This is a genomic window from Azospirillum sp. A23, from assembly GCF_042938965.1.
Lineage (GTDB): Bacteria > Pseudomonadota > Alphaproteobacteria > Azospirillales > Azospirillaceae > Azospirillum > Azospirillum melinis.
The window spans coordinates 2,504,663-2,561,921 of record NZ_CP170667.1 but is presented as its reverse complement, the minus strand read 5'-3'; the positions used below and the strand labels follow the sequence as shown (position 1 = coordinate 2,561,921).

Here is a 57,259-nt window from a genome sequence, read left to right as displayed (position 1 = left end):
CGATCCAGCTGCGCGAGAAGAACCGGCTCGATCCGGCGATGGCGGCGCTGCTCGACAATCTGGAGCTTCTGGCCGCGCGCAACCTGCCGGCCATCATGAAGGTCTGCGGCGTCGATGCCGAGGACGTCGCCGACATGGTCGTCGACATCCGCAAGCTGAACCCGAAGCCGGCGCTGGCCTTCGACCACACCCCGGCCCAGCTGGTCACCCCCGACATCCTGATGCGCGCCAATCCCGGCGGCGGCTGGCTGATCGACCTGAACCCGGACACGCTGCCGCGGGTGCTGGTCAACCACCGCTATTTCGCCCGCATCTCCGACGGTGCCCGCAACAAGGCCGACAAGGAATACATCTCCGAGCGGTTCCAGTCGGCCAACTGGCTGGTCAAGTCGCTGCACCAGCGCGCCACCACTATTTTGAAGGTGGCGAGCGAGATCATCCGCCAGCAGGATGCGTTCTTCATCCATGGCGTCTCGCACCTGCGACCGCTGATCCTGCGTGACATCGCGGAGGCCATCGGCATGCATGAAAGCACAGTCAGCCGCGTCACCACCAACAAGTTCATGGCAACCCCACGCGGCGTCTTCGAGCTGAAATACTTCTTCACATCCGCAATCCAGGGTGCGGATGGGCAGGCATCCCATTCCGCAGAAGCGGTTCGGCACCGCATCAAAACCATGATCGATGCGGAGAAGCCGGACGATGTGCTGTCCGACGACAAACTGGTGGAGATTCTCCGTGCGGAAGGGATCGACATTGCGCGAAGGACGGTCGCGAAGTATCGTGAAGCGATGAAAATACCGTCATCGGTGCAGCGACGCCGTGCCAAGATGTCACGCATGTAAGCGGTTCGGGCGGGGGAGGGCTCGATTGACAGTCCGGTGACCCTTGCCTATCGTCCCGGCCCGCAAGCGGCGGATCAGCATCTTCGAACCCGGCATCTTAGAACGTCGTGTCTACACCGTCCCCAGCGGACCAATATTGGAAACGTTCCACCATGCAACTCTCCGTCAAAGGCAAGCAGCTCGATGTGGGTGACGCTCTGCGCACCCATGTGGCCGATAGCCTGAACGCCGTGGTCGGCAAGTACTTCGACAAGCCGATCGAGGCGAACGTGATCCTGACCAAGGACGCGCACCTCTACAAGGCCGACATCCAGGCCCATGTGGGCCGCGGGATCGTCCTGCAGAGCGCCGGCGACGCCACCGAACCCTATCCGGCCTTCGACATCGCCTGCGAGAAGCTGGCCAAGCGCCTGCGCCGCTACAAGCGCCGCCTGCGCGACCACCACGCCGCCGAGAACGGCGCCGCCGTTCCGGCGAGCTACCGGGTGCTGGAAGCCGAGGCCGAGGAGCATCACGACGAGGTCGAGGCTGCCGCCGACGGCGCCGCCAACCCGATGGTCGTCGCCGAGATGGAGACGAGCATCGCCACCCTGTCGGTCAGCGAGGCGGTGATGCGCCTGGAGCTGGCGCAGGCTCCTGCCCTGATGTTCCACAACGGTGCGCATGGCCGCCTGAACATGGTCTATCGCCGTGCCGACGGGAACATCGGCTGGGTCGACCCGGCGGAGAAGGCCGGCGCCTGACGGCGCCGACCCGTCTCGCTGGTCAAGAAGCGTCATGCTCGACCTCATTTCTCCGCACGCCATCCTCCCGAACCTGAAGGCCGGCAACAAGAAGCAGGCCCTGCAGGAGATGGCGCGCAAAGCGTCCGAGCTGACCGGTCAGCACGAGCGGGCGATCTTCGACGTGCTTCTGGAGCGCGAAAGGCTGGGCACGACCGGCGTGGGCCATGGCATCGCCATCCCGCACGGCAAGCTGTCCAGCCTGGACCGCGTCCATGGCGTCTTCGCCCGTGTGGAGCGGCCCATCGATTTCGATGCGATCGATGAGCAGCCGGTCGACCTGATCTTCCTCCTTCTCGCCCCGGAACAGGCGGGAGCCGATCATCTGAAGGCCCTTGCCCGCGTCTCGCGTCTTCTGCGGGACCAGTCCATGTGCGAGAAGCTGCGCGGAGCCCAGTCGGGCGACGCGATGTACGCGCTCCTGACCCAGCACGAGCCGAGCCCGTCCAACTGACGGGCCGCCAGTGAGGGGAATGGTATGCCGAAAGGGCCGCTGCACGTTCGTGCGCGGCCCTTTTTCTTTGGCGGCGGATGCACCAAATGGTGTAGGGGCCGGCGGGCTGCTACACTGAACGGAGCCGACTTGTTTATGGGGGCCAAGGCCATGGGAAACGCACAGCGCAAGCCCTGGATTTCGCCGCAGGATTACCTCGCCGCCGAACGCAGCGCCGAGGTCCGCCACGAATATGTTGATGGCGAGATCTTCGCCATGGTCGGGGCGAGCCGCCGTCACGCCACCATCGTCGGCAACCTGTTTGTCGCCCTGCGGCAGGCTGCCCGCGCCCGTGGATGCCAGGCTTACGCCAACGACGTGAAGGTTCGCGTCGAGGCGGCGAACGCTTTCTACTACCCTGACCTCGTGGCGACCTGCGCCGATGGCGACGACGACCCGTATGTCGTCAAGGACCCGGTGCTGGTCGTTGAGGTGCTGTCCGACAGCACCGAGGCTATCGACCGCCGCGAGAAGCGGACCAATTACCAGAAAATCCCGTCCCTGCGAGAGATCGTGCTGGTGTCCCAGAGCGAGCGTCTGGTGGAGGTGTACCGTCGCGACGGCGCCGGCTGGACCGTCGATGTCCTGCGTGACGGCCCGGTCATGCTGGCCGCGTTGGACCTCTGTCTGCCGTTGGACGCGGTGTACGAGGACTGAGGGCAACCTGCGCTTTCCAACACCGGCCCTCCGTCGGCCGTCATCCCCGCGCAGGCGGGGATCCAGGAAACTCCGCAATGAAGCGGCTGAAACGGCTGGATTCCCGCCTTCGCGGGAATGACGGTTCAGTTGAAAGGGCGTCGGCTTCGGGCGGACAGTCCCCTCACCCCCGCTCCGCCCAGCCCATGTAGTTCACGTCCAGGTCCCGCGCGTTCAGGCGGAACTCGTCGTTCAGCGGGTTGTACGTGATGCCGGTCAGGTCGCGTACGCTCAGGCCGTACGGGCGTACGATGGCGTTCAGTTCGGACGGGCGCAGGAACTGGCGCCAGTTGTGGGTGCCGCGCGGCAGCCAGCGCAGGATGTACTCCGCCCCGACGATGGCGAGCGCGAAGGACTTCGGCGTGCGGTTCAGCGTCGCCAGGAACAGCGCGCCGCCCGGCGCCAGCAGGTCGGACAGCGACTTCACGAACAGGGGTACGTCGGCGACATGCTCGATCACCTCCATCGCCAGCACCACGTCGAACGTCTCGCCGCTGGCGGCGAGCGCCTCGGCGGTGGTGGCGCGGTAGTCCACCGTCGTGCCGGTCTCGGCGGCGTGGGTGGCGGCGGTCTTGATGTTCTTCTCCGACGCATCCACCCCGACCACCGTGGCGCCCATCCGCGCCAGCGGTTCGGCCAGCAGGCCGCCGCCGCAGCCGATGTCGACGATGCGCAGGCCGGCGAGCGGGTTTGGTGCCAGCGGGTCGCGGCCCAGCCGCCTGCACACCGCATCGCGGATGTAGGTCAGGCGCAGCGGGTTCAGCCGGTGCAGCGGCTTGAACTTGCCGGCCGGATCCCACCACTCGGCGGCGATGGCGGAGAAGCGGGCGACATCCTCCGGATCCACGGTTCCGCCTGCCGAGGCGGTTGCGGACGCGTGCGGGAAGGCGGAGGATGAGGCGGTCATGGTGAAAATCCGTAAACTGTGAGGCGGGACGGGCGCGGGCAACTTGCCTCGCTTCCAGCGACGGAGTATGGATACGCCGCCCCGCGCCGGCAACGGTGGAGCGGGGGTGCGCACAGCCGACCCGCATGACCCAGATGGCGAGATCCAGACGGCATGACCGGGCGGCCAGACATGGTGTGAGGTATGGCGCGGATCGTCCTGAAGTTCGGAGGCACGTCGGTCGGCGACATCGACCGCATCAAGAACGTGGCCCGGAAGGTCGAGCAAGAGGTGAAGGCGGGGCATCAGGTCGCCGTCGTCGTGTCGGCGATGTCCGGCGTGACCAACCAGCTCGTCAAATACTGCAACGAAATCGACAAGCTGCACGACGCCCGCGAATATGACGCGGTCGTGGCATCGGGCGAGCAGGTGACCTCCGGTCTCCTGGCCGTCGCCCTGCAGTCGCTCGGCATTCCCGCCCGCTCCTGGGCCGGCTGGCAGATTCCCATCCGCACCGACGATACGCACGGCAAGGCGCGCATCGTCTCCATCGACACCACCGAGATGGAAAAGTCCCTGCAGACCGGCGAAGTCGCCGTGGTCGCGGGCTTCCAGGGCGTGTCGGAGCATGGCCGCATCACCACGCTGGGCCGCGGCGGCTCGGACACCTCGGCAGTGGCGCTGGCGGCGGCGGTGAAGGCCGACCGTTGCGACATCTACACCGACGTGGACGGCGTCTACACCACCGACCCGCGCATCGTCACCAAGGCGCGCAAGCTCGACAAGATCACCTACGAGGAAATGCTGGAGATGGCCTCGCAGGGGGCCAAGGTGCTTCAGACCCGCTCGGTCGAGATGGCGATGAACCACCGCGTGCGCGTGCAGGTGCTGTCGAGCTTCGAAGCCGCTGCGGGCAGTTCGCTTCCCGGAACCCTGGTTGTTGACGAGGACGAGATCGTGGAAAAGGAAGTTGTTAGCGGCATCGCCTATAGCCGCGACGAGGCGAAGATCACCCTGGTGGGCGTCGCCGACCAGCCGGGCGTCGCCGCCGCCATCTTCGGTCCGCTGACCGACAACGCCGTCAACGTCGACATGATCGTCCAGAACGTGTCGGAAGACGGCAAGTCGACCGACATGACCTTCACCGTCGGCAAGGCGGACATCGCCCGCGCCGTGAAGGTGCTGGAGGATGCGCAGTCCACCCTGAACTACAAGCGCATCATTTCCGATGCCAACGTGGTCAAGGTGTCGGTCATCGGCGTCGGCATGCGCAGCCATGCCGGCGTCGCCCAACGCATGTTCAAGGCGCTCGCCGACAAGGGCATCAACATCCAGGTCATCTCGACCTCGGAGATCAAGATCTCGGTCCTGATCGCCGAAGAGTATGCGGAACTGGCGCTGCGTGCCCTGCACACCGCCTACGGCCTGGACGCCGCCTGATCGCAGGCGGGACCCGGGTGCCGGGGACGGGAACATCAGGAGAGGGCCGGCCATGACCGACGCCACATCATACGCGGCGGCAGCATCGGCCCGGCTCGACCGGCTCTGGCAGCGGGGCCGGGACTTCCTCGGCACCCGCACCGCCGTGATGGGCGGTGCGATGAGCTGGGTATCGGAACGGCATCTGGTCTCCGCCATCTCCAATGCCGGCGGCTTCGGCGTGCTGGCCTGCGGCTCGATGGCGCCGGACCAGCTGGCGGTGGAGATCGCCGGCACCCGCGCGCTGACCGACAGGCCGTTCGGCGTCAACCTGATCAACATGCACCCGGCGCTGGACCGGCTGATCGACGTCTGCCGCGAGCAGGCGGTCGGCCATGTGGTCGTCGCCGGCGGCCTGCCGACCGGCGCCACCCTGCGCCGCATCAAGGACGGCGGCGCCAGGGCGATGGCCTTCGCCCCCACGCTGGGGGCCGGGCGGCGGCTGGTGAAGCAGGGCGCCGACGCGCTGGTGATCGAGGGAACCGAGGCCGGCGGCCACATCGGCCCGGTCTCCACCACCGTTCTCGCCCAGGAAATCCTGCCCGACCTGCGCGACGTGCCGGTGTTCGTCGCCGGCGGCATCGGCCGGGGCGAGACGATCCTCTCCTATCTGGAGCTGGGGGCGGCCGGAGTGCAGGTCGGCACCCGCTTCGTCTGCGCCACCGAATGCGTGGCCCATGCCAATTTCAAGCAGGCCTTCATCCGGGCGTCGGCCCGCGACGCCCAGCCGTCGGTGCAGATCGACCCGCGTTTCCCGGTGATCCCGGTGCGCGCGCTGGCGAACGAGGCGTCAAAGCGTTTCATGGAATTCCAGCGCGATGTCATCGCCAGGGTCGATTCCGGCGCGATGAGCCGCGACGAGGGCATGCTGGAGATCGAGCATTTCTGGGCCGGGGCGCTGCGCCGCGCGGTGATCGAGGGCGATGTGGAAAGCGGCTCCCTGATGGCCGGGCAGAGCGTCGGGCTGGTCACCCGCGAACAGCCGGTGGCCGAAATCCTGGCGGAATTGATCGCCCAGGCCGAAACGGCGCTGGCACGGCGGGCGATGGATGAGGCATCGTTAAGCCTGATGACGGAGCCGACGGTGGGAGCGCTGTAGCGATGACCGACACCCTCGACACGGCAGCCGGTGACGGCGGTATGGGCGGGGGTGTGCATCCCCGCTTCGACGGCACCTCGTCGCGCCGGCTGCTCGCCCGGCTGCGCGACATCATGGCCGGCTCGGGATCGGGGCAGGACCGGCTGGACAAGATCGTCACGCTGATCGCGGCGGAGATGAAGGCGGACGTCTGTTCCTGCTACGTCATGCGCGCCGGCGAGGTGCTGGAGCTGTTCTCCACCGAGGGCCTCAACAAGACCGCCGTCCACAACACCCGCCTGCGCGTCGGCGAGGGCATCGTCGGCTACATCGCCGGCCACGCCCGCCCGGTGGCGCTCGACAACGCGCCGTCCCATCCCAGCTTCGCCTACCGTCCGGAAACCGGCGAGGATCCCTTCCAGTCGCTGGCCGGCGTGCCGATCCTGCGCGGCAGCAAGGTGCGCGGCGTGCTGGTGATCCAGCACAAGGACCGCCGCCGCTATGTCGAGGAGGAGGTCGAGACCCTCCAGACCATCGCCATGGTCGTCGCCGAGCTGGTGGCGCAGAGCGAGCTGGTCAACCCGGTGGAGGTCACCACCACCGGCGATCCCGTGCTGGCGCCGGCCCGCCTGTCGGGAACGGCGATGAGCGCCGGGCTGGCCATGGGCCTCGCCGTCATCCACCGGCCGCAGCTGACCGTCCGCCAGATGGTGGCGGAGGATGCCGATGCCGAGCTGGAGCGCTTCAACACCGCGCTCCAGACCATGCACAGCGCCATCGACGATCTGCTGGAGGCGGCGTCGCTGGCGGGGCTCAGCGAACCGCGCGACATCCTGGAGACCTACCGGATGTTCGCCGAGGACCGCGGCTGGCTGTCGCGCATCCGCGAGGCCATCCGCGTCGGCCTGACGGCGGAAGCGGCGGTGCAGCAGGTCCAGAACGACACCCGCGCCCGCATGAGCCATCTGACCGATCCCTACATCCGGGAACGGTTGATGGATTTCGAGGATCTGACCAACAGGTTGCTGCAACATCTGGCCGGCAAGACCGGCACCACCGACGGTGCCACCCTGCCGGACGACATGATCCTGGTCGCCCGCTCGATGGGGCCGGCGGAACTGCTGGATTACGACCGCACCCGCCTGCGCGGTTTGCTGCTGGAGGAGGGGTCGCCTGCCAGCCATGTCTGCATCGTCGCCCGCGCGCTCAACATCCCGGTGGTTCAGGCGGCCGACGCGCTGAACCGGATCGAGCCGCTCGACCAACTGATCGTCGATGGCGACCATGGCTCGGTCTTCATCCGCCCGGCCGAAGACATCCAGATGGCCTTCGGCGAGGCGGTGGCGTTGCAGCACCGCAAGGAGCAGATGTATGCGGAGATCCGCAACCTGCCCTCGGTGACGCGCGACGGCGTGCCGATCTCCATCCAGCTGAACTGCGGCCTGCTGATCGACCTGCCGCACCTGACCGCCAGCGGGGCGGAGGGCGTCGGGCTCTACCGCACCGAAATCCCCTTCATGGTCCGCGCCTCATATCCCGACGTGACGGCGCAGACGACCCTCTATTCCCGCATCATGGACGAGGTCGGCCACAAGCCGATCGTCTTCCGCACGCTGGATGTCGGCGGCGACAAGATGCTGCCCTACATGACCGGCGGCGAGGAGGAGAACCCGGCGCTGGGCTGGCGTGCCGTTCGCATCGGGCTGGACCACCCGTCGCTGCTGCGCCAGCAGCTGCGGGCCCTGCTGCTGGCCGCCGCCGGCCGGCCGCTGTCGGTGATGTTCCCGATGATCGCCGAGGTCGCCGAGTTCGACGGCGCCCGCCGCCTGCTGGAACTGGAGCTGAAGCGCCTTGCCGCCCAGGGGATCGAGGCGCCCAGCAGCCTGCGCGTCGGCACGATGCTGGAGGTGCCGTCGCTGTTGTGGCAACTCCCGGCCCTGCTGCCGAAGCTGGACTTCCTGTCGGTCGGCTCCAACGACCTGACCCAGTATCTGTTCGCCGCCGACCGCGGCAACCCGCGCACCTCGACCCGCTACGACCCGCTGTCGCCGTCGATGCTGTGCGTGCTGCGCCGTCTGGTCGACGAATGCACCCGGCACAAGGTGTCGCTCAGCATCTGCGGCGAGATGGCGGGGCGGCCTCTGGATGCCATGGCGCTGATCGGCGTCGGCTTCCGCACCCTGTCGATGTCGCCGCCGTCCGTCGGCCCGGTGAAGACCATGCTGCGCTCGCTCGACGTCGCCGCCCTGCGGCAATATATGAGCGGGCTCTACACCGGTGCCGACCACAGCCTGCGCGACAAGCTGAAGACCTTCGGCAAGGATCACGGCGTGATCTTCTGATTCCGGCTGGTGGACCGAAGGGCCGCCGGTGCGGGGAGTTTGCTCTTTTTTCAGGCAATTCGCGAAAAGAACGGGCGGAGCCGGTTTGGCCCGCCCTTTTTTTATTTGCCATTCCTGCCGGGTTGGCCGGCCGATACCATAAAATATGTATCCTTTTCCCTCGATCTTCTTCAGCCTCGGGGGCGATACCTGTATCCGCCGGCACCAGCACGCTTTTTCATCGGAGGGCATTCATGCGCATACGCCTGGGCTATCAGCTGAATTTCAGCTTTCCCGCCCCCACCCCCATGATCGTGATGCTGAACGTGCATTACTCCCGCGTCGGCGATCTGGAGCGGCCAGACCATATCGTCACCAGCGTTCCGGCGCCGATCCAGGGCTATCGCGACAGCTTCGGCAACTGGTGCAGCCGGCTGGTCGCGCCCGCCGGTGCCGTGACCATCAGCGCCGACAGCGTCATCCGGGACAGCGGGGCGTTCGACCCGGTCGATCCCGGCGCCGTCCAGCACCGCGTCGACGAATTGCCGGCCGACACGCTGCTGTTCCTGCTGGGAAGCCGCTATTGCGAGACCGACGTCCTGTCCGACGAGGCATGGCGGCTGTTCTCCGGCACGGCGCCGGGCTGGGCGCGGGTACAGGCGATCTGCGACTTCGTCCACAACCACGTCACATTCGGCTACGAGCATTCGCGCCCGACGCGGACCGCCGCCCAGACCTATGCCGAGAAGCGCGGGGTCTGCCGCGACTTCGCCCATCTCGCCATCACCTTCTGCCGCGCGATGAACATTCCGGCGCGCTACTGCACCGGATACATCAGCGACATCGGGCTGCCGCCCCCCTATGGGCCGATGGATTTCGCGGCGTGGATGGAGGTCTATCTGGGCGGCCGCTGGCATGTCTTCGATCCGCGCAACAATGCGCCCCGGATCGGACGCATCCTGATCGCGCAGGGGCGCGATGCGGCCGATGTGCCGCTCACCCACACCTTCGGCCCCAACACGCTGACGGAATTCCGGGTCTGGACGGACGAGGTCGGCGCGTAAACGACGCCTGTCCCTTCGGTCAAGCCGGGCCGGGGTGAGGACCCCACCCGGTGTTGTCCGGCGCCGGGGTCTTCACAGCGCCAGGGAAGGCTGCGCGACAGGGGCAGCGGCAAGGTCGGGAACGGCGGAGGTGCGGGCGCGCTGGCGGCGGGGTTGCTGCGCGATCCGGTGCAAATCCTCCACCCAGGGCGACGGATAGCTGTCGGTGCCGAAGACCCAGACGGTGCTGACGCCGCCGTCCGGCGCGCGGAGCAGCACGCGGGCGTCATGACCGTCCTTTCCGGCATGGTTGGCGTTCTGCACCGCGGCGATCAGCGCCCCGGTCTTGCCGTTGGGAAAGGGGCCGTAGAGTTCCCCTTCCAGTCCGACGAACCAGCCGTCCGTTCGGCACGACACGACGTAATGGGCTGCAAGGCTCATGATGCCACTCCTCTTCGACATCCATCGGACGCCTGCTGAAGCGTCCAAGGGAGTCCGGTCTCTGGATTCTTCACGCGATTCCCGGCTCGGACGGATGCGTCCGAACCGATCACGCTCTGACGGCGGCTGCGCCGGCCATGGTGAGGCGGGTCAACAGGGCGCCCTGCGGCAGGCTGGCGTTGCCCGGCGGGGGAAAGTCGTGGGGAGGCCGATCGGCCGGCGCGGCGTGCGGGGCCGGATGCCAGCGGCGCTCGGCATCCGTCCAGCGCAGCTGTTCGCGCAACACGTCAGCGCCAAGGGGGCGTTGCCCCGTGATGGGCTGGAACAGGTATGTCATGGCGGGCCCCTCCGATCAGGAAATCGAGGGCAGGATGCCCGTCTGTGCCGGAACCGTACCGGTTCGACCGGAGCAGGGACCGGAGCAGGGCGGAGAGGCGCCCCCGTTCGTCCGGACGATCCAATCGTCTTGGCGGCTTGGGTGGCGGTTGGGAATGAGGGAGGCAGTGCTTGTCCCGGCATTCATGGCTGTTCTCCGTGGCAGTTCTTCGGCGCTGACCGGTATCGCCGCAGGCGATGGCGACACCGTCCGGATCGAGTCACGCCAGGAAGAGCCTCGGATGAGAGAGCCTTGTCAGAACACAAGCGAGGTCAGAACACAAGCGAGCCTGGGTGGCCTTCGGTATAGTATAGATGGAGATTTGATCGAAGATTTGCAATGTGTATTGCGAAGAATTTATCTTTGGAAAATTTATGAAGCCGGTATTTTCGAGATTTCAGTCCGGACTTTTCCGTGAATTCAGCATCTTATTTGTCATGGAAAACGCCAAGGGTTCGAAAATCGCTGCGCTGCCCGACAATTTTCCAAAAATTCCGAACTTGGAATTCAGCCTCTCATCTTTTGTTTAACTGATCAGAACGTCGGAAAATCTATCGCCCGCCGTGGTGCTGGATGTCGCCGCCTCGCGCTCGGCGAAGGAGGCCCGCGCCCGCTCGATTTCGGCATGGTGCGTCTCGGCCCAGATCCACACGCCGCAGAACGCCGCTCCCAGACTCTCGCCGAGCGGTGTGAGCGTGTAATCCACATGCGGCGGGATGACCGGGTGCACCGTCCGCCGCACGAGTCCATCCCTCTCCATCTGGCGCACGGTCTGGGTCAGCATCTTCTGGCTGATCCGACCGACGACCTTGCCGAGCTGCGTAAAGCGCAAGGTGCCATGCTCATGCAGCGCTTCGAGGATCAGCATGGTCCATTTGTCTGCCACCTTGCCGATGATGTCGTGAACCAGCGCCTCGATGGCCGGATCGACCGTCTCGGGAGGCGGCTGCCTGCGCCGTACCTCGATCTGCGGGTCGGGCAAAGCCTTGCGCATCCTACGCTCTCCTTTTGGTGCGTATAAATCTTTCCGGTGCCTACTTCTGTCTGGAGAGTGTGGGCGATAGCTTTCAGGCGGACAACAGCGAAAGTCACGCTCATGAAGACCGAAGGAAACACCATCCTGATCACGGGCGGCGGCTCAGGGATCGGCAAGGCTCTGGCCCACCGTTTTCATGATCTCGGCAACACGGTGATCGTCGCCGGCCGCCGGGACGATGTGCTGCAACAGGCGATCTCCGGTCGTCCGAACATGCATGCCATGACCTTCGATGCCGACAGCGCCGCGGGCATTGCCGACTTCGCACGACGGGTGACGGCCGAGCATCCCGCTCTCAACGTGCTGATCAACAATGCCGGGATCATGCGGTTCGAGGCGCTGGACCGGCAGCGCGACCTTGGCGATGCGGAGGCGACCGTCGCCACCAACCTGCTCGGCCCCATCCGGCTGACCGACGCCCTGGTCGAGCATCTTGGCCGCCAGCCCGATGCGGCCCTGGTCAACGTCACCTCCGGCCTGGCCTTCGTGCCGCTCGTTTCCGCCCCGACCTACTCGGCGACCAAGGCGGCCATGCACCTCTACACGGTCGCCCTGCGCGAGGCGCTGAAGGGCAGGATCGAGGTCATCGAGCTTGTGCCGCCGGCGGTCCAGACCGACCTCACCCCCGGGCAGGCCACCCGCCCGGGCTATCTACCGCTGGCCGACTTCATCGACGAGGTTATGGCGCTGTTCCAGCAGCAGCCGACTCCGCGCGAGATCCTGGTGCAGCGCGTCGCCTTCCAGCGCCAGGCCGAGGCGGAGCACCGGTTCGACGAAGCGGTGACGACGCTCAACGAAATGGCCCGGAAGGCGCGCGAGGCGCAGCAGTAAGGACGCGGAACGGGCGGCTGCGTCAGGGCGTAAAAAAAGCGGAGCCGCTGAGGCTCCGCTTTTTACTGTCTGCTTAACCGACCACCGCGATCACACGTCCAGGTTCGACACCTTCAGGGCGTTGTCCTGGATGAACTCGCGGCGCGGCTCGACGACGTCGCCCATCAGGGTGGAGAAGACCTCCTCCGCCTGATCGACGTGGCTGACGCGGACCTGCAGCAGCGAGCGCTTGGTTGGGTCCAGCGTGGTCTCCCACAGCTGGTCCGGGTTCATCTCGCCCAGGCCCTTGTAGCGCTGGATGGTGACGCCGCGGCGGCCAAGCTCCATCACCGTGTCGAACAGGGCGACGGGACCGGTCAGGGCGCGGCTTTCCTTCTGCTTCTCGAAGGCCCGGCCGGCGGTGCCGAACACCCGCTTCAGGTCGGCGGCCAGCGCGTCCAGGCGACGGGCCTCGCCGCTCTTCAGCAGGTCGGTGTCGAACAGGTGGCGGTGGGTGACGCCGCGCCGGGCGCGGATCACGGCATAACCGCCCTGGGGCAGGGCCTCGCCGCGCCAGCCGCCGTCGGCGTCCAGCCCGTTCATCCGCTCCGCCACCGCCTTGGCCGCGGCCTCGGCCGCCGCCTTGTCGTCGGCCAGGACGGCGGACAGGGTGCCGGCGACCGCCGCCTGCTCCACCACCATGGCGTTGCCGACCTTGCGCGACAGCGTGTCGATCGCCGGACGCGCGGTGCGGGCCTGCTCGACCAGGCCGGCCAACTGCTCGCCGATCAGCAGGGAGCCGTCCGCCAGACGGACCGACAGGTCGCCCAGCGCCGCCTCGACCAGATACTCTTCGAGCGCCCGGTCGTCCTTCAGGTAGCGCTCCTTGGCGTTGCCGCGCTTGATGCGGTAGAGCGGCGGCTGGGCGATGTAGAGATAGCCGCGCTCGATCAGGTCGGGCATCTGCCGGAAGAAGAAGGTCAGCAGCAGGGTGCGGATGTGGCTGCCGTCCACGTCCGCGTCGGTCATGATGATGATCTTGTGGTAGCGCGCCTTGTCGGCGTTGAATTCGTCGCTGATGCCGGTGCCCAGCGCTGCGATCAGCGTGCCGATCTCCGCCGAACCCAGCATCTTGTCCAGCCGCGCCCGCTCCACGTTCAGGATCTTGCCGCGCAGCGGCAGGATGGCCTGGGACTGGCGCGAACGGCCCTGCTTGGCGGAACCGCCGGCCGAATCGCCCTCGACGATGAAGAGTTCCGACAGCGCCGGGTCGCGCTCCTGACAGTCGGCCAGCTTGCCCGGCAGCGACGACATGCTGAGCGAGCTCTTGCGCGTCATCTCGCGCGCCTTGCGGGCGGCCTCGCGGGCGGCGGCGGCTTCCACCACCTTCTGGACGACGCGGCGTGCGTCGGCCGGATGCTCCTCGAAATACTGGGCCAGCGCCTCGCCGACCACCGCCTCGACGACGGGGCGGACTTCCGACGAGACCAGCTTGTCCTTGGTCTGGCTGGAGAATTTCGGATCCGGCACCTTCACCGACAGGACGCAGGTCAGGCCTTCACGGGCATCGTCGCCCGACAGGCTGACCTTCTCCTTCTTGGCGATGCCGGATTCGGTCGCGTAGTTGTTGATGGCGCGGGTCAGCGCCGCGCGGAAGCCGGCGAGGTGGGTGCCGCCGTCCTTCTGCGGGATGTTGTTGGTGAAGCAGAGCGTCGTCTCGTGGTAGCTGTCGTTCCACTGAAGCGCGCATTCGACCGTCACCACGCCGCCATGCTCGGTCGGGCGCTCGTTCTTCAGCGTGATCGCCGGCTTGTGCAGCGCCGTCTTGGAACGGTCGAGCCAGCTGACGAAGGCTTCCAGGCCGCCTTCGTAATGCAGGTCCTGCACCTTCGGTTCCACCCCGCGCGCGTCGGTCAGCAGCAGGCGGACGCCGGAGTTGAGGAAGGCCAGCTCGCGCAGCCGGTGTTCCAGCGTGGCGAAATCGAACTCGATGTTGGTGAAGGTCTCGGCCGAGGGCATGAAGGTGACTTCGGTGCCCGACAGCGGCTTGCCCTTCTCCGGCACCATCGGCGCCTCGCCGACGTCGGCCAGCGGCGCCTCGGCGTTGCCGTGGCGGAAGCGCATGGTCCAGGTCCGGCCGCCGCGCCAGATGCGCAGATCCAGCGTTTCCGACAGCGCGTTCACCACCGAGACGCCGACGCCGTGCAGGCCGCCGGAGACCTTGTAGCTGTTCTGGTTGAACTTGCCGCCGGCATGGAGCTGGGTCATCACGACCTCGGCCGCCGAGACGCCTTCCTCCGAATGGATGTCGGTCGGGATGCCGCGGCCGTTGTCGCGCACCGTGACCGATCCGTCGGCGTTGAGCACGACCTCGACCTTGTCGCAATAGCCGGCCAACGCCTCGTCGATGGCGTTGTCGACCACCTCGTACACCATGTGGTGCAGGCCGGAGCCGTCATCGGTGTCGCCGATGTACATGCCGGGGCGTTTGCGCACGGCATCGAGCCCGCGCAGAACGGTGATCGATTCCGCCCCGTAGTCCGCCTGCTGGGGCTCCGACTGCGGGAGGTCGTTCTTCAGTGCTTCCTGTGCCATGCGTCGACTATAACAGATTCGGTTGCGGATACGGCGGTTTAGCGTGCGTCGGCATGCTTTTTTTCCGGGATTTTTCCCCGATTTCCGCCCCTATCCGGGGCGGATGTGCGCGTCTTCGATGTGGAAGCGGCGGGCATCCTGCCCAAGCGGGTCGAAAACCCCCTCGTCGGTGCCCGTCATCCAGGCCTGGGCCCCCAATGCCAGGATTTCTCCGAACAGCGCGGCGCGCCGCTCGGGGTCGAGATGGGCGGCCACCTCGTCCAGCAGGAGGATCGGCGCCGCGCCGCGTTCGGCCGCCAGCAGCCTGGCATTGGCCAGAACGATGGCGATCAGCAACGCCTTCTGCTCGCCGGTGGAGCACAGCGCCGCCGGCATGTCCTTGGGCGCATGGCGGACGGCGAGGTCGCTCTTGTGCGGTCCCACTGTGGCACCGCCGCCGTCCGAATCGGCGCGGCGTCCGGCGCGCAAGGACAGGCGCAGCGTATCCTCCGCCGCCAGCGCCGGACCGTCGTCCAGCCAGCGTTCCACCGTGCCGGCGACGGCGAGGTCGGCGCCGGGGAAGGGACCGACCGAGCGGGCGCAGGCGGCGCGCAGCCGCTGCACCACCTCGCGCCTTGCCGCGGCGACGGCGATGCCGGTGGTCGCCATCTGGTCTTCCAGCGCGCCGAGCCAGCCCTCGTCGAAGCGGCCGTCGCGCAGCAGCCGGGCGCGTTCGCGCAAGGCATGCTCGTAGCGCGACAGCCGCCCGGCATGGGCGGGGTCGAAGCCGAAGACCAGCCGGTCGAGAAAACGCCGCCGTCCGCTCGACCCTTCGAGGAAAAGGCGGTCCATCTGCGGGGTCAGCCAGACCATGGCGACATGGTCGGCGAGTGCGGTCTGGCCCTTGGCCGGGTGGCCGTCGATGCGGACCAGCCGGCGGTCGCGCTCGGAGCTGCGGCTTCCGTCATGCGGTTCGCGGCCGGTGCCGATCTCCACCGGTCCCATCGGGGTGTCGAGCATCGCCGCCACCGCCCAGCCGGCGCCGGGGGGCGAGCCTAGCCGTTCCACCTCCGCCAGCCGGGCGCCGCGGATGCCGCGGCCGGGGGCGAGGAAGCTGACGGCCTCCAGCAGGTTGGTCTTGCCGGCGCCGTTCGGGCCGATCAGGGCGACGGGCCGGCGGTCGGGCTCCAGCCGCGCGGAGTCGTAGCCGCGGAAGCGCGTCAGCGTCATCCGCCTGACCGCAAGGGCCGGAGCGAAAGCCGGAGTTGCGGCGGACACCGGGGTGCCGCCGCTCATCGAAACTGCCGTGTGGTGCAACTGGTCCGTTCCGCCTGGGGCGGGGAGGATCCCCGCAGCCCCATCACACACGCATCGGCATCAGGACGTAGAGCGCGGTGCTGTCGGCGACGTCGCGGATGATGGTCGGCGACGCGGCGTCGGCCAGCGTGAACTGGGCGCCCTCGCCCTCGATCTGCTGCGTGATGTCCAGCAGATAGCGAGAGTTGAAGCCGATTTCCAGGGGGGACTCCTGGTAACTGACCTCCAGCTCCTCGGTCGCGCTGCCCGATTCCGGGCTGGTGGCGGACAGGGTGAGCGCGCCGCGGACCAGCGACAGCTTCACCGCCCGGCTCTTCTCGGTGGAGATGGTGGCGACGCGGTCGACGGCGGCGGCGAACAGCTTGGCGTCCACCTCCATCACCTTGTCGTTGCCGACCGGGATCACCCGCTCATAGTCGGGGAATGTGCCGTCGATCAGCTTGGAGGTGACGACGACGCTGTCGAAGCCGAAGCGGATCTTGTTGTCCGACATCGACAGCTCGATGCGGTCGGCGGCCTCGTCGACCAGCTTGCGGATCTCGGTGACGGTCTTGCGCGGGATGATGACGCCGGGGATGGCCTCGGCCCCGTCCGGCAGCGGCATCTCGACCCGCGCCAGACGGTGGCCGTCGGTGGCGACGGCGCGCAGCACCGGCGTCTCCAGGCTGCCCATCTTGCTCCTGGCGGCGTGCAGGTAGATGCCGTTCAGGTAATAGCGCGTCTCCTCGGTGGAGATGGCGAAGCGGGTGCGGTCGATCAGCCCGCGCAGGTCGGCGGCGGCGACCGAGAAATTGTGCTTCAGCTCGCCGCTGGACAGCTGCGGGAAATCCTCCACCGGCAGGCAGGACAGCTTGAACTGCGACCGGCCGGCGCGCAGCGTCAGGATGGTGCCGTCGCCGCCGATGTCCAGCTCGACCTGGCTGCCGTCGGGCAGCTTGCGGACGATGTCGAACAGGGTGTGGGCGGGGGCGGTGGTGCCGCCGGGACGCCCGACCGTCGCCGGGACCGTCTCGACGATCTCCAGATCCATGTCGGTGGCGGCCAGCGACAGTTCGCCGTCGCCCGCGCGCAGCAGGACGTTGGACAGGATCGGAATGGTGTTCCGCCGCTCGACCACACTCTGCACGTGACCCAGGGAACGGAGAAGGGCGGCGCGTTCGATGGTGATGTTCATGCTGGCGTCGTCTCGGCCGGAGGGGAACTGTTCTTGCGGACCCACCGGGGTTGCGGGCCGTTGTCCGGCCGTCCCGCCCCGAGCGGGCGCGCATCATACCACATCGGCGGGTGCGTCGAACCAAATTGTTGCGTCTAAGGCCTTCGGCATCGTTGTGGCTAAGGCCTTCGGCCAAGGGCGGATCATGCCTCGGCGCGCCGCCTTGCCTCGTGCAGGCGCAGGATATCGACGAAATCGGCGCTCTGCCAGTTGCGGGACCGGCTCAGCTCGCTGCGCACGCTGGCGACGAAGGCATCGATCACCGCCCATTCGTCCCCGGCGATCTCCCCGTCCGCCTCCAGATAGCTGTAAACCACCCGGTGCAGGCCCTGGCTGACCGGGCTGATCCAGCCATCCACCGTCTCGCCCATCGCCGCCATCAGCCGGCGGATGCGCAGCATGTGGGCCATGCGGTGGGCCGGCCTCTCCTGCGGCTCGGCCTTCATCGCCTGGAGGAAGGCGAGGCGGCCGGTCTCCACCGCATAGAGGCGCAGCGACTTCAGCTCCGGGTTGGCGTAGCCGGCGTTGCCGAGCGTGCGGCCCCAGCGCCACACCAGCTCCAGCAGCCAGACGATGTCCTCATGGTCGGGCACCGGGGCGTGGCGGGCGTTCATTGCCGCCTGCATCCGGGCGGCCAGCGCCGGCATCACCGTGCCGGTCAGCTCGCGGCTGACCGCCGCCAGCTCCGCCCGCAGGGCCGGGCCGGTCGAACGGCTGGCGAGGAAGCCGGTGCCGGACAGCGCGGTCAGCGCCCGGTCGAAGCGCTCCACCGCCTCGTGCAGCAGGGCGCGGGTCGGGGTGGGGGCGGAGAGGACTCCGCCATCCTGGATGTCCATGTCGCCGAACATGCCGTCCACCACCTCGCGGATGGTGGTGCAGGCGGCGGTGAAATGGCAGAGCAGGGCGCGCAGCAGCGGGTGGGACTCGCGCACCGCCGGACCGCCCGAACCGACATGCTCGCGCACATGGCGCAGGAACACGTCGTAGCGCCGCTTGACGTTCAGCCCGTAGAGCGGGGCGAACCAAGCCAGCAGCTGCGACTGGTCGCGGAAGGGCAGGCCGAGGTCGCGCACCCGGCGGACGAAGCCGACCATCAGCGCCGACTGGCAGTCCACCTCTGCGGACGATGGGGCGGCCGACGATGGGGTAGCCGGCCGCGGGTCGCCGGCACCCTGCCTGTCCCCCATCCGCATCTCGTCGATGTCGCGACGCATGCGCTCGGTCAGCGGCACCAGCACCGCGTTGTGCTCCAGCAGGGCGCGGACGAAACCCAGCAGGTCGCTGTCGATCGGCGCCTTGCGGCCGAGATACTGGGTGCGCAGACGGGCGTCGTGCAGCGCCTCGTCATTGGCAAGCGCCAGGAAACGGTCGGTCAGCTTGCGGTCGCCGGCCATGGCATAGAGGAAGTCGAGCGCTTCCCGACGCATCAGCTCGCGCATCGCCATCGCGTCGGGGCTGGCCAGCACGGCATCCAGCATCGCCTCGCGCGCCATGCCGTCCAGCCGGCTCTGCACCTCCGCCGCCAGCCCCGGAAAGCCATAACGGGTCAGCGCCGACCAGATGCCGCCCATGTCCACCCGCTGGACCAGCGCCGGCACCGACTCGGCCGAGCGGTAGAGCACGGGGTCGTCGACCAGGAAGGGTTCGAACAGGCTGGTGAACAGGCGGCGCGCCTTCATCGGCCGCAGGCGGTTGAAATGGTCGACCAGCGCATCGCGCAGGTGCCGCGCCCGCTCGCCATTCGGGCTGGGCGTCCCTTCGACCGCGTCCAGCACGGACCGGATGGCGTGCATCGGGATGCGGGCGACGACCTCGTCCATCTGGCGGCGGAAGGCCGCGACATCGGTGCAGCTCCCTCCCGGCGAGGGCCCACCCGGCGAAGAGGCCGGGGATGCGGCAGGGAGTGGGATGGAAAGGGTGGCCGTCGGCGTGCTGTTCATGCGCACAACACCTCGCGGGATGGTCGTCGCCTGGACGCTTATGATCCCGCGAGATTATTAAATATCTTTTGCTAATTCCACGCGTGTCTTCGGAAAAGTCTTATGATTACCGGTATATGTCAGGGAATTGCTTTGTAACCTTAGCTTTACGTTTTGCCCCTTTTCCTGGCTACAGCCCCGCCGCCAGTTGGGCGTCCAGCCCGGCGCGATAGTCGGGATAGGTCAGGGCGACGCCGAGCTGGCGCTTGATGCGGTCGTTCTTCACCCGGCGGCAATCGGCGTAGAAGCTGGCGGCCATCGGCGACATCTCCGCCCGGTCGAACGGCACCAGCGGCGGCGGCTCCACCCCCAGCAGGCGGCAGGCATACTCCACCACCTCGTGCGACGGGCTGGGCAGATCGTCGGCGACATTGTAGATGGCGCCCAGCGTCGGCCGCGCCATCGACGCCCGCAGCGTGCCGGCGATGTCGTCGACATGGATGCGGCAGAAGACCTGACCCGGCTTGTCGACCCGCTTGGCGATGCCGTCGCGCACGGAATCGATGGCGCTGCGGCCGGGGCCGTAGATTCCGGCCAGCCGGAACAGATGCATCGGCACGCCATACTGCCTGTAGAGGTTCAGCCAGCCGCGCTCCGCCTCCACCCGCCGCTTCTGGCGTTCGCCGGTCGGCTTCAGCCAGGAGGCCTCGCTCACCCACTCGCCGCCGGTGTCGCCATAGACGCCGGTGGTGGACAAATAGCCGGCCCAGTCCAGCGTGCGCAGGTCGGCCAGATCGCGGGCATGCTGGTCGAGCACCGGGTCGCCCTTGCCGTCCGGCGGGATGCTGACCAGCAGATGGGTGGTGCCGGCCAGCGCCGCGTGCGCATCGGCCAGCGGCCGGCCGCGCTCGAACAGGAAGGCCTCGATGCCCTGGGCTTCCAGCTCCGCCTTCTTCTCCTCGCTGCGGCAGGTGGCGGCGATGCGCCAGCCCTCGGCGCGCAGCCGGTCGGCGAAGACGCGGGCGCTGTAGCCGAGGCCGAAGACGAACAGGCGGGGATCGGTCATCGCGGACGGTTCCGGTTGGAGCGGCGGAAGGGCGGCAAACTGTGTAACACCGAACTGTGTAACACCGGGACCGGGCCTGCGGACTTGCGCCCCGCCCGGCGATGGCGGAGTGTAAAGGCACCATGACCCGACGCAATCTTTACCTTTCCGGCGCTCTCGCGCTTGGGCTTCTCGCAGCCGTGCCGGCCCCGTTGCCGGCCGCGCAGGCCGGGCCCTCATCCTCCGGACAGCCCTCCGCTCTCGACCGCAACCGCGAACTACAGGCCTGCGCCGCCAAGGCGGAGGCCAACCCCGACGGTGCCCTGGCCGACGCCAAGCGCTGGCAGCAGCAGGGCGGCGGCGACTCCGCGAAGCTCTGCGAGGCGCTGGCGCTGTTCCATGCCGGCGACTTCAAGACGGCCGGCGCCCAGATGGAGGCGCTGGTGCCGACGCTGGGCAAGGACGACCCCAGGGCCGCCGCCTCGCTGCTCGGCCGTGCCGGCTGGGCATGGCTGCGGGCCGGCGACCAGGGGCGGGCGGAGCGGCTTTACAGCGCCGCGCTCGACAAGACGCCGGGCGACGTCGATCTGCTGATCGACCGCGCCTTCGCCCGTGCGGAGGGGGAGCGCTTCTGGGATGCCGTCGCCGATCTGGACGCGGCGCTGACGCGCGACCCGAAGCGGGCCGACGCCTATCTCTACCGGGCGAGCGCGCAGAAGGCGCTGTCCAACTACCGGCAGGCGCTGGCCGACATCGACCAGGCGCTGGAACTGAAGCCCGGCGACCCGGAGGCGATCCTGCTGCGCGGCAACGTCAAGGCGCTGGGCGGCAATCTGGGGGCTGCGCGCGACGACTGGTCGCTGGCCCGCCGCGTCGCCCCCGACAGCGAATGGGGCCGCGCCGCCGCCGACAACCTCGCCCGTACCGCGGAGGTCGCAGGGGATGCCGGCAAGGACAAGGCGAAGGAAAAGAAGGTGCAGTGAAGGGACTGATTCCCTCACGGCTTCCAAAAGAAAAAGCCCCGCCGCGGTGACCGCGGGCGGGGCTTTTTCCTGTCTGGACCGCTGTGGACGGACGCTTACAGCGCCGAGTCGACCCATTGGAACAGCGCACCCTTGGGCAGGGCGCCGATCTTGGTGGCGGCGACGCTGCCGCCCTTGAACAGCATCAGCGTCGGGATGCCGCGCACGCCGTACTTGGTCGGGGTGTCGGGGTTCTCGTCGATGTTCAGCTTGGCGACGGTGACCTTGCCGTCATACTCGCCGGCCAGCTCGTCGAGCGCCGGGGCGATCATCTTGCAGGGGCCGCACCATTCCGCCCAGAAATCGACCAGGACCGGGCCGTCGGCCTTCAGGACGTCCTGCTCGAAGCTGTCGTCGGTAACCTTGATGGTGGTGCTCATGTGACCTCGTGCTGGATTCGGAAGCGCCGCGGACCGGTTGTGGAAGGCCGGCGGCCATCGCCCCGTCAGTGGAATTGAGCAAAATGTAGGGCGGAGGCGCCCGGCCGGTCAAGTCACCCCATCTTTCGGGTGAGCCGCCGGCCGTTCCTCACCCCACCCTGGGCGCCAGTCCGGCGGCGGCCGCGTCCATCACCGAGGGCGGCAGCTCCATGGTGTAGGGACCGTCGGTCCACAGCAGCACGCAGCGCACCCGCCGCCCCGGATAGACGGCGCGCAGGGCCTCGCGGTAGGCCGCCATCTGGCGCCGGTAAACCATTGGAACGTCTTCCAGATCCCGCGGCGGCGGCCGGTTGGTCTTGTAGTCGACGATCCACACCGTATCCCCGGTCAGCGCCAGCCGGTCGATGCGGCCGGCCAGCGCCCGGCTGCCGTCGCCGAGCGCCACCAATCCTACCAGCGGCACCTCCGCCCGCGAGCCGGGGCCGAACAGATGCGCGAACTCCGCATGGCTCAGCACCGCCAGCGTCTCCCGCGCGATGGCGTCCTGCTGCTCCGGCGTCAGCTTGTGCGCCGGGCGGGCCAGGAAGCGGCGGCAGGCGGCCTCCCGCGCCGCCTCGGCCAGGTTGGGCAGGGTCTGCAACAGCCGGTGGACCAGCAGGCCGCGGCGGAAGCGCTGGCCGTCGTCGTTGCCGAGCGGCGAGCGCACCGCCGGCTCCTCGCCGTCCGGCCGCGACGGGGTCAGCGGGCGCGACGGCTCCGGCTCGCCCGGCGGCGGTTCGCCGATCCAGGGCGGCGGCGGCTCGGCGGCGGCACTCTCCTCCGTCTCGACATGGCGCGGCACCACGGCGGTCTGGGCGCCGACCAGCCGCCAGCCCTCTCCCGCCCAGCCGTCGGGGCAGAGGCCGGTGAAGTCGAAGGGGTGCTGCACGCTATTGTCGCGCATCGCCTCCTCGACCAGCCGGTACCAGCAATCGTCGGACGGCTCGCGCTTGCCCTGGTGGCCGCAGATGTAGAGCCGGTCCTCCGCCCGCGTCAGCGCGACATAGAGCAGCCGGCGGTATTCCTGGTCGCGCCGCCGGTTGGCCCGCGCCCGCGCCTCGGCGCACAGCCCGTCCTCCTGGCTGCGCCGGGCGGCGAACAGCGGCACCGGGCAGTCGTCGTCCGGCCACAGGATCGGCGGGCTCTGGGTCGGGCTGCCCAGCGTGTCGGGCAGGAAGACGATGGGCGCCTGCAACCCCTTGGAGCCGTGGACCGTCATGATCCGCACGGTGCCGCCGCCCTGCTCCAGCTCGCGCTTGATCTCGGCATCGCTGGCCGCCAGCCAGGCGAGGAAATTCTGCAAGGACGGCGGCTCGGTCTTCTCGAAGGCGAGGCAGACGGCCAGGAACTCCTCCAGCGGATCCTGGGCGTCGGGGCCGAGCCTTTTCAGGATCGCGCGCCGCCCCGACCGTTCGTCGGCCGGGCAGGGCCGGTTCAGCAGGCCGGCGAACAGCTCGTAGGGGGCCGAGAAGTCGGTGCGCGCCAGCAGGTCGCCGAGATAGCGCCGGGCCGGGCGGAAGTCGGGCTCCGTCTCCGCCAGCGCCACCAGCGAGCGCCACAGCGTGCCGCGCCGGCCATGGGCGACGCGGAACAGCTCCTCCTCGGTCAGCCCGATCAGCGGACCCTTCAGCACGGTGGCGAGCGTCAGATCGTCGTCGGGCAGCAGCAGGAAGTCGGACAGCGCCACCAGATCCATGACGGCGAGCTGCTCGGTCAGCACCATGCGGTCGACGCCGGCCACCGGCACGCCGCGGTCCTTCAGCGCGCGGACCAGTTCGGTGACGAAGGCGGTGCGGCGGCGGACCAGCACCATCACGTCGCCGGGCCGCACCGGCCGGCCTTTGGCCTCCAGCGTCTCGCCGCCGTCGATCCAGCGATGCACCGTCGCCGCGATGACCGAGGCGAGGCGGGCCGACGGCGAGTCGGCGGTCTCGCGCGCCACCGGCGGTGCCCAGGCCGGCGTCTCGACGGCCTCGGCCGGCTTCACCGGCGGCCACAGCTCGACCAGCCCGGCCTGCCCGCGGCGGAAGGCGCGGTGGCGGATGGTCGGGCTGGCGTCCGACGCCACGCCGTCGCGGGCATGGTCGAGCGCGAAGACGGCGTCCACCGTCTCCAGCACCGCCGAGGTGGAGCGGAAGGAGATGTCGAGGTCGACCCCCGCCCATGTCCGTTGCGCCGACTCCGCCTTGTCCTGGAAATGGCGGCGCATGCGGGCGAATTCGGCCGGATCGGCGCGCTGGAAGCTGAAGATCGACTGCTTCTCGTCGCCCACCGCGAAGACGGTGCGGATCTTGCCGTCGGGGGCGGCGGCCTCCAGCTCGACGAAGAACTCGCCGGCCAGCGAGGCGACGATGGCCCACTGGTCGGGGTTGGTGTCCTGCGCCTCGTCGATCAGGATATGGTCCAGGCCGCCGTCCAGCTTGTACAGCACCCAGGGCACCCGCGGCGTGCCGTCCTTGCCGCTCAAGAGCCGGTTGGCCGCCAGGATCAAATCGTCGTAATCCAGCAGGGCGCGGGCCGCCTTGCGCTCGCGGTAGGCTTCCAGCATCGCCTGCGCCAGCGTCAGCAGCGCGGTGGTCGAGGCGGCGACCCCGGCGGCCTTCACCCGCTCCGAAATCTCCACCAGCCGCTCCGCCTCCTTTTGCAGGGACAAGAGCGCCTGCGGGTAGGCGGTGGCCGGCTTCTTGGTCATCAGCGTCTTGCGCGGGCTGCCCTCGGCGGTCAGGAACAGGCGCCTGTAGGCGTCGAAGGCGCGCACCCGGCGGTCGGCGGCGTCCAGCCAATGCTGGATGGCGATGCCGCGCTCCTGGTCGCTGGCGCTGCCGCCCGATAATGCCCGGCAGGCCTCGCGCAGGGCCGGCGGCTCGCACTGGTCGTCATGGCAGGCATGGGTGAGGATCGTTTCCTCGGTCACGCCGGGCGGCACCTTCAGCGTGTCGTGGATGGCGTCGATCAACCCGTCCAGCCCGTGGAAGCGCTCGAACAGCTTCTCCACCTGCCCGCGCTGGCTCGCCAGTTCGGCCAGCAGGTCGGCGAAATCCTCCGCATTCAGGTCGCCGGTCAGCCGGCCCATGGCACGGCCGAGCGGGCTGTCCGGCTCGGTCCGGCCGGCATGCAGCACGGCGTCGCGCGCCTCGGTCAGCAACCCGTCGGCGGTGCGGTCGTCCATCACGTCGAAATGCGGCGCGAGCTCGGCTTCCAGCGGGAAGCGGCGCAGCAGCGACTGGCAGAAGGCGTGGATGGTCTGGATCTTCATGCCGCCGGGGCAATCCACCACCTGGGCGAACAGCCGCCTTGCGTTCAGCCGCGCCTCCATCGACGGCCGCTCGCCGCACAGGTCGGCCAGCCGGTCCTCCAGCGCGTCGTCGGGCAGGGTGGCCCACAGGCCGAGCGTCCGGTTGATGCGGATCGCCATCTCCGCCGCGGCGGCCTTGGTGAAGGTGAGGCAAAGGATGCGCGCCGGCGGCGTGCCCGACAGCATCAGCCGCAGCACCCGGTCGGTCAGCACCTTGGTCTTGCCGGACCCGGCCGAGGCCCCGACCCAGACCGACGCCGTCGGATCGGACGCCCGCCGCTGCGCCACATTGGGATCGAGCGGCAGGGTGCGGGTGGGCAGATCGGTCATGGTCATGGGCGGTGCTTCCGGTGCCGGGGCAGGAACTCATCCCCTCTCCCCCCCGGGGAGAGGGTTAGGGTGAGGGGGATGCACCGCAGGATTTCCTCAAAGTTCATGCCCCCCATCACTCTCCCTCCCCGCCGCCCGCCGACCATTCCTGGACGCGGGCGAGATGGGCGTAGTCGGTGTAGCGCGGCGCCATCGCCGGGCGCGGGCGGGAGCGGTATGGGGTGTCCGGGTCGTCGAACTGCGCGATCAGCGCTTCCAGCCCGGCCCGCGCCTCCTCGCCCAACTGGGCGGGGTCGCCCTTCACCGGCTTTTCCTCGCCGGCCGGGTCGCCGCCGGACAGGCGCCAGAAGGTCAGCTCGGCCACGTCGCCCTTGTCCACCCCGCTGAACCCGCCGGCCGCGGCGATGGCGGCCTCCAGCGGCAGCTGCGGGGCGAAGCCAAGCTCGATCTCCCGCGCGCTCGGCGGGGTGCCGGTCTTGTAGTCGATCACCACCAGCCCGTCGGGACCGCGGTCGATGCGGTCGGCCTTGGCGGTCAGGGCGAAGGGACCGCCGGGGCCGGACAGTTCCAGCCGGCCCGGCACCTCGGTCGCCAGCGGACGCAGGCGGGGCCGGCGCTCGCGCTCCAGATCGACGAACCAGCCGGCCACCCGCTCGAAGCGCGGCCACCAGAAGGCCCAGACGTCGGGATGGCTGCGCAGCAGCGGCCCGAAACGCTCGCGCCCCAGCGCGATCAGCCGGTCGAGCGCATCGTGCGGCAGCGGGCCGGGATATTCGCGGACGAAGGCGTCGAGCGTGTCGTGGATGATCTGCCCGCGGTCCGACGCCCCCGGATCGGCGGCGATGGGGTCGAGCGCGCGCAGCCGCAAGGCATGGCGGGCATAGATGGCGTAGGGATCGCGCATCCAGGTCTCGATCTCCGTCACCGACAGCTTGCGCGGCCGGGCGGTCAGCGGCGGGCGCGGCTCCGGCGCCGACACCGGCTGCACGCGGTCCGGCTCGTCCAGCCCGCGCGCCCAGCCGAGCCAGCAGGCCCCGCGCTCCTCGATCACGCCGTCCAGATCCAGCGCCTTCAGCACCGTCTCCAGCCGCAGCAGCCAGCGCGACGGCACGGTCGGCGTGCCCTCCACCCGCGCCGCACGGGTCAGCACCACCTCCGGCGCGCCGCAGGCATGGGCGAAGTCGTGGGCCGACATGCCGACCAGCCGTTCCGGGCTGGGCAGGCCGAAATCGCGCCGCATCGGCCGCGACATCCAGGGATCGGCGGATGCCGCCGGCGGCCAGGTTCCCTCGTTCAGTCCGCCCAGAATGGTCAGGTCGAGATGCTGGAGGCGCGCCTCCATCGGGCCCAGGATGAACAGGCGCGGATGCAGGCCATAGCGGGGACGCACCGCGCGCGCGCTCATCAGCGCATCGAGCAGCGCCGGGTAATCCTTGGCCGGGATCGCCGGGAAGCCGTCCGCCGCATCCAGCAGGTCGTGGACAAAGCGCGCCGCCTCCTCGCCGTCGTCCTGGCGCCACAGCCGCTCCGCCCCGGTCAACTCGTCGTCGGCGGCCAGCGATTCGCAGAAGGCGACATGGGCGCGCACGAGGTCGGCCAGCGGCGTCTCATTGTTCAGCGCCTCAAGGAAGGGAGCGGCGCGCTGGCCGATGTCGACCAGCCATGCGCGCAGGAACTCCTGCTGTTCCTCATGGTCGAAGCGCTCGGCCTGCTCCAGCGCGGCGAGCACGCCGTCGAACCCCTCCGCCGGGCGGGGGCCGCGTAGCACGACGCGCTCCAGCGCACGGGCGGCGGCGCGGAAATCTCCTGAGTCGCGGCCGCCCGCCGCCATCGGATGCTTGGCGAGCGCCAGCAGGGCCAGCGGATGGACGCGGCTCGCCGCCAGTTCCGCCGTCAGCCGCAGATAGGTGCCGACCGCGGTGTGGGCGAGCGGCTGGCCGCCGGAGTCGTTGACCAGGATGCCCCAGCGCGCCAGCGCCATGGCGACCCGGCGGCCCAGGTTGCGGTCGGGGGTGATGAGGGCGGCGGTCCTGGTCGGTGTTTCCAGCGCATGGCGCATCAGCAGCGCGATGACCTGCGCCTCCTCCTCCGAGGTGGTGGCGTCGATGCGGGTCAGCCCGTCCAGCGCCGCGGCGTCCACCCCGGACAGTTCGCGCCAGCCCTCGGTGGTCGCCGCCGGGCGCATCGCCTCGGCGATCAGGCGGGCGCGGGCGCCGCGCGGCTCCGGCGCGTCGGTCCAGGGCAGCACCTCGTGCCGCTCCACCTCCAGCAGGCGGATCAACTGCGACAGCCCGTGCTGCGGGTGGGATTCATCCTCGGCGATGGCGTCCCAGATCGCGTCGTCGGCCCCGGTGTCGAGGCCGGGCAGCACCACCGCCCCGTGCGGCAGCCGGGCGATGACCGCCAGCAGTTCCGTCGTCGCGACGATGGAGCCGGTGGAGCCGGCGGCGATCACCATGCCCGGCGGCGGGGCCGCCTGCCACAATGCCGCCTGCGTCTCCAGCGCCAGATTGCGGCGCTTGGCCGGGTCGGTCTGGCCGCCCGACTCGAGGATGGCGGGCCACACCTCGGTGATGATGCGCAGGAATTTCAGCGTGACCTGCCAGTGCTCGGCATAATCCTCCGGCACCAGCGACTCCAGCTTCTCGAAGCCGGCGCGCTCGGTCCACACCGCGTCGATCAGCCGGCCCAGGTCGGCACCCAGCCGCACCGCCTGTGCCGTGGTCGCCGACAGCCCGTCGGCTCCCAGGATCAGCCGCGCCAGCGTCATCTGCCGGTTGAGCGGAGAGATCGCTTCCGGCAGGTCGAGCGGGACGTCGGGCAGCTCCTCCTCGGTCAGGCTGAGGTCGCCGGCATCCAGCTCGCCCAGCGGCGCCATCCGCGGCAGCAGCGTCGGCTGCCCACCCGACTGCCGCAGGAAGGCCGCCTGCAACGCCCGGCAGGCGCGCCGGGTCGGCAGCAGCACGGTGACGCCGGCCAGAGCCAACGGGTCGCCGCCCACCCGCTCCATGATCCCGGCCGCCAGCATGTCGACGAAGGGCGCGCCCGCGGGGATGCTGTAGACTTTGGGGAGGGTCATGAGCCTGCGATCAAATCCAGGGATGGGCTACTTGCGATTGAGTATGGCGCGGCTTGAGTATAGCGCGGCCCGGCTCTCAATGCGCCACCGCCCGCACGCCGCCGATGGACAGCAGATCCTCGGCTTCCCGCAGCCCGGCCGGCGTGCCGATGTGGAACCACAGCCCGTCATGGGCAAGGCCGAACAGCCGGCCCGCCGCCTGTGCGCGGTCCCAGATCAGGTTGGTGGAAAAGGCGCCGTCCGGCGTGTCGACCGCGAACAGCTCCGGCTTGACGATCTGCACCCCGGCATAGACGAAGGGCGCCAGTTCGCGCTCGGCCCGGCGGGTCAGGCCGCCCAGCGGGTCCATGTGATAATCGCCCAGCCCGTCATAGCCGACCGATTTGGTCGTCGCCATCAGCAGGAGCAGCGCGTCCATTTCATCCGGGTTCCAGTGCGCGGCCAGCCGGCGCAGGGCCGGCACCGGCCCGTCGAGCCAGAAGATGTCGGCATTCACCGTATAGACCGGCGCCGTGCCGAGATGGGGCAGGGCCTTCTTCACCCCGCCGCCGGTCTCCAGCAGCGTGTCCTCCGGCGACAGGGTGATCGTTGGCGCCGTCCGGTCCTTCAGGTGGTCGCCGATCATCGCGCCGAGATAATGGCTGTTGACCACCGCGCGGCCGACGCCGGCCTCGGCCAGCCGGTCGAGCGCATGGTCCAGCATCGGCTTGCCCAGCACCGGGATCAGCGGCTTCGGCCTGTGGTTGGTCAGCGGGCGCATGCGCAGGCCCTGGCCGGCGGCCAGCACCATGGCTGTATCGGGAATGGTCACGGTCATCTCAGATCGTCTCCGGAACGACGAAGGCGGCGCGGGCATCGGGCGGCAGATGGCGGTCGAACCAGGCGGCGACCGGCCCAAGCTCCGGCTTCGCCAGTTGCGCCTCCAGCAGGCGCCAGACCCGCGGCAGATGGACAAGATAGGACCGCCGCCCCTGGCCCAGCGCCAGACGGACGAAGATGGCGACGATCCGCGTGTGGCGGACCGCCCCCAGCACCGCCATGGCGCGGCGGAAGGCGGCGGCATCGGTACCGGGGAAGGCGGCGAGATAGCGGGCGACCATCGCCTCGGCCAGAGCGGGCGCCACGTCGCGCCGCGCATCCTCCAGCAGGGAGACGAGGTCGTAGGCCCGCGGCCCCCAGCCGGCGCTCTGGAAGTCGATCAGCCCGGCCGCCTTCGCCCCCGGCCGGTCCAGCCGCATCAAATTGTCGACATGGTAGTCGCGCAGCAGAAGCGACGGCGCCCCGGCGCAGACCGGCTCCAGCACCGCGCGCCAGGCCGTATCGAAATCGGAACGATCCCGCTCGCTCAAGGGGTGCCCCAGCACCACCGGCATATAGGCGTCGAGGAACAGCCGGGTCTGGGTGATGAACAGGTCCGGGTCGTAGACCGGTAGGGCGAGACGTTGCGCCGCCCCCTCCGGCCAGCCACGGTGGATCGCGATCAGCGCATCGGTCGCCATTTCATAGAGCGGCTGCGGATCGGCACCAGCGGCGAGCAGGCGCGTGAATGTTTCGCTTCCGAAATCATCCTGGATCGCCAGACCGCGCTCCACATCCGCGGCCAGCACGGCTGGAACCGACAGCCCGATGGCGGCCAACTCGGCGCCGATGGCGATGAAGGGGACGAGATCCTCGGCTGGGGCGGGCGTGTCGACCAGGATCAGCGTGCCGCCACCGGCCTTGCGGAGGCGCTCGTACCGCCTTGCGGAGGCATCGCCGGCCAGCGGCTGCCGCACCGCATCGGACAGGCCGTTGGCGGCCAGGAAGGCGGCGATCTCGGCTTGCCGCGCGGAAGAAACGGCAGCGATCAAGGGGGTCATCGCAGCGTCCAGTCGGCGGCGGCCACCCGCGCCGCCAGCGCGCCATGGCCGGTCAGCGTGGCGCGGCGGGCGTCCGGACCGTCATGCTCCATCGTCACCTCCACCCGGTCGGGCGGCAGCAGCGGGCCCAGCCGGTCCGGCCATTCCACCAGCGCCACCGCCTCGGCCCGCGCATCGTCCCAGCCCAACTCATACACCTCGTCCGGCCCCGACAGGCGGTAGAGGTCGAAATGCCAGACCGGGCCGATGGCGGTGTCGTAGGTCTGCACCAGGGTGAAGGTGGGGGACGGCACCTCGGCGTCCTCATGGGTGACGCTGCGGATCAAGGCGCGCGACAGCGCGCTCTTGCCGGCGCCGAGGTCGCCGCGCAGGGCCACGAGGTCGCCCGGCCGCAGGAGGACGCCCAGCCGGCGGCCCAGCGCCGCGGTGGCGGCCTCGTCGGGCAGGGGGAGAGTGACGGTGTGGAGGGGAGTGTCCGGCATGGCGCGGATACTGTGCGAAGCCGCCGCCCGCCCGCAAGCCGGAAAGAAGAGTGGGTGGCAGGCGGGCTTAGCGGCCGATCCGCCGCTTGGGCGACAGCCGGTCGGACCCCGGTGCCGGCCCGTCCGCTCCGGCGGTGACCACCAGCCGCGGCGCCTTGTTGAAGTTCATGGTGATCATCAGCGTCAGCGCGCCGTTGATCAGGTGCAGCATCTTGTCGGACGCCACCGGCAGGGGGATGCGCCGGCCCATGCAGTAGCCGACCAGCGCCGCCGTCACCTCGGCTTCGGGCAGCCCCAGCTCGGTCACCGCACCGTTGTCGTCGGTGATGGTCAGACGGGTTTCGATGCCATCCGGCTCCGACCCTTCGGGACGGTGGTAGGCGACCTTGGAGACGGTGCCGACCGGCAGCGTGTCCTTCACCCGGCGCCGGCGATCCAGCACGGCCCGCACGACCTCCTGGTCGGTGAAGACCAGACAGCGAAGTTCCTTCATTCCGGGCCTCCACCCGACTGGCGTGCGGACCAGCGTCCGGGTTGACGATCCCGGCCATCCGCCGCACCTCTCCACTGTCGGCCTTGCACCCTCCGGTGCGCAATCGACAAATTTAAGCGAATTTATGCAAAATTGTAAAACCTCAGGCCTTCCCGCCCCCAGGGCGAAACCCTGGGTCGGCCCCTCTTGCGGCACAGCACCGCCTTTCCCTTGCTGGGGGTTGACCCGGCCGGCAAATGCGGACAATGGAAGGGGTCGCCCTCCCCGTCCCATCTTCCCTCTCCCATCCACACTCCCGGCACCCGTCTCAAGGAATTGGCTTTCATGTCGCAGACCGCTTCCAGCAACGATGTCCTCACCACCGATGTCGTCATCGTCGGCGCCGGCCCCGTCGGGCTGTTCGCCGTGTTCGAATGCGGCATGCTGAAGATGCGCTGCCATGTGGTGGACGCGCTGGACATGGTCGGCGGCCAGTGCACGGCGCTCTACCCGGAAAAGCCGATCTACGACATCCCGGCCCACCCCTCGATCGAGGCGGCCGACCTGATCGACCGGCTGGCGGAGCAGGCCGCCCCCTTCTCGCCCACCTATCACCTGGGCCAGCAGGTGGAAAAGCTGACCCGCCAGGACAGCGGGCGCTGGCTGGTGGAGACCAGCATCGGCACGAAGATCGACACCCAGGCGGTCGTCATCGCCGCCGGCAGCGGCGCCTTCGGCCCCAACCGCCCGCCGCTCGACGGGCTGGAGGCCTATGAGGGCAAGTCGGTCTTCTACATGGTGCGCCGCCGCCAGGACTTCGCCGGCAAGAAGGTGGTGATCGCCGGCGGCGGCGACAGCGCCGTCGACTGGGCCATCTCGCTGGCCGACGTGGCGGAGCGCGTCTATGTCGTCCACCGCCGTCCGAAGTTCCGCGCCGCGCCCGAAAGCGTAGCCCGCATGGAAGCGCTGGTGCGCGAGGGGCGGGTCGAGATGGTGGTGCCCTATCAGCTGTCCGGCCTGGACGGCGCGGAAGGCCGGCTGACCGCCGTGCGCGTCGCCACGCTGGACGGCGAGGAAAAGGCGCTGCCGGCCGACGCCCTGCTGGCCTTCTTCGGCCTGTCGATGAATCTCGGCCCCATCGCCGACTGGGGGCTGGATCTGGAGCGCAGCCACATCGCGGTGGCCCAGCCCGGCTGCGGCACCAACGTGCCGGGCGTCTTCGCCATCGGCGACATCGCCACCTATCCGGGCAAGCTGAAGCTGATCCTCTGCGGCTTCGCCGAAGCGGCCCAGGCCGCCCACGCCATCCGCCCGCTGGTCTATCCGGGCGAGGCGCTGCATTTCGAATATTCCACCTCGAAGGGCGTGCCGGGCGCTGCGTGAGAAAGCCGGCGGGGCGGAGCCTACCCGGCCCTCACCCCGCCCTCACCCCGTTCGCCGGCGCCCGCACCGGCATGATGCAGCGGACATGGACGCTGCGGTAGCCGGGGCCGCCGGTCTCGTCCAGCTCCAGCCGGCCGCCATGCAGCTCCACCACGTTGCGGGCCAGCGAAACGCCGAGCGCCGCGGCTCCCTGCGGGTCGGCATCGGGCGGGGCGGCGCCGCTGACCGACAGGGTGATGCTGCCGTTCAGCCGCTCGCCGGCAAGGCGGATGCGGCGGTCGGGCGGCGGGTTGCGGATGGCGCCCACCACCAGGGTGAACAGCGCCTGCTTCAGCCGCTTGCCGTCGCCCTCCATCTCGCCCAGCGCGTCCGGCGCCACCACCTCCAGCCGCAGCCCCTCGCGCCGCGCCCATTCGCGGGTCAGGCCGGCCACCGAGTCGAGCAGGTCGGGCAGGCTGATCGCCCCGCGCTCCAGCGTGGTGACGCCGGCGCCCAGGCTGGTCAGGTCGACCACGTCGTCGATCAGTTCCAGCAGGCGCTGGCCGGCGGCCAGCATGCTGCGGACATACTCCATCTGCCGGGCGTTCAGCTCGCCGAAATACTGGTTCGCCAGCACCTCGGCGAAGCCGATGATGCCGTTCAGCGGCGTGCGCAGATGGTGGGAGACGTTGGCGATGAACTCGCTCTTCAGCTGGTCGGCGGCCTCCAGCGCGGCGTTGGAGGCGCGCAGCGCCGTCTCCAGCCGGGCGCCGTCGGTGACGTCGAGATAGCTGTTCAGCACCGCCCCGTCGGGCAGCGGCAGGGTGGAGAACTCCACCACCGACCCGTCGCTGCGCTCCACCCGGCCGGAGCGGACGCTGCGCTCCAGCGTGGCGCCGATCAGCTCCTCCTTCACCGCCTCCCAGGTGGCGGCCTCGCCCGGCCTGTCGGCGCTCTTGTCCGCCCCCCTGTCAACCGACGCGACCTCCAGCAGCGGGCGCATGCGCTCGATGACGTCGGCGATGTGCGGTTCGCCATGCAGGTCGCAGTCCTCCAGATCCCAGATGCGGGCGAAGGCCGGGTTGGACAGCTTCAGCCGGCCGTCGCCGCCGAACACGGCGATGCCCTCCGCCAGATTGTCCAGCGTCTCCTGCTGCACCGCCATCAGGGTGTTGTAGGAGGATTCCAGCGCCAGCGTGTTGGTCACGTCCTCCAGGATGGTGATCAGCCCGCCCTGCGGATGCGGGGCCGCCAGATGGCGCAGCGTGGTGCCGTCCGGCAGGTGCAGCATCTCCTCCACCGGCTCGACCAGATGGGTGTAGCGGGTCAGCCGCTCGCGCTTGAAGGTCTGGTAGTCGGCATATTCCGGCAGGCGGCGGCGGGCGCGCAGTTCCTCCAGCAGCTCGGCGTTGGTCGGCTCGGTGCGCAGCCACGTCTCGTCTAGGTCCCACAGCCGGGCATAGGCCTGGTTGAAGAAGGTCAGCCGGGTGTCGGGGCCGAAGATGGCGATGGCGGTGCCCAGCCGCTCCAGCACCTCGGCATGGGCGGTCAGGTGGCGGTCCAGCTCGCCGCGCAGCTCCTCCAGCGGCGTGAGGTCGAGGGCGTAGCCGACCGCCAGCGTGCCGCCGCCGTCGGTCAGCGGCAGCGGCGCCTCGGTCACCTCCAGCAGGCGGCGCTCGGTGCCGATCACCACGGGGGCGCGGTCGGACTGGGCGAAGCCCCCGCTGCGCGCCCGTTCGGCCAGCGCCCGGCCGGTGGCGGTCAGCTCCCGCCCCTCCGCCACCACCGTTTCGGGATCGCCGTCCACGGCGCGGGCATAGGCGCGGTTGCACCAGGACAGCCGTAACGAGCGGTCGCGCATCCACACCGGCAGCGGCAGCGCATCGGCCATCGCCTGCAAATCGGCAAGGCGGGAGCGCGCCGCCCCGGCCGCCTGTTCCTGGCGCTGCGTGGCATCCTTGGCGGCGTCGCGGGCGACGGTCACATCCTCGATCCACACCACGTCGCAGTGGGTGTCGCCCGCCCGTCCGCGCCGGCCGGTCAGCAACAGCCGCCGCCCGTCGGGGGCCACCGCCTCGCAGCGGAAGGGCTCGCCGTCGCGGCGCAGCCGGGCCAGGGCGGGGCCGAGGTCGGGTGCCGTCAGGGTATCGGCGAATGAAGCGCAATCGGAAATGCCCAGCAGGGCCGCCGCCTCGTCGGACAGAAGGCCCTCGCCCCGGTCGGTCCAGGCGCACCAGGGCTGCGGGGCTGCGGCCAGCATCGCCCGCCAGCGGTCGCGGTCTGTGGCGGCGTGATCGGCTTGGCGCCGGGGTTCCTTGTTCCAAAAGAAGCCAGCGAGACCGACCACGCTCTTCACCCCCGGGACTGCCGGCGCTTGGTGACTGCCCGGCTGAATCTGTCAAAATGATTCAAGATGCGCAGAGTAGTTCAGCCCTTTCCCACCGACAAGCGACACCCGTCACCCTTGCGTCTTTTCGGATTGCCGTTCCCGCCCAGGTAGATTTCGCTCCGACACGTCCGGTCACGCCATGCTCTCTTCCGGGCTGGGCACCGTCTCTTTCGTGTGGCGCAGGGCGCAAATCGCCTTTTCGACCTCGGGAAAGGCCGCAGCCATGGCCTGGGCATGGCGGTCCATGTCGGTCTCACGCCCCTCGACGACGGCGCGTTCGAGCGCCGTGCAGGCGGCGGCCAGCGCCTTCGCCCCGGCGGTCCGCGCCGCCCCGGCAGCCGAGTGGGCGGCGGCCCGCGCCTCCTCGCGGTCGCCGGCGTCGAGCGCCTGCCGCACCCGCTCCAGCGTCGGGCGCGTCGTCTCGATGAAGAAATCCATCATGTCGAGCGTGCCGTCATCCAGGCCGTTCTCCGCCGTGCAGCCGAAGGTTTCGCGCACATGGTCGAGGTCGAGAACCGGAAGTGCCTCCTCCGCGGCGGCCAGAGCCGATGCCGGTGCCTCCGCCGGTGGGGGGCGGGCCTCCAGCCAGCGGCCCAGCACCTGGGACAGCTGCGCCAGCGTCACCGGCTTGGCGAGGTAGTCGTCCATCCCGGCGGCCAGACAGCGCTCCATCTCGCCGGACAGGGCATTGGCGGTCATGGCGACGATGGAGGTGCGCCGCCGCCCGTCCCGCTCCTCCGCCCGGATGCGGCGGGCCAGCTCATAGCCGTCCATCACCGGCATGTGGCAGTCGGTGACGATCAACCGGTGCCGGCCGACGCGCCAGGCCGCCAGCGCCTGCTCGCCGTCGGCCGCCAGTTCCGCCGCATAGCCCAGCCGGCGCAGCTGGCGCAGCACGACCTGCTGGTTGGTCGGATGGTCCTCCGCCACCAGGATGGGGCCGTGGCCGGCGGTGTCCGCCGGTCCGGGCGCTGCGGCACCGGGATCGGCACCGCGTGCCGGCGGCTGGCCGGCCGGCTCCACGCCGGCGGCATCCGGCGCCGTGCGGCCGGTCAGCGTGGCCGCGGCGCGGATCAGGGCGGCGCGGTGGACCGGCTGCACCAGCCCGGCCGCCGACCCTGAAACGGTGTGGGGAGAGGCGACCGCCCCGCCGCCTGCCGTGCCGCCGCCTGCCGCCCCACCGCCCGTTATCCGCCCGTCGCCGAGCAGGAGCCGCGGCAATCCCGGAGCGCAGGCGCCAACCAGCGGGTCCAGCCGGCCGGCCAGCGCCGTCGTCGTCACCAGCAGCCCGAAGCCGCCCCGCCCCAGCTTCGATGCCGCATCGGCCACCGAGGAGGAAATCGTCACCGTCGCCCCGCCCTGCTCCAGATAGCAGGCCAGCACCGCGCGCTGCACCTCGTCCTCGTCGGCGACGAGGACCGGCAGGCCGTCCAGCGGTGCCGGGGGCAGGGGCGATGACAGGGGCTCCGGCGCACGCGGCAATTCCACCGTGAACCAGAAGGTGGATCCAGCACCGGGCACCGAAGTGACGCCGATCCGCCCGCCCATCCGCTCGATCAGCCGGGTGCAGATCGCCAGCCCCAGCCCGGTGCCGCCGAACCGGCGGGTGGTGGAGCTGTCGGCCTGGCTGAAGGGCTGGAACAGCCGGGCCTGCCCCTCCGGCCCGATGCCGATCCCGGTGTCCTCCACCGCCACATGCAGGCGGACATGGTCCGGCCGGGCCGGATTGGCGTTGACGGGGGCGTCGTTGTCCAGGGCCGCGGTGCCGACGCGCAGCACCACCCGGCCGCGGTCGGTGAACTTGATGGCGTTGCCGGTCAGGTTGAACAGGATCTGGCGCAGCCGGCCGGAATCGCCGCGCAGCCGGTCCGGCACCGACCGGTCGATGGCGCAGATCAGCGCCAGCCCCTTTTGGTGGGCCTGGGGCGCCAGCAGGTCGGACACCCCCTCCACCAGATCGGCCGGGCGCAGCTCCAGCTCCTCCAGCTCCAGCTTCCCCGCCTCGATCTTCGACAGGTCCAGGATGTCGTCGATGATCCGCAGCAAGGCCGCCCCGCTGTCGCGCATGGTCGAGACCAGCGTACGCTGCTCCTCGTCCAGCGGGGTCAGGGCCATCAGCTCCAGCATGCCCAGGACGCCGTTCATCGGCGTACGGATCTCGTGGCTCATCGTCGCCAGGAATTCCGCCTTGGACCGGGCGGCGATCTCCGCCTGCTCCTTGGCGCTGCGCAGCGCCTCCTCCGCCTGCTTGCGCGCGGTGATGTCGTAGCTCCAGGCCAGCACCGCCGGCTCGCCCTCGAAGCTGGTGCGCTGGAGCGTCTGCAAGGCCCAGACCCGGCTGCCGTCGGGGCGGTCGACCGCCACCTCGGCATCGCGCACCAGCACGCCGCCGCTCTCCGCCTCCCAGTCCTGGCCGGTTCCGCCCCGGCTGATGCTGGCTCCGGGCAGGGCCAGCGCGTGGCGGCTGCCGACGAAATCCTCCAGCGGCCGGCCGGCCAGCTCGGCGGCGCGGGCGTTGGCGAAGGCGACGGTGCCGTCGGCACGGCCGATGGAGACGCCGACCGGGCTCTGTTCCAGGATGGTGCGCAGCCGGCGCTCGCCGTCGGCCAGCGCGCTTTCCCGGGCGCGGATGGTGGTGACGAAATAGGACAGCGCGCGCGCCATCTCGCCGATCTCGTCCCGGCTGCCGGACGGGGTGGCGGCCGGCAGATCCAGATCGGACAGCGGATCGGGTATCGAGCCCGGTGCCAGGCCCGGAGTCAGGCCCGGCATTCCGGCCGGCCCGGCCGTCTCCACCGCCTGCATGGCGCTGCGCAGGCGGCGCAGCCGCGCCACCACATTGCGGTGAATGTAGGCGAAGATGGCGGCGGCGCCCAGGATCGACAGCACGGCCATGGCGATCACCGCCCGCTCGCCGTCGCGGATCACCCGCTCGAACTCGCCGGACCGATGGGCGACATCCTGCTCCACCGCCAGGAAATAGTCGGAGACGATGCCGACCAGCTGGTCGGAGACCGCCTGGTTGCGCGCGGCCGACCGCTTGATCGACCGGTGCAGCGACAGCTCCGCCTCGCGCAGGGAGAACAGGGGCGAGCGGCCGAACGCCTGCTCCACCAGTTCGCGCTGCAACGGTTCCAGCCGGGCGGCCTGTTCGGCCGGCAGCAGGGCCAGCGCCTCCGCGGCATTGTCCAGCGCGGTGCGGGTGTCGGCCTGGAGACGGTCCAACTGGCTGTCGCGGTCGGCGCGCAGCGCCGCCAGCAGCGTGGTCGCCGCGCCGGTCAGCTCGCGGCGCCAGCGTTCCAGCGCCTCGCGGCTGCGCTCCGCCGCCTCGGCATCGGGCAAGCCGGCCCGCAACTCCATGGTCCAGGCGCCTTCGGCCTCCTGCGACTCGGCGGCGCCCAGCCGGCCGGTCAGGGTGGCCAGCGCCTGGGCGCGGGTGCTGGTCTCGGTGGTCAGGGCCAGCTGTTGCCGGACCTGGGAGTTCAGGGTCAGCAGCGTGCCGACCAGCTCGTTCTTGCGGCGGTCCAGCTCGCCCAAATCTGCCCTGTTGCCGTCGGGCCTGCCGCCGGGCTGATCGGCGAAGCGCACGGCGCCGCCATGGGCGATCAGCCGGGCCATCAACTGCTCCAGCCGGACGATCTGGTCGCCCATCCGTGCCATCACCGCTTCGCGCGCGGTCTGGTCCTGGGCGGCGACCAGGGCGGGGGCGATGGCGGCGACGGCGCCGCTCTGCTGCACCAGCTGGGCGGCGGCGACCAGCCCCGGCACCTTGGCGGTGGCGATCTGCTCGTACCCTTGGTGGAAGCGGGAGAACAGCGAGACGGCGACGACGCTGGTCGCCGCGGCCAGCCCGCCGATGACCGTCAACCCCGCCAGGATGCGGAACGCCACGCTCCGCCCCAGATTGAGCCTCAGGCTCCGCCCCAGGTTCAGCCGGGGACCCCGCATGCCCACCCCCTCGCCCGCTGCCGACCTACCCCCATCGGCCTGGCGATCATGCCATAGAAAGCGGGGGAGGGGTGGGGCGAAGTCAGGGACGGGTTTCCAGTCGGTTCAGGCGACGCCGGTAGACCCGAAGCCGCCGGCACCCCGCGCGGTCTCGTCCAGCGAGGCGACCTCGACCAGCACCGCCTGGGGCGCCTCGGCGATCACCGCCTGGGCGATGCGGTCGCCGCGGGCGATGGCGAAGGGCTCCTCGCCCAGATTGATCAGGCAGACGCCGACCGGCCCGCGATAGTCGCAATCGACGGTGCCCGGCGTGTTCAGCACGGTGACGCCGTTCTTCACCGCCAGCCCGGAACGCGGCCTGATCTGCATCTCCCACCCCGCCGGCAGCCCGACGGCGAAACCGGTCGGCACCAGCACCCGCTTGCCGGGCTCCAGCGTGACGGGGCCGTCCGCCGGCACCGCGGCGCGCAGGTCGAAGCCGGCGGCGCCATCGGTCGCGTAGGAGGGCAGCGGCAGGTCGTCGTTGCCGGGCAGGCGGAGGAAGGCGACGGTGGGCGACAGGGTGGAAGACATGGAACGGTTCCTCGTGTTCGGATGGCGGGACGGGCGCCGGGTAGACGCTACTTCGCCTTGAAATCCTTGGTGAAGTGTTCCGCCACCGCCTCGGCCAGCCGGGCGGCGACGGCGTCCTTGGCCATGGTGGGCCAGGACGCGACCCCGTCGGCACGGATCAGGTGGACGGTGTTGTCACTACCGCCGAAGGTGCCGGTGCCAGGGGAGACGTCGTTGGCGACGATCCAGTCGCAGCCCTTGCGGGCGCGTTTGGCGGTGGCATAGGCCAGCACGTCGCCGGTCTCCGCCGCGAAACCGACGACCAGGGCCGGGCGGCGGTCGCCGGGGCGGGACAGGGTGGCGAGGATGTCGGGGTTCTCGGTCAGCGCCAGGGCCGGCGGGCCGCCGCCGTCCTTCTTCAGCTTGCGGTCGCCGGCGCCGTCGACGCGCCAGTCCGCCACCGCGGCGGCGCAGACGGCGATGTCGGCCGGCAAGGCGGCCTCGCAGGCCGCCAGCATCTCGCGCGCCGTCTCGATATGGACGACGCTGCATCCGGCCGGGTCGGGCAGGCGGGTCGGGCCGCTGACCAGCGTCACCGCCGCCCCCAGCTTCGCCAGCGCCGCGGCGATGGCGTGCCCCTGCTTGCCCGACGAGCGGTTGGCGATGTAGCGCACCGGGTCGATCGGCTCGTGGGTCGGGCCGCTGGTGACGATGGCGCGGCGTCCGGACAAAGGCCTATGGGCATCCTGCGCGAAGATGCCGGCGATGGCGTCGACGATCTCCATCGGCTCGGCCATGCGGCCCGGACCGAATTCATTGCAGGCCATCACCCCGTCGTTGGGGCCGACGCGCAGCACGCCGCGGCTTTCCAGCAGCGCCATGTTGGCCTGGGTCGCGGCATGCTGCCACATGCGGACATTCATGGCGGGGGCGACCAGCACCGGCTTGTCGGTGGCCAGCAGCACGGTGGCGGCCAGATCGTCGGCCATGCCGGCGGCCATCCGCGCCAGCAGGTTGGCGGTGGCCGGCGCCACCACCAGCAGGTCGGCCTCGCGCGACAGGCGGATGTGGCCCATCTCCGACTCGTCGGTCAGCGACCACAGGTCGCGGTAGACGGTATCCTCGGTCAGCGCCTGTACCGACAACGGGGTGACGAAGCGGGCGCCGGCCTCGGTCAGCACCGCGCGCACCGTCACGCCGCGCTCGCGCAGGCGGCGGATCAGCTCCAGGCTCTTGTAGGCGGCGATGCCGCCGGCGATGACCAGCAGAACGCGCTTGCCGGCCAGAATGGCGTGATCGGCCATGCGAACCCCCTCTTTCCGGCGCCCATTTCCCGACGCCTCATGCCCGCTGCTGATAGTTCATCGCGCCGCCCCCGGCAAGCGGCGGGGCCGCGACAGATTCGGTCCGGCGGAGATTTCGATCCGTTCGTGGCCGCACGCATGCGCGTAGGGGTGGGATTTTCAGAATTATCTGTTAGACAATAGGAGTCGTCCCGTCCCTACCTTCGCGTGTCGCACACAGCATGCCGCCAGGTTCCATCCCCGTCCTGCTGATCGAAGACACGCCCTCGCTGGCCCGTGTCTACGCGGAATACCTGAAAAAGGAATCCCACACCGTCATCTCGGTGGAAACCGGGGCCGACGCGCTGGCGCAGCTGAACGACGGCGCGCCGATGGTGGTTCTGCTGGATTTGCAGCTGCCGGACATGAACGGGATGGAGGTGCTGAAACGCATCGACGCCCAGGCGTTGCCCTGCGCCGTCATCGTCATCACCGCCCACGGGTCGGTGAAGGCGGCGGTCGAGGCGATGCGCTACGGCGCCTACGATTTCCTGGTGAAGCCCTTCTCCGCCGACCGGCTGGTGGTGACGGTCCGCAACGCGATGGAGCGGCTGCGGCTGGCCCAGCTGGTCGACACCTTCGAGAAGGACCTGAACCGCGCCCGCTACCACGGCTTCATCGGCTCGTCGCTGGCGATGCAGGCGGTCTACCGCATCGTCGACAGCGCCGCGTCGTCGCGCGCCACCGTCTTCATCACCGGCGAATCCGGCACCGGCAAGGAGGTCTGCGCCGAGGCGATCCACCGCCAGAGCCAGCGCGCGTCCCGCCCTTTCATCGCCATCAACTGCGGCGCCATCCCGAAGGATCTCATGGAAAGCGAGATCTTCGGCCATGTGAAGGGCAGCTTCACCGGGGCGGTGTCCGACCGCGAGGGTGCGGCGGCGCGCGCCGACGGCGGCACCCTGTTCCTGGACGAGATCTGCGAGCTGGCGCCCGATCTCCAGACCAAGCTGCTGCGCTTCATCCAGACCGGCACCTTCACGCCCGTGGGCGGCTCGAAGCTGGAGAAGGTCGACCTGCGCATCGTCTGCGCCACCAACCGCGATCCGCTGCGCGAGGTGGAGGAGGGGCGGTTCCGCGAGGACCTCTATTACCGCCTGCACGTCATCCCCATCCATCTGCCGCCGCTGCGCGAGCGCGAGGACGACGTGCTGGAGATCGCCCGCCACTATCTGGCGGAGTTCGCCAAGGAGGAGAAGAAGGGCTTCACCCGCTTCTCGCCCCAGACCGAACATGCGCTGCGCCACTACCACTGGCCGGGCAACGTCCGCCAATTGCAGAATGTCGTGCGCATCGTCGCGGTCCTGCATGACGGCGACACCGTGACGCCCGAGATGCTGCCGTCGCCTCTCGGCACGCCGCAGCCGTTGCAGGTCCTGGCCGCCGCCGCGCCGGCCGGCGGCGCCGCAGCCCCGCGGCCCCATGTCCCGCTCTCCCCCGACGCCATCAAGCCGCTGTGGGAGGTCGAGAAGGATGCCATCGAGGACGCCATCGCGGCCTGTGACGGCAACATTCCGCGCGCCGCCGCCCTGTTGCAGATCAGCGCCTCCACGATCTACCGCAAGCGTCTGGCTTGGCAGGCCGAGGGGAAGCTGTAGCCACGTCCGGCGACCGGATCGACGCGTCAGACCTGCTTCGACCTAACCCTTTATTTCGGCAAGAAAATCCGCCTCATGCCCGGAATCCGCCAAGAAACGGGCTAATACCCTTCGACAAAGCTCCGTCGCCTTGGTCGTAATTCCACTCCGGATTTGGCCGTCGTTAGTCCTATGCCGTGAGATGGAATTGCCCGCAACCACAGCATGCGGCTAGCCTCCCCGCACAATGTCTTGGTTCCGCTTGCCCGGCAGGCCTCACGGCGCGGCCGATGCCGGCGATCTTGGACCCAGCCGTTTTGCCAAAGACTTGTCTCGCAGTGACTAAGGGGGAGGCCCATGACCAACGGTACCGTAAAATGGTTCAACACCAGCAAAGGTTACGGCTTCATCGCGCCGGAGGCCGGTTCGAAGGACGTGTTCGTGCACATCACCGCGGTTCAGCGTTCCGGCCTGCATGCCCTGTCGGAGGGCCAGCGTGTCCAGTTCGAGGTCGCCCGCGGCGACAACGGCAAGGACTCCGCCGTGAACATCAGCGTCGTCGAGTGACGGACCCGCGCTGAGTCGGACCGGATACAGTCAGACCGGATACCCGGCGGCGCGGTAGGCCGCGATGGCATCCCCGGCCAGCCGGGGAATCTCGCCGCGCAGCCTTTCCACCGTGTCCGCCGACCCGTCCCCATCGCTTGTCCCGGACCTTTCCCGCTCCGCCGGGGATGCCCGGCACGCCATCTCCAGCGCGCGGGCGGCGCTGCACAGGGTGCTGGCGCCGAAGGTCCCGGCGGTGCTTTTCAGCGTGTGCGCCTCGCGCGTCAGGACGGCGCGGTCGGTCTCCCCGGCGATGCGCGCCACCCGTTCGCGGGTTTCCTCCACGAACTGCCGCAGCACGTCGGTCAGCAACTCCGCATCCAGATCCTGCGCCAGCTGGGCCAGCACCTCGCGGTCCAGCACCTCGCCCGCCGCCGCCGGTGCCGCCGCCGCGCAGAGGCCGAAGCCGGCCGACATGTCCGGCGACGCCGAGGCCCGCCATTCCGAGGCCCGCAGCCATTTCTCCACCGTCTCCAGCAACTGCGCCCGGTCGACCGGCTTGGCGACATGGTCGTTCATGCCGGCATTCTGGCAGCGGACGCGGTCGGCCTCGTCGGTGTCGGCGGTCATGGCCACCACCGGCACCCGGCCGGCCGGCCCCGGCAGCTCGCGCAGCAGGCGGGTGGCGGTCAGCCCGTCCATCTCCGGCATCGACAGGTCCATCAGGATCAGGTCGTAGCCGCCGGCCTGCGCCGCCATCACCGCCTCCAGCCCGTTGCCGGCGGTGTCGGCGCGGTGTCCGGCCTGCGCCAGGATGGCGGTGACCAGCATCTGGTTCAGCGGACTGTCCTCCACCACCAGAATCCGGCAGGGTGCCGGCTGACCGTCCGTGGGGAGAAGCGACGGCGGCGTCCGCTCAGTCATCGCAAGCATGCTCCGCAATGAGGAAGGTGCCAGTGTATAGGGCGCGGCCTTGCCGCTGCAAAGCCCCGCTCCATGTATGCGGACGGGTGGTATTCACGGAGATCCGCCGTCCGGCGCTTCAAATCGGCGCGTCCGGCCGGTATGGTGTCGCGCTTGGCCGGTGTCCGGACCCGATGCCGCCCACCTGACAAACAGCTTCCCTTCGACTTCAGGCAGTGCCGCAGACGATGACCAAACTGAACACCTACCGCTCCGGTCCCGACGAGCGCGGGCATTTCGGAATCTTTGGCGGCCGCTTCGTCGCCGAGACGCTGATGCCCCTGATCCTGGAAGTCGAGAAGGCCTATCGCGACGCGCGCGCCGATCCCGCCTTCGAAGGGGAGATGCGCCAGCAGTTGAAGCAGTATGTCGGCCGGCCCAACCCGCTCTATTACGCGGAACGCCTGACCGAACGGCTGGGCGGCGCCAAGGTCTACTTCAAGCGCGAGGAGCTGAACCACACCGGCGCGCACAAGATCAACAACTGCATCGGCCAGATCCTGCTGGCCCGGCGCATGGGAAAGACCCGCATCATCGCCGAGACGGGCGCCGGCCAGCATGGCGTGGCGACCGCGACGGTCTGCGCGCTCTACGACATGCCCTGCGTCATCTACATGGGCGAGACCGACATCGCCCGCCAGCAGCCCAACGTCTTCCGCATGAAGCTGCTGGGCGCCGAAGTCCGGCCGGTGACGTCGGGCAGCGGCACGCTGAAGGACGCGATGAACGAGGCGCTGCGCGACTGGGTCACCAACGTCTCCGACACCTTCTACATCATCGGCACCGCCGCCGGCCCGCACCCCTATCCCGCCATGGTCCGCGATTTCCAGTCGGTGATCGGCGACGAGGTGCGCACCCAGATGCAGGAACTGGAAGGCCGGCTGCCCGACAGCCTGGTCGCCTGCGTCGGCGGCGGCTCCAACGCCATCGGCCTGTTCCATCCCTTCCTCGACGATCCCTCGGTGCAGATGATCGGCGTCGAGGCCGCCGGCCGCGGCATCGAGAAGGGGCCGCTCGACCATGCCGCCTCGATCAACGGCGGCCGTCCCGGCGTGCTGCACGGCAACCGCACCTATCTGCTGCAGGACGAGGACGGCCAGATCCTGGAAGGCCATTCGATCTCCGCCGGCCTCGACTATCCCGGCATCGGGCCGGAGCACAGCTGGCTGCATGACGTGGGCCGCGTCGAATACGCCTATGCCACCGACCAGGAGGCGCTGGACGCCTTCCAGCTCTGCGCCCGCACCGAGGGCATCATCCCGGCGCTGGAGTCCGCCCACGGCCTTGCCGAGGTGATCAAGCGCGCACCGAAACTGCCCAAGGACCACCTGATGGTGCTGTGCCTGTCGGGCCGCGGCGACAAGGACATCTTCTCCGTCGCCAAGCATCTGGGAGTGGAACTGTGAGCGCCGACATTTTGGCCGATGGCCGCATCGCCCGCCGTTTTGCCGCGCTGAAGGCGGAAGGCCGCGCCGGTCTGGTCACCTTCATCACCGCCGGCGATCCCGATCCCGTCGTGTCGCAGGCGGTGCTGAACGGCCTGCCGGCCGCCGGCGCCGACCTGATCGAGCTGGGCATGCCCTTCACCGACCCGATGGCCGACGGTCCGGCGATCCAGGCCTCCTCGCTGCGTGCGCTGAAGTCTGGGATGACGGTGCGCAGGACGCTGGAGATGGTCCGCGGCTTCCGCAAGCTGGATGCCGACACCCCGATCATCCTGATGGGCTATTTCAACCCGATCCATGCCTATGGGGTGGAGCCCTTCCTGGCCGCCGCACGCGAGGCCGGGGTCGACGGACTGATCGTCGTCGACCTGCCGCCGGAAGAGGACGAGGAGCTTTGCCTGCCGGCGGTGAAGGCCGGCGTCAGCTTCGTCCGCCTGACGACGCCGACCACCGACGAGGCGCGCATGCCCGCCGTGATGCGCAACACCTCGGGCTTCGTCTATTACGTGTCGATCGCCGGCATCACCGGCACCGCCAGCGCGTCGAACACCGCCATCGACGCGGCGGTCGCCCGGCTGAAGCGCCACACCGACCTGCCGGTCGCCGTCGGCTTCGGCATCAAGACGCCGGACCAGGCCGCCGAGGTCGCCCGCGTCGCCGATGCCGCCGTGGTCGGCTCCGCCATCGTCACCCGTCTGGCCGACGGGCTGGCCGATGGAGTTGACGGGGCCGGCGCCGTCAAGCCGGGCACGGTCGAGGACGTTCTGGGCTTCGTCGGCGAGCTGGCCAAGGGCGTGCGCGCGGCGCGGGGCTGAGGGACGGACGGTTTACAACGACGGCAAACCGCTTTACGACACCTGCAACACGATCGCTCATGGCGACGACCGGCTGAAGAGCCCGGTGCGGCACGGACCCGATGTCCGGCCGCCGCCGGGCTTCGGCGTACCGCCATGTCGTTGAAAGGCGTTCCATGAACTGGCTTACCAACTACGTCCGCCCCAAGATCCGCGCGCTCTATGCCCGCAAGGAAGTGCCCGACAACCTCTGGCACAAGTGCCCGAGCTGCGAGTCGATGCTGTTCCACCGCGAGCTGGAAGAGAACCTGCACGTCTGCCAGCATTGCGGCTTCCACATGCGGCTCGGCCCGGTCAAGCGGCTGGAGACGATGTTCGACGACGGCGCCTATGAGGGTGTCGAGCTGCCGAAGTCGGTTGCCGACCCGCTGAAGTTCCGCGATCAGAAGCGCTACACCGACCGCCTGAAGGAAGCCCAGACCAAGACCGGCCGCACCGACGCCATCGTCGTCGGCGAGGGCCGCATCGGCGGCCATGCCGCCGTGGTCGCCGCCTTCGACTTCGGCTTCATGGGCGGGTCGATGGGCATCGCCGTCGGCGAAGGGCTGCTGACCGCCGCCCGTCTGGCGGTGGCGAAGAACGCCCCGCTGATCGTCGTTCCGGCATCGGGCGGCGCCCGCATGCAGGAAGGCATCCTGTCGCTGATGCAGATGCCGCGCACCACCATCGCGGTGGAGATGGTCAAGGAAGCCGGCCTGCCCTACATCGTGGTGCTGACCGACCCGACCACCGGCGGCGTCACCGCCAGCTTCGCCATGCTGGGCGACATCCACATCGCCGAGAAGGGCGCGCAGATCGGCTTCGCCGGCGCCCGCGTGATCGAGAGCACGATCCGCGAGACCCTGCCGGAAGGCTTCCAGCGTTCCGAATATCTGCTGGAGCACGGCATGGTCGACATGGTCGTCCACCGCCGCGACCTGCGCCCGACGCTGGTCCGCACCATCGGCCTGCTGATGACCCCGCGGATCGACGCGGTGGTCGAGGATCTTGACCTGACCGCCGCCCAGGGTGCAGTCCAGGGCGTCGGCGGCGAACCGGCCCAGCTGCCTCAGGGGGCGGTGGCCCAGCCGGGCACGCCGCAGCCGGGTCTGCCGCCTGCCACCCAGGCGACCGCGGCCCAGCCGGCCTCCGCGGCGGAGCCGGTCCAGGCCGGCGACGACTGACCGGCAACACCCCCGCGGCCGTACCCCCGCGACCATCCGACCAGAGACGATCATGAGCGACGCCCCCACCCCGCTGGCCAACCCGTCCGCAAGGCTGGCGGCGACCCGTTCCGACCCGGTGCTGGATCGGTTGAAGGGGCTTCACCCCAAGGTCATCGACCTGTCGCTGGACCGGGTGCACCGTCTGCTGGCGGCGCTGGACCATCCGGAGCGGAAGCTGCCGCCGGTGGTCCATGTCGCCGGCACCAACGGCAAGGGATCGACGGTCGCCTTCCTGCGCGCGATGCTGGAGGCGGCCGGTCATCGCGTCCATGTCTACACCTCGCCGCATCTGGTCCGCTTCCACGAGCGCATCCGTCTTGCCGGGCGCCTGATCGACGACGATCATCTGGCCGCCCTGCTGGAGGAATGCGAGGTCGCCAACGCCGGCAACCCGATCACCTTCTTCGAGGTGACGACGGTCGCGGCCTTCCTCGCCTTCTCCCGCGTGCCGGCCGACGTCGTGCTGCTGGAGACCGGCCTGGGCGGGCGGCTGGACGCCACCAATGTGGTGGACAGGCCGGCGGTGACGGCGATCACCCGCATCTCCTACGACCACCGCCAGTTCCTGGGCGACTCGCTGCTGGAGATCGCCAGCGAGAAGGCCGGCATCTTCAAGCCCGGCATCCCGGTGGTCCTGGCGCCGCAGCCGGAAGCCGACGCGCTGAAGGCCTTGAACCTGCGCGCCAACGCCATCGCCGCCCCGATCCAGAGCTGGTCGGTGGAAGAGCGTCCGGACGGCTTCCGCTTCGAGAGCGCCAGACGGCGGCTCGACCTGCCGATGCCCGGACTGGCCGGCGCCCACCAGATCATCAATGCCGGCGTCGCCATCGCCTGCCTCGACCATCTGCCGCTGGCGGTTGACGACGAGGCGGTGCGCCGCGGCCTTGCCGGCGTCGAATGGCCGGCCCGTCTGCAACGGCTGACCCGCGGCCCGCTGGCCGAAAGCCTGCCCGCGGGCTGGGAACTGTGGCTGGACGGCGGCCACAACGATTCGGCGGGCGAGGTTCTGGCCCGGCAGGCGGTCGACTGGTCGCACGGGCAACCGGATGAGGGATCGGATGGCGGCTCTTCCCTGCCGCTGCTGCTGATCTACGGCATGCTGTCCAGCAAGGATCCGTTCGAGTTCCTGGGACCCCTGGCCCCCTTCACCCATTCCCTGCGCGCGGTAGCGATCCCCGGCGAGGAAGCCAGCTTCACCGCCGAGGAATCCTGCGAGACCGCCAATCTCTGCGGCATCCGCGACCACGCCGCCGCCGACGGGGTGGACGCAGCCCTTGCCGATCTGGTGGCCGGCCGCCAGACCCCGGCGCGCGTGCTGATCTGCGGCTCGCTCTACCTTGCCGGGACGGTGCTGGCGGAGAACGGGTGAGCCTTTCGAGTTTTCCAATCATGGATGCCGGCGGACCATCGCGTCCGCCGGCAACGTCTGCTGGCTGCACAAGGCCCAAAACGAAAAAGCGGGCCAGATGCCGTTCCCGGCAACGCCCGCTGACCTTCTATCAACTTGTCTCACCCTTCCAGGGAAGGGGAAAATGGTGGAGCCGAGGAGGATCGAACTCCCGACCTACGCATTGCGAACGCGTCGCTCTCCCAGCTGAGCTACGGCCCCACACTCACACCGTTGCGTCTTCGTCGCCCCGGCGTGGCGCGGATATTGTCCATCGCAGGGGATGCTGTCAAGCGCTTGATTCAGAAAAAATGACGTGTGCGTGCGATGACGTGGGAGGGGGCTCGGGATGGGGCGCAGGGCGGGACGCAGCGTGGGGCATAGGACGGCCGATCCGCCGCAGGCTGCCCGGCCGATCGGCGGGCCGCCGTACTGGACAGGTCTCGCCGCTTATGCTTAGGGTGCCCGGAAAAGGCTGGCGCCCGCTGCGCAACCCTCTGCGCGCGGCCGTCGCAAAAACCGCACTGGAGCTGGCCCGGCATGATCGCGCTGTATTTGCTCATCAACACCATCCTCGACCTGTTCTTCTGGGTCCTGATCCTGTCGGCGATCCTCAGCTGGCTGGTGGCGTTCAACATCGTGAACACGCGCAACCGCGCGGTCTACCTGATCGGCGATTTCCTGTACCGCATCACCGAGCCGGTGCTGCGCCCGATCCGCCGCGTCCTGCCCAACCTGGGCGGGCTGGACCTGTCGCCCATCGTCGTGCTGCTGGCGATCTCCTTCATCCAGAACCTGATGGCCCAATACTGGCCGCGCTTCTGACCGTGGCATCCTCCTCCCCCTTCGAGGCGGTGGCCGACGGGCTGCGGGTGGCGCTGCGGGTGACGCCCAAGGCGTCGCGCAACGCTATCACCGGCACGGCCGATGCGGTCGATGCGAAGGGGGAGGGGAAACGGGTGCTCAAGCTGGCGGTCACGGCGGTGCCGGAAAACGGCAAGGCCAACGAGGCCGTCATAAAACTGTTGTCGAAGGCATGGAAACTGCCCAAGACCAGCCTGACCGTGGTGGCCGGCGCCACCGACCGGAACAAGATTTTGCATGTGGCGGGCGACCCGGCGGCATTGCTGGCGCGGCTGTCGCCCCTGATCGACGATGTGGGCAGCGAGGGTGGAGAGTAGCATGGCGGACTCGAAGATCATCGACGGCAAGGCCTTTGCGGCCGGCCTGCGTGCGCGGGTGGCGAACGGCGTGGCGGCGTTGAAGGCCAGCCACGGCGTCACCCCCGGTCTGGCCGTCGTGCTGGTGGGCGAGGATGCGGCCAGCCAGGTCTATGTCCGCTCCAAGGAGCGGGCGCTGGTCGAGCTGGGCATGAACAGCTTCGACCATCACGAGCCGGCCGACATGGCCGAAGCCGACCTGCTGGCGCTGATCGACCGCCTGAACGCCGACCCGGCCGTGCATGGCATCCTGGTCCAGCTGCCGCTGCCCAGGCACATCGACACCCAGAAGGTGCTGGCCCGCATCGTCCCGGAAAAGGACGCCGACGGCTTCCACGTCGTCAATGCCGGCCTGCTCGCCACCGGCCAGCCGGGCGCCATCGTCCCCTGCACGCCGCTGGGCAGCCTGCTGCTGATCCGCGACACGCTGGGCCGCGACCTGAAGGGCAAGCGCGCGCTGGTGCTCGGCCGCTCCAACATCGTCGGCAAGCCGATGGCGCAGTTGCTGCTGCAAGCCGACTGCACGGTGACGCTGGCCCATTCCCGTACGGCCGATCTGGCCGGCGAATGCCGCCGCGCCGACATCCTGGTGGCGGCGGTCGGCCGGCCGGAGATGGTGCGCGGCGACTGGATCAAGCCGGGCGCCACGGTGATCGACGTCGGCATCAACCGCGTCCCGGCGGCGGAACCGGGCAAGACCCGTCTGGTCGGCGACGTCGCCTTCGACGAGGCGGTGAAGGTCGCCGGCGCCATCACGCCGGTTCCCGGCGGCGTCGGCCCGATGACCATCGCCTGCCTGATGCTGAACACGCTGGCCGCGGCCTGCCGCGCCGCCGGCGCGCCGGTGCCCGAAGAGGCTGCCCTTTGATCACCGTCCATGCCCGTGCCGAAGACGGGCGGGTGGTGCGCCAGCCGCTGGAACTCGGCGAGCCTTTGCCGGGTGGCGCTGTCTGGATCGACCTTCTGCGTCCGACCGAAGCGGAGCGCGCCCATGTCGGCGCGCTGACCGGCTGCGACCTGCCGACGCGCGAGGAGATGAAGGAGATCGAGGCCTCCAGCCAGCTCTATGTCGAGGGGGAGGGGATCTACATGACCTCTCCCATCATTTCGCGCGCCACCTCGCCCCATCCGGAGCAGGGCGAGCTGACCTTCGTGCTGACCCCGCGCCACCTGATCACGCTGCGCTACACCGAACCGCTGCCGGTCATCACCTTCGCCGCCCGCTGCGTCCGCCAGCCTGAACTGCTGGCGACCGGGGAGAGCGCGCTGTTCGGGCTGCTGGACGCGGTGATCGACCGGGTCGCCGACGTGCTGGAACTGGTCGGCGGCCGCATCGACGAGCTGTCGGCCCGCGTCTTCGACGATTCGCTGGACGGCGGCGGTTTCGGCAAGGCGGCCAAGAAGCCCGACGAGCTGCAGGACGTGCTGCGCGGCATCGGCCGGGCCGGCGACCTGACCCACAAGGTGCGCGACAGCCTGGCCGGCCTCGACCGGCTGGTGGTGTTCATGACCTCGGTCAGCGGCGGGCGGCTGAACAAGGACCAGAAGACCGCGCTGAAGACGATGACGCGCGACTTGCGGTCCCTGACCGAACATGCCGGCTTCCTGGCGCACGAGGCGAACTTCCTGCTCGACGCCACGCTCGGCCTGATCAACATCGAACAGAACGCCATCATCAAGATCTTCTCGGTCGTCTCGGTGGCGCTGATGCCGCCGACGCTGATCGCGTCCGCCTATGGCATGAATTTCAAGCACATGCCGGAACTGGACTGGGAGTTCGGCTACCCGATGGCCATCCTGCTGATGGTGTTGTCGGCGGTGGTCCCGCTCTGGTACTTCCGCCGGCGCGGCTGGCTGTAAACCCACCTTACAACAGGGAAATCCCGCCGATGACGACCATCCTGCCCGACGCCGCCCTCGACGCGCTTCTGGCGCAGGATGTTCCCTACGGCGACCTGACCACCGGCTCGCTCGGCATCGCCGCCCGTCATGCCCGCATGAGCTTCGCCGCCCGCGGCGCCATGGTGCTGGCGGGGACGGAGGAGGCGGCACGTCTGGTGGAGAGGGCCGGCGGCCGGGCCCTGCGCGTCGAGCCCAGCGGCACCGCCGTCGAGGCCGGAACGCTCTTCCTCGAGGCGGACGGCCCGGCCGGGGCGCTGCACCATGCCTGGAAGGTGGCGCAGACGTTGGTCGAATACGCCTCCGGCATCGCCACCCGCGCCCGCCGCATCGTCGAGGCGGCTCCCGGCGTGACCGTCGCCTGCACCCGAAAGAACTTCCCCGGTGCGAAGGATCTCAGCGTCAAGGCGGTGCAGGCGGGCGGGGCGGTGATGCACCGGCTGGGCCTGTCGGAAACGCTGCTGGTCTTCCCCGAACACCGCGCCTTCCTGAGCGACGCTCCGGAGGCCTGGATCGCCGCGCTGCGCCGCAAGGCCCCGGAAAAGAAGATCGTGGTGGAGGTCGGGTCGATGGAGGAGGCCGTGGCCTTCGCAGAGGCCGGCGCCGATGTGATCCAGCTGGAAAAGCTGCCGCCCGCCGCCGCCCGAGCGGTGATCGAGGCGACAAGGCACCTGACCCCGCCGCCGGTGGTGGCCCCGGCCGGCGGCGTGACCGAGGCGAACGCCGCCGCCTATGCCGCGGCCGGCTGCCGCCTGCTGATCACCTCGGCCCCCTTCTTCGGCCAGCCCGCCGACGTGAAGGTCGTGCTGGGGCCGGCGTAAAAGCGAAGCCCGCGACGGCAGGTCGCAGTCACCGGAATTCCTGATTTTGCGAGTGAAAGCGCTTCCGCAATACCTATGCGTGCGCCACAGTGGCGGCGCGGACGGGATGGCGGACTGGCCGCCATCCCCGCCGCTTACGAGGAGTGAAGAGGATGTTGCATATCCTCAAGCTCCTGATCCTCGTTCTGGAGATCGTCAAGCGGCTGCTTGACCTCTACCGGTAAGGATCGGGCCGGCGGGCAGGGGAGGATAGCCCCTGCCCGCCAAGCCTGATATTGCCCCATCCGTGCCTTTAGTCAACCGCCGGTATAGAAGAGACGCTCAGGCCGCCAGCCCGCCGCCCAGTTCGATGCGGACCTCCACCACGCCGGGCTCGTCCAGGTTCTCCTTGCGGACGAACCCCAGCGCGCGGCACATGTTCAGCATGTTGGTGTTCTCGCGCAGAACCTCGCCATAGACCTCCTTGATGCCGCGCGAGCGGGCGTAATCGAGGATCTTGTTCATCATGATGTAGCCCAGCCCCTGGCCCTTCATGTCGGACCGCACCATCACCGCATATTCGGCGCGGCGGTTGTCGGGGTCGGCGGTGATGCGCACCACGCCATACATGATGGTGTCGCCGGTCTGCGGGTCGGGACCGACGGCGATCAGCCCCATCTCGCGGTCGTAGTCGATCTGGGTCAGCCGCGCCGCCGCCTGGTGCGACAGACGCTTCAGCGGGGCGAAGAAGCGCAGGCGCAGATCTTCCGCCGTCTGGTTCTCCACCAGATGGTGCACCAGCGGCTCGTCCTCCGGCAGGATCGGACGGACGAAGAACTGACGGCCGTCCTTGATGGTGATGCGGTCTTCCAGCGACTTCGGATAGGGGCGGATCGCCAGCCTCGCCGCCCCCGCCAGGGCCGGCACGCCGACCTTGATGCGGGCGTCCAGCGCCGTCACGCCCTCTGCGTCGGCCAGCAGCGGGTTGATGTCCATCTCCGCGATCTCGGGGAAATCGACGACCAGCTGGCTGACCTTGTTCAGCGTCAGCGCCACCGCGTCCAGATCGACCGCCGCCCGCGAGCGGTAGCCCTGGAGCTGGCGGTGGATGCGGGTGCGGCTCATCTGTTCGGCCGCCAGCTTCATGTTCAGCGGCGGCAGGGCCAGCGCGTAATCCTCCACCACCTCGACGCCGATGCCGCCCTCGCCGAACAGCAGGACCGGGCCGAACATCTCGTTCTCGGTCATGCCGACGATCAGCTCGTAGGCGTCGGGGCGGACCGCCATCTCCTGCACGGTGAAGCCTTCGATCTTCGCCTCCGGCGCCAGCTCGGCGACGCGGGCCAGCATCGCCTCGGCCTCCGCCTTCACGTCCTCCGGGCTGGTCAGGCCGAGAGCGACGCCGCCGACGTCCGACTTGTGGGTGATGTCGTGCGACAGGATCTTCAGCGCGATCGGTCCGCCGATGACGCGGGCGGCGGCGGCGGCCTCCTCCGGCGTCTGGGCGACGCGGGTCTCGACCACCGGGATGCCGTAGGCGGCCAGAACGCGCTTGGCCTCATACTCGCTCAGCCACTCGCGCTTCTCGGCCATGGCGCGGGAAATCACCTTCTTCACGGTGATCTCGTCGGGCTGGAAATCCTCGGCCACCGACGGCGGGGTCTCCATCAGCAGCTGCTGGCTGCGGCGGTAGCGCACCAGATGCATGAAGGCGCGCACCGCGTCGGACGGGCCGCTGTAGGTCGGGATGCGGGCCTCGGCGAACAGCTTGCGCGCCTCCAAAGCCGACTGGTCGCCGATCCAGCTGGTCAGCACCGGATGGCGGCGCGCCTTGTTGGCCTGCACCGTCTCCGCCACCGCCTGGGCGATGGCCTCGCTGTCGGTCAGGGCGGACGGGCAGTGCAGGACCAGCACGGCGTCGTTGCCGGTGTCCTGCATCAGCGCGTTCAGCGCCTCGGCATAGCGCTTGGGCGTGGCGTCGGCGCCGATGCGCAGCGGGTTGCGGAAGGGGGCGCCGCCCGGCTGCCCCCCACCCGGCTGCGGACCCAGCGCCTTCGCCAGCGCCTCCTGCGTCTCGGGCGCCATGGCGGCGAGCCGGCCGCCGGCCTGGATCAGCTTGTCGGTGGCCATCACCCCCATGCCGCCGCCGTTGGTCAGGATCGCCAAGCGGTCGCCGGTGATCGGCACCCCGGTGCCCAGCGTGCCGGCGGCGTCGAACAGCTCGGCCAGATCGTTCACCCGCAGCACGCCGGCCCGGCGGAACACGGCGTCATAGACGGCGTCGGACACCGCCAGCGCCCCGGTGTGGCTGGCCGCAGCCTCCTGCGCCTCGTCCGACCGTCCGGCCTTGATGACGATCACCGGCTTCTGGCGCGAGGCGGAGCGGGCGGCCGACATGAATTTGCGGGCCTGGGTGATGCTCTCGATATAGAGCAGGATGGCGCGCACGGTGACGTCGGAGGCCAGATAGTCCAGCAAGTCGCCGAAATCGACGTCGCCGCGGTCGCCCAGCGACACCAGATGCGAGAAGCCGATCCCGCGCGAGGTCGCCCAGTCGGCGACCGAGGTCAGCACCATGGAACTCTGCGCCACCAGCGCCACGTCGCCCTTGCGCGGCGCCACCGGCGCGAAGCTGGCGTTCATGCCGCGGCCGGGCACCATGGCGCCCAGGCTGTTCGGGCCCAGCACCCGCATCAGATAGGGCTTGGCGGTGTCCAGCATCGCCTGGGTCTGTTCGGCCGACATGCCTTTGGTCATGACGATGGCGGCCTTGGTCCCGCGCTTGCCCAGCGCGTCGATGGTCGCCGCCACCGTGTCCGGGGCGGTGCAGATGACGCCCAGGTCCGGCGTGATCGGCAGGCTGTCCACCGTCTTGTAGGTCAGCACCCCTTCCACCGCGCGCTCGGTCGGGTTGACCGGCATCACCGGGCCGTCGAAGCCGGCCTGGAACAGATTGCGGGCCACCACCGCTCCCACCGTGCCGGGTTTGCGGCTGGCGCCGATCAGGGCGATGGAGGCGGGCTTGAACAGCTTGTCGAGGTTGCGAACGGTCATGACCGGATCCGGTGCGGGGAAAGACGCCGGCCCCAGTGTGCCATGGGCTACCGACGGTTTTGATGACGAACAGCACAGGACCGGACTTTCATCCCCGCCATTTGCTGCGCCGCAACACTAAGGTCCGGTATGACCATTGGGCAAGAGGCGTTTCGTCGCGCCGTCCTTACTTCGAGGTCCGGCGCCAGGCGTCCGCCGCCACCGCCAGGGACAGCAGCCCCCACAGCACCAGATACTCCACCCCGCCCTTGGCCCAGTACCAGTTGACCCCCTTGGTGGCGATGATGGCATAGGCGGCCACCACCATGCAGCCGGCGGACAGCAGGGCGGTCCAGCGGGTGAAGAAGCCGCCGACGAGCGTCACGAACGCCACGGATTCGCACAGGATGGCGAGACCGAGGAACAGCGGCGCCGGCTCCAGCCCGGCCTTGGCGAAGAAGGCCAGGGAGGCGTCGATGCCGCTCAGCTTCTGGTAGACATGCGGGGCATAGAACAGACCCAGCAGAATGCGCACACCGTTCATCGCCAGCGCCGGTGAGAAGCGGTCGGGCAGAACAGCCGGGCCGATCAGGGCGGCGAGCGGCGATGCGCCATCGGTGGCATGGGACCCTGTAGCGTTTGCGATTCCAGTGGACATGATCGGTCAATCCTTAAAATTCTAGTGAATTTCGCCTGTTTGGCTGGAAAACCGCTGATGGGAATGCTGGCTGACAGGCAGGGGGGCGGAAAGAGTCCGCGACACACCCGGCCATTATTTGAGTTCTTTTATTTCCATCATTGATCCAGCACAATTCACCGTGAAACGGGTTCGGGGAGGACTGCATGAAGGTCGGAATCGTCGGGGCGGGGTTCGTCGGCAGCACCGCCGCCTTCGCCATGGTGACCACCGGCGCGGCCAGCGAGGTCGTGCTGGTCGACATGAACGAGGCGCTGGCCCAGGCCCAGGCGCAGGACATCGCCCATGCCGTGCCCTTCACCCATGCCGTCACCGTCCGTGCCGGCTCCTATGCTGCGCTGGAGGGGGCGGGGGTGGTCGTGCTGTCGGCCGGCGTCGCCCAGAAGCCGGGCGAAACCCGGCTGGAGCTGCTGGAACGCAACGCCAAGGTGTTCGGCGCCATCATTCCGGAGGTGCTGAAGGCGGCCCCCGACGCCGTGCTGCTGGTCGCCAGCAACCCGGTCGACGTGATGACGCAGATCGCCACGCGGATCAGCGGGCTGCCGCGCAACCGGGTCATCGGCTCCGGCACCGTGCTGGACACCGCGCGCTTCCGCGCCCTGCTGGCCGAACAGCTGGCGGTGACGCCGCGCTCCGTCCACGCCCATGTGGTTGGCGAGCATGGCGACTCTGAAGTTCTGCTGTGGTCGAGCGCCACCGTCGCCGGCTTGTCCGTCGAGCAGGCGGC

General features: G+C 69.5%; 46 protein-coding genes and 1 tRNA gene (2 of these 47 cut by a window edge). 23 read left to right on the top strand and 24 right to left on the bottom strand.

Annotated features, from left to right (window positions below; translation table 11 throughout):
- From rpoN to ABNQ40_RS29510, 4 genes are all read left to right on the top strand, one after another.
- Positions 1-845, top strand: the 3' portion of a protein-coding gene (rpoN, locus tag ABNQ40_RS29525) for an RNA polymerase factor sigma-54 (protein ID WP_109490483.1). 772 nt of this gene lie to the left of the window's left edge; only the last 845 of its 1,617 coding nucleotides appear in the window; the start codon falls outside the window, past its left edge; it ends in the stop codon at positions 843-845.
- 152 nt (positions 846-997) lie between these two features.
- A complete protein-coding gene (hpf, locus tag ABNQ40_RS29520; RefSeq protein ID WP_109490484.1) occupies positions 998-1,588 on the top strand; it encodes a ribosome hibernation-promoting factor, HPF/YfiA family in 591 nt (196 codons plus the stop codon).
- A 34-nt stretch (positions 1,589-1,622) separates the two neighbouring features.
- A complete protein-coding gene (ptsN, locus tag ABNQ40_RS29515; RefSeq protein WP_109095955.1) occupies positions 1,623-2,081 on the top strand; it encodes a PTS IIA-like nitrogen regulatory protein PtsN in 459 nt (152 codons plus the stop codon).
- 150 nt (positions 2,082-2,231) lie between these two features.
- The gene (locus ABNQ40_RS29510; protein ID WP_109491221.1) at positions 2,232-2,777 is read left to right on the top strand and encodes a Uma2 family endonuclease; all 546 of its coding nucleotides are present in this window, start codon (positions 2,232-2,234) and stop codon (positions 2,775-2,777) included.
- A 163-nt stretch (positions 2,778-2,940) separates the two neighbouring features.
- Here the strand turns inward: ABNQ40_RS29510 and ubiG are convergent, their stop codons facing one another.
- Positions 2,941-3,723, bottom strand: coding sequence for a bifunctional 2-polyprenyl-6-hydroxyphenol methylase/3-demethylubiquinol 3-O-methyltransferase UbiG (gene ubiG, locus ABNQ40_RS29505; protein WP_109490485.1), 783 nt, complete (start codon positions 3,721-3,723; stop codon positions 2,941-2,943).
- 183 nt (positions 3,724-3,906) lie between these two features.
- Between ubiG and ABNQ40_RS29500 the strand changes: the two genes are divergently transcribed.
- The 4 genes from ABNQ40_RS29500 (at position 3,907) to ABNQ40_RS29485 (ending at position 9,644) form a co-directional block, all read left to right on the top strand.
- Positions 3,907-5,142 (top strand): aspartate kinase, encoded by a 1,236-nt coding sequence (locus ABNQ40_RS29500; protein WP_098740796.1) that lies wholly within the window; start codon positions 3,907-3,909, stop codon positions 5,140-5,142.
- Positions 5,143-5,194: 52 nt separating this feature from the next.
- Positions 5,195-6,280, top strand: a complete 1,086-nt coding sequence (locus tag ABNQ40_RS29495) for a nitronate monooxygenase family protein (protein WP_109490486.1) — start codon at positions 5,195-5,197, stop codon at positions 6,278-6,280.
- A gap of 2 nt (positions 6,281-6,282) precedes the next feature.
- Complete coding sequence (gene ptsP, locus ABNQ40_RS29490) at positions 6,283-8,601, top strand: phosphoenolpyruvate--protein phosphotransferase (protein ID WP_391348210.1); 2,319 nt, start codon at positions 6,283-6,285, stop codon at positions 8,599-8,601.
- A gap of 233 nt (positions 8,602-8,834) precedes the next feature.
- Positions 8,835-9,644: a transglutaminase family protein gene (locus tag ABNQ40_RS29485; protein WP_109490487.1), complete on the top strand. Its 810-nt coding sequence runs from the start codon at positions 8,835-8,837 to the stop codon at positions 9,642-9,644.
- Between the two features lie 72 nt (positions 9,645-9,716).
- On the opposite strand, the gene ABNQ40_RS29480 is transcribed toward ABNQ40_RS29485, so the two are convergent.
- The 3 genes from ABNQ40_RS29480 to ABNQ40_RS29470 form a co-directional block, all read right to left on the bottom strand.
- The gene (locus ABNQ40_RS29480) at positions 9,717-10,064 is read right to left on the bottom strand and encodes a hypothetical protein (protein WP_109490488.1); all 348 of its coding nucleotides are present in this window, start codon (positions 10,062-10,064) and stop codon (positions 9,717-9,719) included.
- Positions 10,065-10,173: 109 nt separating this feature from the next.
- Positions 10,174-10,401: a hypothetical protein gene (locus tag ABNQ40_RS29475; protein ID WP_109490489.1), complete on the bottom strand. Its 228-nt coding sequence runs from the start codon at positions 10,399-10,401 to the stop codon at positions 10,174-10,176.
- A 565-nt stretch (positions 10,402-10,966) separates the two neighbouring features.
- Entirely contained in the window at positions 10,967-11,434 is a 468-nt protein-coding gene (locus ABNQ40_RS29470; RefSeq protein ID WP_109490490.1) for a helix-turn-helix domain-containing protein, read from the bottom strand.
- 102 nt (positions 11,435-11,536) lie between these two features.
- Here ABNQ40_RS29470 and ABNQ40_RS29465 point away from each other — a divergent pair, with 102 nt between their 5' ends.
- Complete coding sequence (locus tag ABNQ40_RS29465) at positions 11,537-12,307, top strand: SDR family oxidoreductase (protein WP_109490491.1); 771 nt, start codon at positions 11,537-11,539, stop codon at positions 12,305-12,307.
- A gap of 90 nt (positions 12,308-12,397) precedes the next feature.
- Here the strand turns inward: ABNQ40_RS29465 and gyrB are convergent, their stop codons facing one another.
- The 5 genes from gyrB to ABNQ40_RS29440 all read right to left on the bottom strand — a co-directional run bounded on the left by gyrB (position 12,398) and on the right by ABNQ40_RS29440 (position 20,375).
- Positions 12,398-14,881 carry a DNA topoisomerase (ATP-hydrolyzing) subunit B gene (gyrB, locus tag ABNQ40_RS29460; protein WP_109490492.1) on the bottom strand — a complete coding sequence of 828 codons (2,484 nt, stop codon included), beginning with the start codon at positions 14,879-14,881 and terminating at the stop codon, positions 12,398-12,400.
- Between the two features lie 90 nt (positions 14,882-14,971).
- Positions 14,972-16,156: a DNA replication/repair protein RecF gene (gene recF / locus ABNQ40_RS29455; RefSeq protein ID WP_109490493.1), complete on the bottom strand. Its 1,185-nt coding sequence runs from the start codon at positions 16,154-16,156 to the stop codon at positions 14,972-14,974.
- Between the two features lie 64 nt (positions 16,157-16,220).
- On the bottom strand, positions 16,221-17,351 hold the full coding sequence (dnaN, locus tag ABNQ40_RS29450) for a DNA polymerase III subunit beta (RefSeq protein WP_109490494.1): 1,131 nt from the start codon (positions 17,349-17,351) through the stop codon (positions 16,221-16,223).
- Positions 17,352-17,533: 182 nt separating this feature from the next.
- Entirely contained in the window at positions 17,534-19,330 is a 1,797-nt protein-coding gene (locus ABNQ40_RS29445; RefSeq protein ID WP_109490495.1) for a hypothetical protein, read from the bottom strand.
- A gap of 169 nt (positions 19,331-19,499) precedes the next feature.
- Entirely contained in the window at positions 19,500-20,375 is an 876-nt protein-coding gene (locus ABNQ40_RS29440; RefSeq protein WP_109490496.1) for an SDR family oxidoreductase, read from the bottom strand.
- Between the two features lie 122 nt (positions 20,376-20,497).
- Here ABNQ40_RS29440 and ABNQ40_RS29435 point away from each other — a divergent pair, with 122 nt between their 5' ends.
- Positions 20,498-21,337: a hypothetical protein gene (locus tag ABNQ40_RS29435; protein ID WP_109490497.1), complete on the top strand. Its 840-nt coding sequence runs from the start codon at positions 20,498-20,500 to the stop codon at positions 21,335-21,337.
- Between the two features lie 95 nt (positions 21,338-21,432).
- Here the strand turns inward: ABNQ40_RS29435 and trxA are convergent, their stop codons facing one another.
- From trxA to ABNQ40_RS29400, 7 genes are all read right to left on the bottom strand, one after another.
- The gene (gene trxA / locus ABNQ40_RS29430; RefSeq protein WP_098740783.1) at positions 21,433-21,756 is read right to left on the bottom strand and encodes a thioredoxin TrxA; all 324 of its coding nucleotides are present in this window, start codon (positions 21,754-21,756) and stop codon (positions 21,433-21,435) included.
- Positions 21,757-21,904: 148 nt separating this feature from the next.
- Positions 21,905-25,426 (bottom strand): double-strand break repair helicase AddA, encoded by a 3,522-nt coding sequence (gene addA / locus ABNQ40_RS29425; RefSeq protein WP_109490498.1) that lies wholly within the window; start codon positions 25,424-25,426, stop codon positions 21,905-21,907.
- 109 nt (positions 25,427-25,535) lie between these two features.
- On the bottom strand, positions 25,536-28,499 hold the full coding sequence (gene addB, locus ABNQ40_RS29420; protein WP_109490499.1) for a double-strand break repair protein AddB: 2,964 nt from the start codon (positions 28,497-28,499) through the stop codon (positions 25,536-25,538).
- 76 nt (positions 28,500-28,575) lie between these two features.
- A complete protein-coding gene (locus ABNQ40_RS29415; protein WP_109490500.1) occupies positions 28,576-29,316 on the bottom strand; it encodes a nucleotidyltransferase family protein in 741 nt (246 codons plus the stop codon).
- Position 29,317: 1 nt separating this feature from the next.
- Complete coding sequence (locus tag ABNQ40_RS29410; protein WP_247880129.1) at positions 29,318-30,358, bottom strand: aminoglycoside phosphotransferase family protein; 1,041 nt, start codon at positions 30,356-30,358, stop codon at positions 29,318-29,320.
- Entirely contained in the window at positions 30,355-30,840 is a 486-nt protein-coding gene (gene tsaE / locus ABNQ40_RS29405) for a tRNA (adenosine(37)-N6)-threonylcarbamoyltransferase complex ATPase subunit type 1 TsaE (RefSeq protein ID WP_109490501.1), read from the bottom strand. Before tsaE ends, ABNQ40_RS29410 begins: the two co-directional genes overlap by 4 nt.
- Positions 30,841-30,907: 67 nt before the next feature.
- Positions 30,908-31,333, bottom strand: coding sequence for a hypothetical protein (locus tag ABNQ40_RS29400; protein WP_109490502.1), 426 nt, complete (start codon positions 31,331-31,333; stop codon positions 30,908-30,910).
- 324 nt (positions 31,334-31,657) lie between these two features.
- On the opposite strand from ABNQ40_RS29400, the gene ABNQ40_RS29395 reads away from it, so the two are divergent.
- Positions 31,658-32,695, top strand: a complete 1,038-nt coding sequence (locus ABNQ40_RS29395) for an NAD(P)/FAD-dependent oxidoreductase (RefSeq protein WP_109490503.1) — start codon at positions 31,658-31,660, stop codon at positions 32,693-32,695.
- A 31-nt stretch (positions 32,696-32,726) separates the two neighbouring features.
- On the opposite strand, the gene ABNQ40_RS29390 is transcribed toward ABNQ40_RS29395, so the two are convergent.
- The 4 genes from ABNQ40_RS29390 to coaBC form a co-directional block, all read right to left on the bottom strand.
- Complete coding sequence (locus ABNQ40_RS29390; protein WP_247880130.1) at positions 32,727-35,021, bottom strand: PAS domain-containing sensor histidine kinase; 2,295 nt, start codon at positions 35,019-35,021, stop codon at positions 32,727-32,729.
- A 174-nt stretch (positions 35,022-35,195) separates the two neighbouring features.
- Entirely contained in the window at positions 35,196-39,011 is a 3,816-nt protein-coding gene (locus ABNQ40_RS29385; RefSeq protein WP_109490505.1) for an ATP-binding protein, read from the bottom strand.
- Between the two features lie 105 nt (positions 39,012-39,116).
- The gene (gene dut, locus ABNQ40_RS29380) at positions 39,117-39,584 is read right to left on the bottom strand and encodes a dUTP diphosphatase (RefSeq protein ID WP_109490506.1); all 468 of its coding nucleotides are present in this window, start codon (positions 39,582-39,584) and stop codon (positions 39,117-39,119) included.
- A gap of 47 nt (positions 39,585-39,631) precedes the next feature.
- Positions 39,632-40,867, bottom strand: a complete 1,236-nt coding sequence (gene coaBC, locus ABNQ40_RS29375) for a bifunctional phosphopantothenoylcysteine decarboxylase/phosphopantothenate--cysteine ligase CoaBC (RefSeq protein ID WP_109490507.1) — start codon at positions 40,865-40,867, stop codon at positions 39,632-39,634.
- Between the two features lie 221 nt (positions 40,868-41,088).
- On the opposite strand from coaBC, the gene ABNQ40_RS29370 reads away from it, so the two are divergent.
- Both ABNQ40_RS29370 and ABNQ40_RS29365 read left to right on the top strand, forming a co-directional pair.
- Complete coding sequence (locus ABNQ40_RS29370; RefSeq protein ID WP_109490508.1) at positions 41,089-42,504, top strand: sigma-54 dependent transcriptional regulator; 1,416 nt, start codon at positions 41,089-41,091, stop codon at positions 42,502-42,504.
- 336 nt (positions 42,505-42,840) lie between these two features.
- Positions 42,841-43,050 (top strand): cold-shock protein, encoded by a 210-nt coding sequence (locus tag ABNQ40_RS29365; RefSeq protein WP_098740770.1) that lies wholly within the window; start codon positions 42,841-42,843, stop codon positions 43,048-43,050.
- Positions 43,051-43,080: 30 nt separating this feature from the next.
- Here the strand turns inward: ABNQ40_RS29365 and ABNQ40_RS29360 are convergent, their stop codons facing one another.
- Complete coding sequence (locus tag ABNQ40_RS29360) at positions 43,081-43,953, bottom strand: response regulator (RefSeq protein WP_109490509.1); 873 nt, start codon at positions 43,951-43,953, stop codon at positions 43,081-43,083.
- 227 nt (positions 43,954-44,180) lie between these two features.
- Between ABNQ40_RS29360 and trpB the strand changes: the two genes are divergently transcribed.
- The 4 genes from trpB (at position 44,181) to ABNQ40_RS29340 (ending at position 48,865) form a co-directional block, all read left to right on the top strand.
- Positions 44,181-45,398, top strand: a complete 1,218-nt coding sequence (trpB, locus tag ABNQ40_RS29355; RefSeq protein ID WP_109490510.1) for a tryptophan synthase subunit beta — start codon at positions 44,181-44,183, stop codon at positions 45,396-45,398.
- On the top strand, positions 45,395-46,252 hold the full coding sequence (gene trpA, locus ABNQ40_RS29350; RefSeq protein WP_109490511.1) for a tryptophan synthase subunit alpha: 858 nt from the start codon (positions 45,395-45,397) through the stop codon (positions 46,250-46,252). Before trpB ends, trpA begins: the two co-directional genes overlap by 4 nt.
- Before the next feature lie 155 nt (positions 46,253-46,407).
- Positions 46,408-47,454 carry an acetyl-CoA carboxylase, carboxyltransferase subunit beta gene (accD, locus tag ABNQ40_RS29345; RefSeq protein ID WP_109490512.1) on the top strand — a complete coding sequence of 349 codons (1,047 nt, stop codon included), beginning with the start codon at positions 46,408-46,410 and terminating at the stop codon, positions 47,452-47,454.
- 52 nt (positions 47,455-47,506) lie between these two features.
- A complete protein-coding gene (locus ABNQ40_RS29340; protein ID WP_109490513.1) occupies positions 47,507-48,865 on the top strand; it encodes a folylpolyglutamate synthase/dihydrofolate synthase family protein in 1,359 nt (452 codons plus the stop codon).
- A 164-nt stretch (positions 48,866-49,029) separates the two neighbouring features.
- On the opposite strand, the gene ABNQ40_RS29335 is transcribed toward ABNQ40_RS29340, so the two are convergent.
- Positions 49,030-49,105 (bottom strand) — tRNA-Ala (locus tag ABNQ40_RS29335).
- Between the two features lie 318 nt (positions 49,106-49,423).
- Between ABNQ40_RS29335 and ABNQ40_RS29330 the strand changes: the two genes are divergently transcribed.
- The 5 genes from ABNQ40_RS29330 to modD are packed head-to-tail and all read left to right on the top strand — an operon-like array spanning position 49,424 to position 52,823.
- Complete coding sequence (locus ABNQ40_RS29330; protein ID WP_109095889.1) at positions 49,424-49,708, top strand: YggT family protein; 285 nt, start codon at positions 49,424-49,426, stop codon at positions 49,706-49,708.
- A gap of 2 nt (positions 49,709-49,710) precedes the next feature.
- The gene (locus ABNQ40_RS29325) at positions 49,711-50,064 is read left to right on the top strand and encodes a DUF167 family protein (protein WP_158285638.1); all 354 of its coding nucleotides are present in this window, start codon (positions 49,711-49,713) and stop codon (positions 50,062-50,064) included.
- A 1-nt stretch (position 50,065) separates the two neighbouring features.
- Positions 50,066-50,971 carry a bifunctional methylenetetrahydrofolate dehydrogenase/methenyltetrahydrofolate cyclohydrolase FolD gene (folD, locus tag ABNQ40_RS29320; RefSeq protein ID WP_109490514.1) on the top strand — a complete coding sequence of 302 codons (906 nt, stop codon included), beginning with the start codon at positions 50,066-50,068 and terminating at the stop codon, positions 50,969-50,971.
- A complete protein-coding gene (locus ABNQ40_RS29315; protein ID WP_109490515.1) occupies positions 50,968-51,963 on the top strand; it encodes a magnesium transporter CorA family protein in 996 nt (331 codons plus the stop codon). Before folD ends, ABNQ40_RS29315 begins: the two co-directional genes overlap by 4 nt.
- 29 nt (positions 51,964-51,992) lie before the next feature.
- Complete coding sequence (modD, locus tag ABNQ40_RS29310) at positions 51,993-52,823, top strand: ModD protein (protein WP_109490516.1); 831 nt, start codon at positions 51,993-51,995, stop codon at positions 52,821-52,823.
- Between the two features lie 321 nt (positions 52,824-53,144).
- On the opposite strand, the gene ABNQ40_RS29305 is transcribed toward modD, so the two are convergent.
- Together ABNQ40_RS29305 and ABNQ40_RS29300 are read right to left on the bottom strand one after the other, a co-directional pair.
- Entirely contained in the window at positions 53,145-55,856 is a 2,712-nt protein-coding gene (locus ABNQ40_RS29305) for a bifunctional acetate--CoA ligase family protein/GNAT family N-acetyltransferase (RefSeq protein WP_109490517.1), read from the bottom strand.
- A 166-nt stretch (positions 55,857-56,022) separates the two neighbouring features.
- Positions 56,023-56,493, bottom strand: a complete 471-nt coding sequence (locus ABNQ40_RS29300; RefSeq protein ID WP_109490518.1) for a DoxX family protein — start codon at positions 56,491-56,493, stop codon at positions 56,023-56,025.
- A 185-nt stretch (positions 56,494-56,678) separates the two neighbouring features.
- Here ABNQ40_RS29300 and ABNQ40_RS29295 point away from each other — a divergent pair, with 185 nt between their 5' ends.
- A protein-coding gene (locus ABNQ40_RS29295) for an L-lactate dehydrogenase (protein ID WP_109490519.1) crosses the window boundary here: on the top strand, positions 56,679-57,259 show its 5' portion. It continues 370 nt past the right edge of the window; 581 of the gene's 951 nt are visible here — the first part of the coding sequence; the start codon lies at positions 56,679-56,681; its stop codon lies off the right edge, out of view.

Bases quoted from the DNA above. Each gene is read 5' to 3' on its own strand.
- ABNQ40_RS29385 (WP_109490505.1), bottom strand. From the start codon at position 39,011: ATGCGGGGTCCCCGGCTGAACCTGGGGCGGAGCCTGAGGCTCAATCTG.
- ABNQ40_RS29370 (WP_109490508.1), top strand. From the start codon at position 41,089: ATGCCGCCAGGTTCCATCCCCGTCCTGCTGATCGAAGACACGCCCTCG.
- ABNQ40_RS29365 (WP_098740770.1), top strand. From the start codon at position 42,841: ATGACCAACGGTACCGTAAAATGGTTCAACACCAGCAAAGGTTACGGC.
- ABNQ40_RS29480 (WP_109490488.1), bottom strand. From the start codon at position 10,064: ATGAGCCTTGCAGCCCATTACGTCGTGTCGTGCCGAACGGACGGCTGG.
- folD (WP_109490514.1), top strand. From the start codon at position 50,066: ATGGCGGACTCGAAGATCATCGACGGCAAGGCCTTTGCGGCCGGCCTG.
- trxA (WP_098740783.1), bottom strand. From the start codon at position 21,756: ATGAGCACCACCATCAAGGTTACCGACGACAGCTTCGAGCAGGACGTC.
- accD (WP_109490512.1), top strand. From the start codon at position 46,408: ATGAACTGGCTTACCAACTACGTCCGCCCCAAGATCCGCGCGCTCTAT.
- ABNQ40_RS29470 (WP_109490490.1), bottom strand. From the start codon at position 11,434: ATGCGCAAGGCTTTGCCCGACCCGCAGATCGAGGTACGGCGCAGGCAG.
- recF (WP_109490493.1), bottom strand. From the start codon at position 16,156: ATGAGCGGCGGCACCCCGGTGTCCGCCGCAACTCCGGCTTTCGCTCCG.
- modD (WP_109490516.1), top strand. From the start codon at position 51,993: ATGACGACCATCCTGCCCGACGCCGCCCTCGACGCGCTTCTGGCGCAG.
- ABNQ40_RS29495 (WP_109490486.1), top strand. From the start codon at position 5,195: ATGACCGACGCCACATCATACGCGGCGGCAGCATCGGCCCGGCTCGAC.
- gyrB (WP_109490492.1), bottom strand. From the start codon at position 14,881: ATGGCACAGGAAGCACTGAAGAACGACCTCCCGCAGTCGGAGCCCCAG.
- addB (WP_109490499.1), bottom strand. From the start codon at position 28,499: ATGACCCTCCCCAAAGTCTACAGCATCCCCGCGGGCGCGCCCTTCGTC.
- ABNQ40_RS29435 (WP_109490497.1), top strand. From the start codon at position 20,498: ATGACCCGACGCAATCTTTACCTTTCCGGCGCTCTCGCGCTTGGGCTT.
- ABNQ40_RS29440 (WP_109490496.1), bottom strand. From the start codon at position 20,375: ATGACCGATCCCCGCCTGTTCGTCTTCGGCCTCGGCTACAGCGCCCGC.
- trpB (WP_109490510.1), top strand. From the start codon at position 44,181: ATGACCAAACTGAACACCTACCGCTCCGGTCCCGACGAGCGCGGGCAT.
- dnaN (WP_109490494.1), bottom strand. From the start codon at position 17,351: ATGAACATCACCATCGAACGCGCCGCCCTTCTCCGTTCCCTGGGTCAC.
- dut (WP_109490506.1), bottom strand. From the start codon at position 39,584: ATGTCTTCCACCCTGTCGCCCACCGTCGCCTTCCTCCGCCTGCCCGGC.
- ABNQ40_RS29500 (WP_098740796.1), top strand. From the start codon at position 3,907: ATGGCGCGGATCGTCCTGAAGTTCGGAGGCACGTCGGTCGGCGACATC.
- tsaE (WP_109490501.1), bottom strand. From the start codon at position 30,840: ATGCCGGACACTCCCCTCCACACCGTCACTCTCCCCCTGCCCGACGAG.
- addA (WP_109490498.1), bottom strand. From the start codon at position 25,426: ATGACCATGACCGATCTGCCCACCCGCACCCTGCCGCTCGATCCCAAT.
- ABNQ40_RS29485 (WP_109490487.1), top strand. From the start codon at position 8,835: ATGCGCATACGCCTGGGCTATCAGCTGAATTTCAGCTTTCCCGCCCCC.
- ABNQ40_RS29410 (WP_247880129.1), bottom strand. From the start codon at position 30,358: ATGACCCCCTTGATCGCTGCCGTTTCTTCCGCGCGGCAAGCCGAGATC.
- ubiG (WP_109490485.1), bottom strand. From the start codon at position 3,723: ATGACCGCCTCATCCTCCGCCTTCCCGCACGCGTCCGCAACCGCCTCG.
- ABNQ40_RS29300 (WP_109490518.1), bottom strand. From the start codon at position 56,493: ATGTCCACTGGAATCGCAAACGCTACAGGGTCCCATGCCACCGATGGC.
- ptsP (WP_391348210.1), top strand. From the start codon at position 6,283: ATGACCGACACCCTCGACACGGCAGCCGGTGACGGCGGTATGGGCGGG.
- ptsN (WP_109095955.1), top strand. From the start codon at position 1,623: ATGCTCGACCTCATTTCTCCGCACGCCATCCTCCCGAACCTGAAGGCC.
- ABNQ40_RS29395 (WP_109490503.1), top strand. From the start codon at position 31,658: ATGTCGCAGACCGCTTCCAGCAACGATGTCCTCACCACCGATGTCGTC.
- ABNQ40_RS29445 (WP_109490495.1), bottom strand. From the start codon at position 19,330: ATGAACAGCACGCCGACGGCCACCCTTTCCATCCCACTCCCTGCCGCA.
- ABNQ40_RS29340 (WP_109490513.1), top strand. From the start codon at position 47,507: ATGAGCGACGCCCCCACCCCGCTGGCCAACCCGTCCGCAAGGCTGGCG.
- ABNQ40_RS29305 (WP_109490517.1), bottom strand. From the start codon at position 55,856: ATGACCGTTCGCAACCTCGACAAGCTGTTCAAGCCCGCCTCCATCGCC.
- coaBC (WP_109490507.1), bottom strand. From the start codon at position 40,867: ATGGCCGATCACGCCATTCTGGCCGGCAAGCGCGTTCTGCTGGTCATC.
- ABNQ40_RS29360 (WP_109490509.1), bottom strand. From the start codon at position 43,953: ATGACTGAGCGGACGCCGCCGTCGCTTCTCCCCACGGACGGTCAGCCG.
- ABNQ40_RS29415 (WP_109490500.1), bottom strand. From the start codon at position 29,316: ATGACCGTGACCATTCCCGATACAGCCATGGTGCTGGCCGCCGGCCAG.
- ABNQ40_RS29475 (WP_109490489.1), bottom strand. From the start codon at position 10,401: ATGACATACCTGTTCCAGCCCATCACGGGGCAACGCCCCCTTGGCGCT.
- ABNQ40_RS29465 (WP_109490491.1), top strand. From the start codon at position 11,537: ATGAAGACCGAAGGAAACACCATCCTGATCACGGGCGGCGGCTCAGGG.
- ABNQ40_RS29400 (WP_109490502.1), bottom strand. From the start codon at position 31,333: ATGAAGGAACTTCGCTGTCTGGTCTTCACCGACCAGGAGGTCGTGCGG.
- ABNQ40_RS29330 (WP_109095889.1), top strand. From the start codon at position 49,424: ATGATCGCGCTGTATTTGCTCATCAACACCATCCTCGACCTGTTCTTC.
- ABNQ40_RS29510 (WP_109491221.1), top strand. From the start codon at position 2,232: ATGGGAAACGCACAGCGCAAGCCCTGGATTTCGCCGCAGGATTACCTC.
- hpf (WP_109490484.1), top strand. From the start codon at position 998: ATGCAACTCTCCGTCAAAGGCAAGCAGCTCGATGTGGGTGACGCTCTG.